The sequence below is a fragment of the Caulobacter sp. UNC358MFTsu5.1 genome, assembly GCF_000712075.1.
Lineage (GTDB): Bacteria > Pseudomonadota > Alphaproteobacteria > Caulobacterales > Caulobacteraceae > Caulobacter.
The window spans coordinates 1,014,605-1,072,275 of sequence record NZ_JONW01000005.1; the positions used below are offsets into that span (position 1 = coordinate 1,014,605).

The following is a 57,671-nucleotide window of genomic DNA, read 5'->3' on the forward strand; positions in this document are numbered from 1 at the left end:
TTCCAACCACGAGCAGTTCGAGATCCTGCGGCTGGCCTGCCGGCCCTATATGTTCACCGCCTCGCTGCCGCCGGCCACGGTCGCCTCGACCCGCGCCGCCCTGGCGGCGGTCCAGGCGCGGCCGGAGCTGCGCGAGAAGCTCTGGAGCAACATCCACCGCTTCCACGACGCGCTGAGCGCCGCCGGCTTCCAGCTGGGCGCCGCGCCCAGCCCCATCGTCGCCGTGCGCCTGGAGTCCGAGGCCGCGACCCTGTCGATGTGGCGCGCCCTGCTCGACGCCGGCTACTACGTGAACATCGGCCTGCCGCCCGCCACGCCGTCGGGCGAGAGCTTGCTGCGCTGCGCGATCTCGGCCGGCCATTCGCCCGCCCAGATCGACGGCCTGAGCGCGCGACTGATCAGCCTGGCCCAGGCCCACGGCGTCCTGCCCAACGCTCGACCGAGGGTGGCGCTTGGTCTAGCTTGACCTTATGCGCGCCTTCCCGATCTTCGCCGCCGCCCTGGCCAGTCTCGCCTTCGTCGGCCCCGCGTCGGCCCGGGACGACGGCGAGGCCGCCCGCTGCGCCGGCTATGCCGCGCGGTTGGACGGGTCGCTGGGCGAGCGGTCCGGCGTCGCGGCCTACCGTGCCTGGGCGCTCTTCCTGGACGGCTACAATCCGATCCCGTTCAGCCCCGCCGCCGTCTCCAACGAAGTGGCCCGCCGATGTGGCGACGCGGCCGAGAGGCCCCGCGCCTTGATGTTCCTACAGCATTTCCTGGCGGCGACCGGCGACCTCGACGCCGCCGAGGCGATCGCGCGCGAAGCGTTGGCGACCGTGCCGTCCAAAGGGTCGCGCAAGACCCTGGCGCGCCTGCGCCTTCGTCGTGGCGACGAGGCCGGGGCCCTGGCCCTGGTCCGTCCGGACGCCCGGCCCGGGTTCGCGGACCAGCGCATCCTGGCCGAGCTCTACGATGACCTCGGCCGCGAGCTCGGAGGCGACGCCGATCAGCGGGCGACCCTGCCGTTGCTGGCCAAGGGCGAGGCGTACTGGCGCGCGGTGGCGGCCGCCGATCCCAGTCGGGAAAGCCAGATGGGCCTGGCGCGGATCATCAGCCAGCAGGGCTATCCGCTGGAACGCCTGGGGCAGGCCCGCGCCGCCGCGGACGCCTACGGCCGCGCGGCCGTGATCGTCGAGGCGCTGCGCGCCCGTCCGCTCGACCGCTTCGACGAACAGTCCTTGAGCGCGGCGTTGATGACCCTCTACGTCTCGCGGGCGCGCGCCCTCGCGGACGCGGGCGATCGGGCCGGAACGACGGACGCCGCGACCAAGGCTTCCGCCCTGATCGACGGCGAGGTCTTCGCCCCGCCGGGCAGCGGCCTGGACGGGCAGATCGCGACGGGTCGCTGGGCCGGCGATCCGACGGCGGGCTCCACGGCCGACGCCTTCCGCCAGATCGGCGCGAATCTGGTCAAGGTCGGCGCGCCGGACGCGGCCCTGCCCTTCCTGCGCTTCGTCGCCGACTTCCGGGCCCAGGCCGCCCGGGCGGAGGGCCGCCCCTATGGAGGCCGCGACCTGGTCCGGGTGGCCGAGGCCCAACGGCTGGCGGGCCGACCGGCCGAGGCCATGGCGACCCTCGAAGGCGCGCTGCCCCTGCTGCGCGCACCCACGCCCGACCTCATGCCCGGCGTCGGTCAGATCTTCGTCGCCGAGGGCTTGCTGGAGAAGGGCCTGGCCCTCGACGCCCTGGGCCGTGGAGCCGAGGCCTGCGCCGCCTTCCGCGAGGCCCGCGTCACCTTCAGCCCGGAGCCGACCCATTATCCGATGTCGGGCCCGCTGCTGACCCAGCTGGACGAGGCCGCGGCCCGGCCGGCCTGCGCCAAGCCGCTCTAGCTAGCTCCGCCCCGCGTCGCGCAGCCGCTTGCGGCGGCCGCCCAGGGCGTCCGGGCGGTTCAGCACCTTGCGGTATTCGTCGCGGCGCTCGTGGATCGAGGCGATGACCAGGCCCATGGGCACGCCGATGTCGACCAGCACGGCTTCGGACAGCTGGAGCGAGGCCTCGATGGTCTCGGGCACGGCGTCGGTGGCGCCCAGCTCGTAGAGGCGGGCGGCGTGGCGGGCGTCGCGGGCCCGGGCGACGATGGTCAGGTCGGGGCGATGGCCGCGCGCGGCGGCCACCACCGCCTCGGCCGCTTCCGGCGAATCCATGGTCACCACCACGGCCCGAGCGTAGTCCAGGCCGCAGCGCTCCAGCAGCTCGACCCGCGAGGCGTCGCCGAAATAGACGCGGTGGCCGTTGCGGCGGCCCTGCTGGACGAAGCCGGGATCGCGGTCGATGGCGATCCAGGGCAGGTCGTGGCGGTCCAGCATGTCGCCGACCAGGCGGCCGACGCGGCCGTAGCCCACCACCAGGACCCGTCCCTCGGGCTCCTCGCCCTGGTGCTCGGGGACCTCGGGCGCCTCGCTGACGGGGGCCGCCGCGCGTTTGGCCAGGCGGCCGCCGATCCCCGCCAGCAGCGGGATCAGGAACATGGTCAGGGTGGCGGCCACCAGCACGGCCTGGCCGACCTGGTCGGAGACCACGCTGGCGCCCATGGCGTTGTCCAGGATCACGAAGGCGAACTCGCCGCCGGCCGCCAGGGTCAGGGCCGCCTCGATCGCCGCGCGGCTGGACAGGCCCATCAGCCGGCCCAGCCCCATGACCATCACGCCCTTGACCCCGATCAGCCCGGCGGCGACGGCCAGCACGAAGACCGGCGAGGCGACCAGCAGCGACAGGTCCAGGCGGATGCCCAGCGACACGAAGAACAGGCTGAGCAGCAGGCCCTTGAACGGCTCGATCTTGACCTCGACCTCGTGGCGGTACTCGGTCTCGGCCAGCAGGATGCCGGCCACGAAGGCGCCCAGGGCCATCGACAGGCCCGACAGCGACGCCACCAGCCCCGCCCCGATGATCACCAGCAGGCAGGCGGCCATGAACATCTCTTCGCTCTTGGCCTTGGCGACCGAGCGCATCATCGGCCGCAGGGCCAGGCGGCCGAACAGCACGATCACCCCCAGGCCGATCGCCGCCGGGCCCAGGGCCAGCAGGTCGCCCAGGCTCAGCGCGCCGTCGCCCCGGCCCAGCACGGCCAGGGTGATCAGGATCGGGGCCACCGCCAGGTCCTGGAACAGCAGCACCGAGAAGGTCGCCCGTCCGCCCTCGGAATGCAGGCGCTTGCGCTCGACCAGCACCGGCACGGCGATGGCGGTGGACGACAGGGTCAGGGCCGCCCCGATGGCGAGGGCGGCCACCGGCTGCTGGCCCAGGGCCATGGCGATGCCGCCCAGGGCCAGGGAGCAGCCGATCATCTGCAGGGCGCCCAGGCCGAAGACCAGCTTGCGCATCAGCCGCAGCCGCTCCCACGACAGCTCCAGCCCGATCATGAACAGCAGGAACACCACCCCGAACTCGGCCAGCTGGCCGATCTCCTGCGGGTTGTCGACGGTGACGTAGTCCAGCCACGGGAAGCTGTGGCTCAGGGCCCCCAGGCCGAACGGCCCCAGGATGACCCCGGCGATCAGGAAGCCCAGGATGGGGTTCAGCTTCAGCCGCTTGAACAGCGGCGCGACGATGCCCGCCGTGGCCAGGAACAGCACCAGGTCCTTGTAGTCCGCCGGCGACATCGCGTGGTTCACGTGGTGGGGCCCCCTCTTGGTCGGTTCCTAGCTGGCGAGTTTCAGTCTGACGCCCGCGCCGGCGTCATCCGGCGGGATCAGCGCGACGCCGCCGGTTTCCAGCGCGTCGATCAGCAGGCGTTCGGTGCTATGGTGCAGGGCGTGGCGCTCGGTCTCGAAGTCCTTGACCGTGCTGCGCGAGACGCCGGCCCGGTCGGCCAGGTCGCCCTGCGACCAGCCCAGCAGGCCGCGCGCGCCGCGGCATTGGGCCGGCAGGAGAATTTTTGCGTGGGGCATCTGGCGCTCCCGGGCTTAGTCACCCATATTGGTTGAGTACGCCCGAAAATGTTGACCGTCAAGGAGCGCCTTTGCATCACACGTCCCTGATCGCCACCATCTGCGCGGGCCTCGGCCTCGCCTTCGTGTTCGGCGCCATCGCCAACCGCTTCAAGCTGCCCGTGCTGGTCGGCTACCTGGTGGCGGGCGTCGTCGTCGGACCGTTCACCCCCGGCTACGTGGCCGACACCGAGCTGGCGCCGCAGCTGGCCGAGATCGGGGTGATCCTGCTGATGTTCGGCGTGGGACTGCACTTCTCGGTCAAAGACCTCTTGGCGGTGCGCAAGATCGCCATCCCCGGCGCGGTCGTGCAGATCCTGGCGGCCACCCTGATGGGCGTCGGCCTGGCCCACCTGCTGGGCTGGACCCTGGGGGCGGGCATCGTCTTCGGCCTGGCCCTGTCGGTGGCCTCGACCGTGGTGCTGCTGCGCGCCCTGCAGGAGCGGCGGCTGATCGAGACCGACCGCGGCCGCATCGCCGTCGGCTGGCTGATCGTCGAGGACCTGGCCATGGTGCTGGCCCTGGTGCTGCTGCCGGCCCTCTCGGGGATCCTGGGCGGCGAGGCCCCGCCCCCCGGCCCCGGCGGCGTGCTGGGCGCCTTCGCCATGACCCTGGGCAAGGTCGCCGCCTTCGTCGCCTTCATGCTGATCGTCGGCCGGCGGGTGATCCCGTGGATCCTGCACCGCATCGCCCACACCGGCTCGCGCGAGCTGTTCCGCCTGGCGGTGCTGGCCATCGCCCTGGGCGTGGCCTTCGGCTCGGCGGCCCTGTTCGGCGTGTCGTTCGCCCTGGGGGCCTTCTTCGCCGGCATGATCATGGCCGAGAGCGAGCTCTCCCAGCAGGCCGCCAACGAGACCCTGCCCCTGCGCGACGCCTTCGCGGTGCTGTTCTTCGTGTCGATCGGCATGCTGTTCAACTGGTCGGTGGTGCTGCGCGAGCCCCTGGCCGTGCTGGCGACCCTGGCCATCATCGTGGTCGGCAAGTCGGTGGCGGCCTATCTGATCGTCGTCTTCTTCAAGCGCCCCACCAGCGTGGCCCTGACCATCTCGGCCAGCCTGGCCCAGATCGGCGAGTTCTCGTTCATCCTGGCCGGCCTGGGCGTGTCGCTGAAGCTGCTGCCCAAGGAGGGCCAGGACCTGATCCTGGCCGGCGCCATCCTGTCGATCCTGCTGAACCCGCTGCTGTTCGCCATCCTCGACAAGGTGCTGGTCAAGCTGGAGAAGCGGGCCGGAGTGGTCGCCCCCGCCGTCGCGGCCCAGCCGCACGGGGTGCTGGTCGGCTACGGCCGGGTCGGCAAGGCCGTGGCCGAGGGGCTGAAGGGCCGCATGCCGCTGGTGGTGATCGAGGACGAGGGCGAGCGGGCCGACGAGTTGCGCGAGGCCGGCTTCGAGGTCATCCAGGGCAACGCCGTGCGCCCCGAGGTGCTGCTGCAGGCCGGCCTGGCCGAGGCCACCCACCTGTTCGTCGCCGTGCCCAGCCCGTTCGAGGCCGCCCGGATCATCGAACAGGCCCGCGCCGCCAGCCCGGCGGTCAAGATCATCGCCCGCGCCTATACCGACAACGACGTCGACCTGCTGACCCAGATGGGCGCCACCCACGCCCTGATCGGCGAGCAGGAGATCGCCCGGGGGATGCTTGCGTTGGCCCCGAGGAAGGCCCCGCCCCCGGCTTCGGTGCACTGAGGCCCGGGGACATGCCCCTGGGCGTGTCCCCACCCAGCGCCCGGACTTGGGGACACGCCCGAGGGCATGTCCCCGCCCCCCTTAGGGGATCGCGTCGCATTGACCAAAGCCGCGCCAGCCCCTACTGGCGATCTCACCATGAGCCCCCGCCGAGCCCAATCCTGGGACAAGTCCCGGACGACCTGGCCCATCGCCCTGCTGGCGATGCTGGCCCTGCTCGTCCAGGCCCTGATGCCCGCGGCCGCCATGGCCCACGACGCGGCCGGCCAGTCGGTGATGATCTGCACCGCCGACGGCGCCAAGGTCGAGCAGGTCGCGGGCGACGTGATCGGCAAGAAGGCCCCCGCCCCAGATTCAAAAGGGGGGTTCGCCGGCCTGCCCTGCGCCCAGTGCCTGGCCGTGGCCCTGGCCACGACCACCCCGCCCGACGTCGCCGTCGCGCCGGTGCTCTACGGCGTCCACGTCGCGCCCGCCCCCGTCGCCGCCCTGACCGGCGTCGCCCTGGCCCGCGCGCCCCCGCGCCCGCCGGGACAAGGTCCGCCCACCGCCTGATCGCCTGACCCTCGTTGCGCGCGTCCACGGCCGAACGCCGACGACGCGCGTCGTCACGCCTTCAGACCTCGGGACACCCCCATGCCGCCCTCCTTCCGCCTGGCCCTCCTGGCCGGCGCCGCCCTCTGCCTTCCCCTGTCGGCGCACGCCGCCGAAAGCGGCGTCGACCAGCGCACCGCCGTCGACTCGGTGATCGTCACCGCCCGCGCCAATCCCGAGGACCCGCCCGTCGTGGCCGCCGCCCGCCGGCGCCTGTCGGAGACCCCCGGCGGGGTGTCGGTGATCTCGCAGGAGGCCTTCATCGACCGCCAGGCCCTGGCCCTGGACGACATGCTGCGCGACGCCCCCGGCGTCTACGCCCAGCGCAAGTGGGGCGGCGACGTGCGCATCTCGATCCGCGGCTCGGGCATCGGCAACGCCAACCACAATCGCGGCCTCTTGCTGGCCCAGGACGGCGTGCCGCTGAACGAGGCCGACGGCTACGGCGACAGCCAGATCGCCGACCCGCTGAACACCCGCTATGTCGAGGTCTATCGCGGCGGCAACGCCCTGCGCTTCGGCGGCGCCCTGCTGGGCGGGGCGATCAACATGGTCACGCCCACCGGCAAGGACGCCGGCTTCGAGAACCAGGTCCGCGTCGACGGCGGCTCGTTCGGCCTGCTGCGCGAGCGCGTCGCCGTCGCCCGCCAAAGCGGCGACTGGGACGTCTACGCCGCCGCCACCAACCAGACCGGCCAGGGCTGGCGCTCGCAGAGCCAGCAGAACATCCAGTTCGGGTCCCTGAACGTCGGCCGGTCGTTCGGCCAGGACCGCGAGGTCCGCTTCATCGTCAACGGCTCCAACATCAACCAGGAGATCCCCGGCGCCCTGACCCTGGCCCAGTTCCAGGCCGATCCCCACCAGACCGCCGTCGCCAACGCCAACGGCGACCAGGGCCGCAACCAGCGCGGCGTGCGCGGCTCGCTGCGCACCACCTGGCGACTGACCGACGGCCTCGTCTTCCAGGGCGCGCTCTATGCGGTGTGGAAGGACCTGGACCATCCGATCTTCCAGGTCATCGACCAGCAGAGCCGCAACTACGGCGCCTTCGGCCGGTTCGACTGGGACGGCGAGCTGGGCGGCAAGAAGGCCGACGCCTTCTTCGGCGCCTGGTACCGGACCGGCGACATGGACTCCAACTTCTACGTCAACGTCCGCGGCGCGCGCGGCGCGCCGACCTCGCGCACCCTGCAGAACGCCGACGCGGTCGATGTCTTCGGCGAGGGCCGGCTGTTCGTGACCGACCGCCTGGCCGTGGTGGCCGGCGCCACCTGGGGCCAGGCGGGCCGCGACTACACCAGCTTCGCCGTGCCGGGCGTCCCGACCACCTTCAACCTCAAGGCCGACAAGACCTACGACTGGATCGCGCCCCGCATCGGCCTGCTGTGGCAGGACGAGGCCGGCAGCCAGGTCTTCGCCAACCTCACCCGCTCGGTCGAGCCGCCGAACCTGGGCTCGATGTCGCCGACCAACACCGGCTTCGCCCCGGTCGAGGCCCAGGACGCCTGGACCGGCGAGATCGGCGCGCGCGGCCACAAGGGCCCGTTCACCTACGACGTCACCGCCTATCGCGCGCGCCTGAAGAAGGAGATGCTGCAGTACACGGTCAACGCCTCGATCCCGGCCTCGACCTTCAACGCCGACAGGACCATCCACCAGGGGATCGAGGCGGCGCTGGACTGGGCGGTCGCCCCGCGCTGGCGCCTGCGCCAGACCTGGACCTGGTCCGACTTCCGCTTCGACGGCGACGCCCAGTACGGCGACAACCGCCTGCCGATCGTGCCCGAGAGCTTCTACCGCGCCGAGGTCCGCTACGACGACCCGCGCGGCTGGTTCGTGGCCCCCTCGGTCGAGTGGTCGGCCACCGACCAGTGGATCGACTACGCCAACACCAGGCGGGCGCCGAGCTACGCGATCCTGAACCTGAACGCCGGCTGGAAGGTTACGTCCTCGGTCTCGCTGTTCCTCGACGCGCGGAACCTGGCCGACAAGGCCTACGTGTCCAACACCCAGGCCGCCCTGACCTGGACCGCCGCGACCGCCACTCTGTGGCCGGGCGACGGCCGGTCGGTGTTCGGCGGCGTCACCGTGAACTTCTGAGGGAGGAGGACGTCATGAAAGCTCCGATCATCGCCCTGCTGGCCCTGGCGGCCGGCGCCGCCGCCCCCTCGCTCGCCCTGGCCCACGTCGTGGCCGCGCCGGGCGAGGCCAAGGCCGGCTCCTATTCCGCCGTCGCCTTCCGCGTGGGCCACGCCTGCGCGGCCGGCGACGCCACGCTGAAGGTGCGGGTCGAGGTGCCCGACGCCGTCGCCTCGGCCCGCCCCCAGCCCAAGCCGGGCTGGACGATCGCCGTCGAGAAGGACGGCGACAAGGTCACGGCCGTCACCTGGACCGGCCGCCTGCCCGACGACCAGTTCGACGACTTCGCCCTCTTGATGAAGCTCCCGGCTCAGCCCGGCTCGCTGGTCTTCCCGACGATCCAGACCTGCGAGAAGGGCGAGAGCCAGTGGACCGAGATCCCCGATCACGAACGCCCCGGCGAGAAGCTGACCCGCCCGGCGCCGACCGTGCGCCTGACCCCCGCCGCCACCGACCAGGCGCCCGCCATGCCCGACATGCCGGGCATGAAGCACTAGTGCAGAGTTAGAGCCATGAACCGTTTCGCCCTCGCGGCCCTCGCCGCCCTCACCATTTCCGCTCCTGCTGCCGCCGGCGACTACCGCGCCGGCGGGATCGAGGTCCGCCGCCCGTGGACCCGCCCCGCCCAGGCCGGCATGAACGGCGTCGGCTACCTGACCGTGGCCAATGTCGGCGCCAAGCCAGTCAAGCTGATGGCGGTCGAGACCCCCGCCGCCCGCTCGGCCACGATCCACCAGTCCAGCATGGCGGGCGGCGTCTCCTCGATGCGGGCGGTCACCAGCGGCCTGACCATCGCCCCCGGCGCCAAGCTCGAGTTCGCGCCGGGCGGCTATCACCTGATGCTGATGGGCCTGAAGAGCGCCCAGACCCTGGGCGGCAAGACGCCCCTGACCCTGGTGTTCGCCGACGGCCGCAAGATGCGCATCGACCTGTCGGTGGAAGCCGGCCCGCCCAAGGCCGACCCGATGGCCGGGATGCATATGGGTCACTGAGGGGGGGGCTCTAAATCCCTCTCTCTTAGAGAGAGGGAGGGGCCCGCCGCGAAGCGGTGGGAGGGTGAGTGGTTTCGCCGTCGGCCGGAAAATCCCGATTCCTTCCGTTGCGTGGTCTCGAAGGGCGAGCTCAAGCTTGTTCCATGGACGCGACCGCCAACGCCCGCCGCCTTCGCCGGAGCCAGACCCCGGCCGAGAAGCAGCTCTGGAAGCTGGTGCGCAACCGCCAGCTGGGCGGCTTCAAGTTCGTGCGGCAGTTTCCCATAGACCGCTACTTCGCCGACTTCGTCTGCGAGGCGGGCAAGCTGATCGTCGAGCTGGACGGCCCGGCTCATGACGGGCGCGAGGACTATGACCAGCGTCGCACGCAGGTGCTGGAGTTGTTCGGATACATGGTCCTGCGGTTTCCCAACGATCGGGTCCTGACCGATCCCGGCGCCGTGGGCGACGACATCCTGGCCGTGCTTCGTTCGGACAGGGTGTAACCACTCACCCTCCCACCGCCTGCGGCGGCGGGCCCCTCCCTCTCTCAAAGAGAGAGGGTGCTAAGAGAGGGGGAAACCCAAACATGACAAAAATGTAAGGGACGAAACGCCCCGGGACGGCCAAGTTGCGATCCACTTCTTCCCGTGGAACGGACTTTCATGAAACGAACCTGGTTCGCAGCCGCCGCCATGGCCGCGCTGTCCCTGTCGGCCTTCGGCGCGCAAGCGCGTGAGGACCACGACCACACCTGCATCGACGACGCCTGCACCCTGCAGTCGCTGTTCGTCGCCGCCGACACCCCCGCCGCCGGCGCCCCGACGATGTCGCTGGAGTCGCCGCGCTACGGGACCTGGGGCTTCGACGCCGCGGGCATGGACCGCTCGGTCAAGCCGGGCGACGACTTCTACAAGTTCGCCAACGGGACCTGGGACGCCAACACCGCCATTCCCAGCGACCGCACCCGCTACGGCAATTTCGACAAGCTGTCGGAGCTGTCGGAGGCCCGCACCAAGGCGATCATCACCGAGGCCGCCTCGGCCAAGAACCCCGACGCCGACACGGTCAAGATCGGCGCCGCCTACACCGCCTTCATGGACGAGGCCCTGGCCGAGAAGCTGGACGCCAAGCCGATCGCCCCGGAACTGGCCGACATCAAGAAGGTCGGGACCAAGGACGACTTCACCGCCCTGATGGGCCGCAGCGCCACCACCGGCTTCTCGGCGATCCTCAACCTGGGCATCGGCGCCGACGCCAAGAACCCGACGCGCTACGCCGTCTACGCCTCGACCGGCGGCCTCAGCCTGCCCGACCGCGACTACTATCTCGACGCCAAGTTCGCCGAGAAGAAAACCGCCTACGAGGCCTATGTCGCCCAGATGCTGACCCTGATCGGCTGGGACAAGCCCGCCGAGAACGCCAAGGCCGTGGTCGCCTTCGAGACCCAGCTGGCCGAGGCCTCGTGGACCCGGGCCGAGCGCCGCGACCGCGACAAGACCTACAACCCCATGACCCCGGCCGAGCTGCAGGCCCTGACCCCGGGCTTCGCCTGGAACCGCTACCTGGTCGGGACCGAGCTGCCCAACATCGACCGCGTGGTGGTGACCACCAACACCGCCTTCCCGAAGTTCGCCAAGATCTACGCCGACACCCCGCTGGACACCCTGAAGGCCTGGCAGGCGTTCAAGGTCGCCGACGGCGCCGCGCCCCTGCTGTCCAAGCGCTTCGTCGACGCCAACTTCGCGTTCCGCAACAAGACCCTGGCCGGCCAGCCCGAGCTGAAGGCGCGCTGGAAGCGCGGCGTCGCGACGGTCAACGGCGAGCTGGGCGAGGCGGTCGGCCGCGTCTACGTGGCCCGCTACTTCCCGCCGGAATCCAAGGCCAAGATGATCGACCTGGTCGGCAACATCCGCGGCGTCCTGAAGGCCCGCCTGGAGACGCTGGACTGGATGTCGCCCGAGACCAAGGCCCAGGCCGAGGACAAGCTGGCCAACTTCACCGTGAAGATCGGCTATCCCGACAAGTGGCGCGACTATTCCAAGCTGGTGATCAAGGCCGACGACGTCTACGGCAACGAACTCCGCTCCAACGCCTTCGAGTGGCGCCATGACGTCGAGCGCCTGAACGGGCCGGTCGACAAGAGCGAGTGGGGGATGACCCCGCAGACGGTCAACGCCTACTACAACTCGGTCAACAACGAGATCGTCTTCCCGGCCGCCATCCTGCAGGCCCCGTTCTTCCATCCGGACGCCGACCCGGCCGTCAACTACGGCGGCATCGGCGGGGTGATCGGCCACGAGATCAGCCACGGCTTCGACGACCAGGGCCGCAAGTCGGACGGCAAGGGCGTGCTGCGCGACTGGTGGACCGCCGAGGACGCCGCCAAGTTCAAGGCCCAGGCCGACAAGCTGGGCGCGCAGTACGGCGCGTTCGAGCCCCTGCCCGGCGCCAAGGTCAACGGCGCCCTGACCATGGGCGAGAACATCGGCGACATGGGCGGCCTGGCCTTCGCCCTGCAGGCCTATCACGCCTCGCTGGGCGGCAAGCCGGCCCCGGTGATCGACGGCTTCACGGGCGACCAGCGCGTCTATCTGGGCTGGGCCCAGGTCTGGCGCGCCAAGATCCGCGACGACGCGCTGCGCCAGCAGGTTGTCAGCGACCCGCACTCGCCGGCCTATTACCGCGTCAACGGCACCATCCGGAACCAGGACGGCTGGTACGGCGCCTTCGACGTCAAGCCGGGCGACAAGCTGTACGTCGCGCCGGAGGACCGCGTCCGGATCTGGTGATGCGTCGGGGACATGCCCTCGCGGCGTGTCCCCACCCACGCACGGCCGCCGGACGGCTGGCTTGATCTGATGCTGATGGGGACACGCGCAAGCGCATGTTCCCCAGCCCGGAAATGCAAAAACGGCGGCCCGCCTCGCGGAGCCGCCGTTTTTATCGTCTGCGTCAAAAACTTGAAACCAGGGCCCAGAAACACCAAACCCGTCGCGGGGGATAATCGCGACGGGTCCAGCTATTTCTCGATCATTCGATCTAGGTGGGCGTTTCCTCCCCGAAACGCCGAAGGAAGGGAGCTCTCTTTGGGCTCGTTTCTTCCTTGCAAGGGTTAGAAACGGCAAATCCGAGATGGTGTCAACGGCAACGATCCGGATTCCGTAAGGGGAAACGAAAATTTTTGACACAAAACCGTTAGATTGGACCGTCGGGTCAAACTTACCGTCGTTCTCTCACGATATTTTTGACAACTCAGTCAAAACTTACCGATTCAGCGCCTCCCGGAGCTTGACCAGGACGGCCGAGCGCGACTCGAAGACATAGTCGGGACGCGAGACCGTCACCGGCTCGACTCCGGCCGCGCCCAGGGCGGCGGCGGCGTCGAACAGGTCGGCGGCGCCCAGCAGGGCGCCGTTGGCCCGCCGGGCGCCCTGGCCGACGAACGGGGCCACGGCCGCCTGGCCCGCCGCGTCCTGCTCGGCCGGCCACACCAGGGTGGCCATGTTGCGCGCCCGGCCCTTGGCCTCGACCACCGACAGCAGCCGGGCCAGCGACTCCAGCTGGTCGGCCGTCCACGGCGTGATCAGCGAGGCGGTCAGCTGGGCCTGGCTCTTGAGGATCACCCCGTCGCTCAGCACCTTCAGGCCGTTGGCCGCCAGGGTCGCCCCCGTGGTGGTGATGTCGACCACCAGCTCGGCCGCCCCGGCCGCCGGGGCCCCCTCGGTGGCCCCGCTGCTCTCGACGATCCGGTAGTCGGCCACGCCGTGGCGGGCGAAGAAGGCCCGGGTCTGGGTGACGTACTTGGTGGCCACCCGCAGGCGCCGGCCGGTCTTGGCGAGATGGGCGTGACCCACCTCGTCGATGTCGGCCATGGTGTCGACGTCCAGCCAGCTCTTGGGGGCGGTCACCACCAGGTCGGCGCGGCCGAAGCCCAGGGCTCGCAGCAGCATGACCCGGGCGTCCATGTCGTCGCCGCGCTCGCGCAGCAGGTCCTCGCCGGTGACGCCCAGGTGCAGCTCGCCGCTGTCCAGACCCGCGGCGATGTCGCCGGCCGACAGCAGCCGCACCGACACGCCGGGCAGGCCCGACAGCTCGGCCGAATAGCCGCGCGAGCCGCCCGACATCTCCAGCCGGAAGCCGCACTCGGCCAGCCAGGCCTCGACCTGCTCCTTCAGCCGGCCTTTTGACGGGATGGCGAAGATCATCTGCCCATTCACTGGAGTACTCATTCGCCGCCCCCCGCATAGGCTCGCGCCGGGCGCACCATGCAGCCCACGGCGCCGGTCTTGGTCTCGGCCCCCACCCTATTCTCCCTCAGCCGGGCCGGCAGGCCGTCGTAGCGGCCGCCGGCGGCCACCGGGCGTTCCTCGTCCAGGGCCGCGCTGCGCACCTCGAACAGGAAGCCGTCGTAATAACCGAAGGCCCGTCCGAAGGCGGCGGCCAGGGTCATGCGGTCCTCGGGCACGCCGCGCGCGACCAGGCCCGCCAGGCGCTTGCGCCAGCCGTCCAGGGCCGCGTCCAACGCGCCGCGCTCGCGCCCGCCCAGGGCCGAGATGGCGTCCAGGGCCGCGCCCGGACGGTCGCCGACCGCCAGGAAGGCCCGCACGGCGTCGGCCTCGCCGGCCGACAGCGACCCGGCCTTGGCGGCCTGGGCCCGCTCGACCAGGCGATGGGCGATCTCGGCGGGACGGCGGCCGCCCACCGGCTCGATGCCGGCCAGGCTCCACAGCTCCTGCAGCACCGCCGAGGCCTCGGCCTCCGGCAGGCCCGCCAGCAGCGCCGCGATCCGGCCTCCCTCTTCGCCCATTGCTTGTCCGAGGGCCGACGATCCGCCCTCCAGCTCGATCTTCAGCTGGCGGGGCTTGGCGAAGGCCCGCTTCAGCCGCGCGCCCAGGGGCGGGGTCAGGCCCAGGCTGTCGACGAAGGCCCCGAACAGGCTGACGTCGCCCAGCAGCAGGGTCAGGTCGCCCCGCCCTCCGGCCACGGACGACGCCCAGGCCAGGGCGGCGATCTCGGCGTCGGCGGCCACGGGATCGCCGGCCTCGAAGGCCTCGACCCCGATCTGCAGGAACTCCTCGGCCCGGTCCGAGCCGCGCGGCGCGACGCGGAACGCCTTGCCTTCGTAGAAATACCGTCCGGCCCCGTCACCCGCCGCCAGGTGCTGGCGCGCCACGGCCACGGTGAAGTCCGGCCGCAGGCAGGCCTCCTCGCCCGCATCGCCCGACACCACGAACAGCCGCGAGCGCATGGCCTCGCCGGCCAGGTCCAGCAGCAGGCCCAGCGGCTGCAGCACCGGCGCGTCGGTCGGCCTGGCGTTCGCCAACAGGAAAGGCGCGCGGATGGCGTCGAGCGCCTCCGCCGGGATGGAACGCTCGAGCCTCATGCCTTAGCCCCCGATGATCTTCTGGACCGCCGCGACCAGCTCGCCGCGCGGGATGGTCTGCTGGCCCGGCCGCTCGGCTTTCCAGGCGGCGTTGTCCGCCACGCCCGACGCCAGTTCGCGGCCCAGGTCCAGGTCCTTGATGGTGACCGTGCCGGCCGCGATCTCGTCGCCGCCCAGCATGATCGCCGCCGGCGACAGCCGCCGGTCGGCATATTTCATCTGCGGCCGCATGCCCGAGGTTCCCAGATAGACCTCGGCCGGGATCCCCGCCGCGCGCAGCTCGCCGGCCACGGCGAAATACTCGCCCATGTGGGCCTGGTCGAAGGCGATGATCACCACCGGGCCTCGTGCGACCCCTCCGGGTTCGCGTCCTGCCGCCCGCAGCGCGGCCGCCAGGCGCGAGACCCCGAACGAGAAGCCCGTGGCCGGGGTCTGCTGGCCGGTGAACCGCGCCACCAGGTCGTCATAGCGCCCGCCGCCGCCGATCGAGCCGAAGCTGACCTTGGCGCCCTTGTCGTCCGTGGTCGACAGCAGCAGCTCGGCCTCGAACACCGCGCCCGTATAGTACTCGAGCCCCCGGACAATCGACGGCTCAAAGAGCGCCTGGTCGTCGGCCACGCCCAGGCTCTTCAGGGCCGCGTCGATCTTGGCCAGTTCGTCCAGCCCCTCGTCGCCCTCGGCCGAGCCGCCGATGACATTGGCGATCTTCGCCAGCGTGTCCGAGCGCCCGCCGCTCCCCGCCTGGACGAAGTCCAGCACCGAGTCGACCGCCCTGCCCACCAGGCCCGCGCCCTTGGTGAAGGCGCCGCTCTCGTCCAGCCGGCCCTCGCCCAGCAGCAGGCGCACGCCTTCCACGCCCAGGCGGTCCAGCTTGTCGACCGCGCGCAGCACGGCCAGCTTCTGGCCGTTGGTCTCGACCCCGGCCGCGGTCAGCAGGCCGTTCAGGAGCTTCCTGTTATTGATCTTCAGCACCGCCGCGCCGCGCGGCAGGCCGGCGGCCTGCAGGCCCTCGACGGCCATGGCGATGATCTCGGCGTCGGCCTCGGGACGGGCCGAGCCGACGGTGTCGGCGTCGCACTGGATGAACTCGCGGAACCTTCCTGGCCCCGGCTTCTCGTTGCGCCACACCGGCCCGAAGGCGTAGCGGCGGAACGGCTTGGGCAGGGTCTCCCAGTTCTGGGCCGCGAACCGCGCCAGGGGCGCGGTCAGGTCGTAGCGCAGCGCCATCCACTGGTCGTCGTCGTCCTGCAGGGCGAAGACGCCCTCGTTGGGACGATCGCTGTCGGGCAGGAACTTGCCCAGGGCGTCGGCATATTCGAACGCCCCGGTGTCCAGCGCCTCGAAGCCGTAGCGCTCATAGACGGCCGACACCGCCTCCAGGATCGCCCGCTCGGCCCGCAGGTCGCGGGCGCGCTTGTCGGCGAAGCCGCGCGGATTGCGGGCCTCGGGGCGGAAGGTGTTGTCGCTGGTCTCGTCGGTCATGGCGCGCGTCGGATCCTTAGAACTTCAAGGTCTCGACGGATGGCGCTCGTACTCAAGCCCCATCCGCCTTGGGCGGGGCTCGGGCTGGGCGGTCGCTTTAGAGCGAACGGACCCGGCCGATCCCGCGAGGCGAGGTCGGATGGTGGTGGTGGCCGTGATGGTGCGGCGTGCGGGTCATTGCGGTGGGGCTTGTAGCGGATGAGGGGCGGTGGGGGAAGGGGTGGGGTGAGGCGAGCGGAACATTGGAAGTGACACGGCGGAGGCGTTCAACCCGTTATGGAAACCACCGACACCTAACGTCAGCACCGTCAACGCGAGCCGGTGAATATATAAATCGAGCAGATGACACTTTAAATCCCCAAAATTCGCACAATGATCCTATGGCCTACAGATTATTTTAAACAATCAAACCAATCCAATCGTTATCGACACTGAATCTTAGAAGACCACCCTGACCATCCGAGACCCAATGCTCCACATATTCGTTGGCATCATTAAAAACTGAAAAGCCATCACCCCTGTGCACAGCAATTCTCCAAAGCGAATTTTGCTCATCGAACGCCAACGTAATTTTGTCGTTCACACGAAGAACATATCCCAGCCTGTTTATGTCCGAGTCATAGACAAACGGACCGCCAAAAGATCGGTTTACTCTTGGATTGATGCTCGAATTCACCCTCGGATTTATAGAGGAGTTTAATCTTGGATTAATAGCAGAATTGACCCGATAATTTATTGCCGAATTGACCCGAGGATTTATAGCGCTATTTACCCGTGGATTTAGAGAACTATTCACGCGCGGATTTATTCGCGAATTGACACGAGGATTTAGACTACTATTGACGCGAGGGTTTATTCTCGAATTGGCGCGAGGATTATAATTACTATTAACGCGTGGGTCCTTTGCTGCGTAGTTCGATGCGACCGGCTGGCTGGAACGATTGAGATCTATAAGATCTGCAAGCAAGGCATATTCGTCCCCAGCCTCGTCGAGGCCCAAGCTGAAAACTATCCAGGCATCTAAACTTTTCCAAACGCAAATATCTTCGGCAGAAAGATTAGATATGTTGTTTGACTCATTAAGGTCATCTGGAGAAGCAGACGAAATAAACGCGACAAAACGTTTGATTGCGTCCAGGGATGCCGCGCTCGCACTAGCAGCCTTGCCGGCGAAATTTGGCGTTGGAACGTACTTCACCGAAGCACCTTCTTAAATGATGCCATAGCCGCTTCAAACTCCACCGTATCGCCGTTGCGTATCCTGATTTTTGCCGCTTCAACAGCATCTGGCAGCAATTGACTTCGAACATAAGCTATACAAAAAACACTATCTGAGAATTTCAGTATTTCCACCTCAATTTTATGTATTGAGTCGTAGTATAAATAGTTCAACAAAGCAAAAAAGATCAAAATATATAGATTATAACTTTTGAAGGCGAACAGCCAATTGACTCGATTTTCAATTGTAATTTCATTAATTAGCGCGCCCGAGACAAGACCGGTACTGATCGCAAGTAATACCGACAGCGCGGTTCGCCATCGTGGCGAAGCCGCTATCGCCCTCAGCGCTCTTCGTACAGTTGCGATCATCACCCACCCACAACTCAGAACGCTACAGCGATTGTGGACCCTTCGTCGAGAGAAGCCTTGAACGACCTGTCAAGCCGAGGCGCTTTGTTCGAGCGAGCACCCGTGCGCTGAAGGACCGTCACTCATACGGCAGACGTGGACCGAACAAACCCGCCCATCGCCAGCCTCCTCAATCCCGCCGGCACCTTGGCCGTTAACGGCGGATAGGGCGGCCTAGCCGGAGAAGAATGCCCTCCATCCTCCTTTCACCACGGGAATACACCCACTTCGCCCCCAACAAATTCAACGCCTTACGCCCGCCAAGCCAAGCATAGACCCAAACTTATCCTACACCTCCAAAACGCCCGCATACTAACCCTCGCCCCACCACCGGGGAGGCCGTCCAGCTGGCGACCTGGCGGGTGGCGGGGGCGGTCGAGCGGGTAGCGGTCGTCGGGGTCCTTCGGGGCGCCTTCGCGGCGGTCCCGGGCAGGTTCCTCCCAAGCGGGGGACGAAGCCCGGGCGGCGGAGGATCGGCGGGCGCGGCAGGCGCGGGCTGAAATCGCCCGCGCGGTCCGGATGGGTTCGTCACCCTTCCGCCCGCCGGGGGCCTCCATCGGAGCGGGTTAATAATCCGCGACCCGAAGGCTCTCGTCCACCGGCCGCGCGGAGCGTTCGGATCCTGTCGAAACGGTACACTCCCAAACTCTACACCGGGCATGGCCCGGACGCTCCGCCGCCTCCCCACCCGCCGGGTTTCCCGGACGGGGACATGCGCTCGCGCGTGTCCCCGGCAGATGCAGTGCGTGATTTGGGGACACGCCCGAGGGCATGTCCCCGGCTTCTTCCCCAGCCAAGTCATTCAAGGAGATTTCGAATGAGCAGAGGCAAGCCGCCCACCCCCGCCAATGACCACCTGGCCGCCTTCGGGAAGGCGGACGATCTCGACAGCCTCACCGACGCGGAGATCGAGGCCCGGCTGGCGACCACGGGCCAGACGCTGATGCGGGAGCTCAACTTGAGGCTCCTGCGCAATCGCGAGCGGACGCTGGCCCGGATGGCGGCGGAGGCGGGCAGGGACCGTCCCTGATCTTTCGGGGACACGCCGCGAGGGCGTGTCCCATCATTGAGCGTTTTGGGGACACGCCGCGAGGGCGTGTCCCCGGCCGCGCTTCAGTGTTTCCCAGGTTCATCCAAGTCTTAACGACGTCTTTACTGATTTATCCACAACCGCCTCACAGTCCACGAACATGAACACCATGTAATGTGACACCGATGTAACGCACCTTTCCGGCTTGTAACTTGAGATGAACGTCCGGGGTCGGCAGTTATCGCCTCATCTGAGGGGATGACACGATGACCAAGACCATGCTGCTGGCGAGCGCCGCCGCCCTGTTTTTCACCGCCGGCGCGGCTCATGCCGCCCCTGGCGCCGCTGATGCGCCGCAGGCCGCCCAGGCCCCGATCCCGACCGGCCCGACCGCGACAGCGCCGCTGGACGACTCGGCCCAGAAGGGCGTGCTGGTCTTCACCCCCGACTTCTTCGCCGCCCAGCGCCCGAACACCGCGCTGGACATGGTGGACCGGGTGCCCGGCTTCACCGCCGACGACGGGGCCGGGACGCGCGGCTTCGAGGGCTCGGTCGGCAACATCCTGATCAACAACAACCGCCCGGCCTCGAAGAACGACGCCGGCACCGACGTGCTGGAGCGCACGCCCGCCAGCCAGGTGGAGCGCATCGAGCTGATCCGCGGCGGAGCGCCCGGCATCGACATGCAGGGCTATTCGGTGGTGGTGAACGTGATCCTGAAGACCACCGCCAGCCGCCAGTCGATCGTCACCTGGAACGCCTCGCTGTTCGACGGCGGCCACGACGTCTACGGCGGCAGCTACCAGTTCACCGCCAAGAACGGCGACCGCAGCTGGAGCGTGCTGCTGAGCGACGGCACTTCGACCAGCGACTCCAACGGCGTGGGCCGCGACATCATCCGCGACGCGTCGGGGGCGGTGAAGTCCGACCTGCCGTTCGCCAACGACGGCTATGGCGGCGGCGACTCGATCCGCCTGAACTATTCGGGCCCCGTGGCCGGCGGCAAGCTGGAGGCCACGGCCCAGTACGGCATCCACGACTGGCAGGAGTGGCAGGAGATCGGGGTGACCGGCGGCCCGGACCGCTCGTACAGCGACTACGCCGAGGACACCAAGTCGGGCGAGCTGGGCCTGACCTACATCCGCCCGCTGGCGCCGAAGTGGACGCTGGAGAGCCGGCTGATCCACCAGTTCGAGAGCTTCGAGAACGAGGCGACCGGCCGCGAGAGCTCGCTGGGCGTGGCGGCGCCGGAGGCCCGGTTCACCTCCGAGGGCGACTCGTCGGAATCGATCCTGCGGGCCCTGGTCCGCCACGAGCGCAGCGCCGCGATCACGATCGAGGCCGGCGGCGAGGTGGCCTACAACATGCTGGACACCCAGCAGGCCTTCACCCTGGGCGGGACGGCGGTGGACCTGCCCAGCGCCTCGGTCAAGGTGGAGGAGCTGCGCGGCGAGGCCTTCGTCAAGGGGACCTGGCGGGTGAACCCGCGCCTGACCCTGGAGGGCGGGCTGCGGCTGGAGACCTCGACGATCAAGCAGTCGGGCGACGCCTCGGCCAAGGAGAGCTTCTTCTATCCCAAGCCGCGCTTCCAGGTGACCTGGACGCCCAAGGCCAACCACCAGGTGCGCTTCCGCTTCGAGCGCGAGCTGGGCCAGCTGGACTTCGGCGACTTCGTGGCCTCGTCCGACTTCGACGACGGCAACGTGCACGGCGGCAATGTGGACCTCAAGCCCGAGCAGCGCTGGATCTCGGAAGTGACCTTCGAGCGGCGGTTCTGGGGCGAGGGCATCGTCTCGATCGGCTACCGCCACGACGAGATCATCGACGTGATCGACCGCCTGCCGCTGGACGGCGGGCTGTCGGCGACGGGCAACATCGGCAACGGCACGCTGGACAAGCTGTCGGTCAACATCGTGGTGCCCACCGACAAGTGGGGGATCAAGGGCGGCCGGTTCACCTTCAAGAACGACTGGAACGAGACCCACGTCACCGACCCGACCACCCACCAGGACCGCCCGATCTCGGACGTGCGCCCGACCCAGGCCAATATCGGCTTCCAGCAGGACATCACCGCCTGGAAGACCCAGTGGGGCATCAACTGGCTGCCGAAGCTGGGCCTGGAGACCTTCGATCCGGACCAGACCAGCGGCTGGCGCGGGGCGGGCTATCTGGAAGGCTTCGTCGAATACAAGCCCACCCCGACCCTGTCGCTGCGCGCCCAGCTGAACATCTGGGACGACTTCGTGATCCGCCGCACGGTCTATGCCGACCGCGCCCCGCCGCGGCCGGTGGCCTTCACCGAGGAGCGCGACATCAACCCCAACACCTTCGTGACCCTGAAGCTGCGGAAGACGTTCTAGCCGCCTGGACCTGATTGGAGCGCCTCATCTCAAGTTGTCATCCCGGAAGCCTCGAAGAGGCGGTCCGGGACCCAGGGGCCGCCGCACTGCACCGGCCCCTGGGTCCCGGCTCTTCGCTTCGCTACGGCCGGGATGACAACGGATGGACGCTACTGGGGCGGCCCGCCCGGCCCCTGGAAGTCGAAGGCGGCGTCCTTGCGCTTGCCGGCCCCGAAGGTCCAGGCCAGGCTGACGCGGAGCATGCGGGCGTCGACGTCGCGGACCACCAGGCTCTTCAGGGCCGGCGTGTCGATCACCTCCTTGTTGCGGTAGAGGCCCAGGACGTCCTGGACCGTGACCACCAGCGACAGGCGATCGTCGATCTTGCGGCGATAGCCCAGGTCGATCCCGGTCGAGGACATCGTGTAGCCCTGGGCGGTCAGGCGCTTGCCGTTGACGAAGCCGTTGACCTGCAGCAGGTCCTTGGCCGTGGCCTGCCAGCTGAGGCTGGCCCGGCCCGAGGCGGCGGTCATCGAGCGCTTGTCGGCGAAACCCAGATTGGCCGCGTCCAGCTCGGACCAGAACAGGTTGGAGCTGAGATTGTAGGTCAGGGTCTTGGAGAGCTTGCCGTTCAGCACCAGCTCCAGCCCGCCGTTGCGGCTCTGGGCGACATTGGCCTTGGTGGTGACGAACACCCCGCCGCCGACATCGGCGACCACGTCGCTCATCACCTTGTCGTTCAGGCGGTAGTACAGGGTGGCCATGGCCAGCAGCGGGGCCTTGCGGTACTGCCAGCCCAGCTCGAACGACTGGGTCTCCTGGGGCTTCAGGTTCGGATTGCCGATCCGGTAGTTGAGCGGGTCCAGCATGAACGGGACGGGGCTCAGGTCGAACGGGCCGGGGCGCTGCAGGCGTTCGCTGTAGCTGGCGGTCAGCTTCTGGCGCTCGCCCAGCGGGTAGGACAGGTGCAGGCTGGGCAGCCAGTCGGCCGTATCGTTCTCGTCCCGGCGGTCGGGCGTGGCCAGGTCCAGCTGGGACTTCTCGTAGCGCAGGCCGGCCAGCACGGTCAGCGCGCCCACCGGCCGCTCGTAGGTGGCGTAGGCCTGGCTCAGGGTCTGCTCGTACAGGAAGATGCTGGTCAGCAGCGGGTCGGGGACCAGCGCGTCCAGGGCCGCGCCCCGGAAGCCCCGGTTGGTGTAGCCGTTGTCATCGAACTGCAGGTCGAACCCCAGCTTCAGCGTCCGCCCCTCGCCCACCGGCCGGACATAGTCGCCCTTCAGGTCGGTCTGGCGGACGTCGTAGCCCAGGCGCTGCTGGTCGAAGGCGCTGGAGGCCGCCGGCAAGGTGTTGACGGTATGGCCGGTCCGGACCCGGTTATCGTCCGTGACGTCATAGCTGAGCTTCAGGGTCAGCTCGTGGCCGTCGCCGTCGAACTTGCGGCGCAGGTTGCCGCTGACCGAGGCGTTGTCGCGCCGCTGGCGGACGGTCAGGTCGCGGTCATAGGCCTGGGTCGGATCGCCGGCGCCGTCCTGGCGGTCCGTGCTGGACCGGGTGTCGACCGCCAGGTCGAAGCGCGACAGCCGCGCCTCGCCGCCCAGCCGCAGCGTGTCGGTCAGATCGTAGTCGACCGAGCCCTGGCCGGTGACGCTCTCGAAGTCGAGCTGGCTCGTCCCGCGCGTCTCGCTGTCGAGATCGGCCTGCCGGCGATGCTCGTATTCGACTTGGTCGGTGGCGTCGCGGCGATAGCCCAGGTCGCCCGAGGCCGACAGCTTGCCGCCGTTGTAGCCGACATTGCCGCTGATCCCGCCGCGTCCGGAATCGCCGGTGGTCAGGCGCAGCCCGCTGGTGCGGCCGGCCCCCTTGGCCTTCTTGGTGATCAGGTTGATGACCCCGCCCGTGCCGTCGCCCCTGAACTCGGCCGAGGGGTTGGTGCTGACCTCGACCCGGTCGACGCGGTCGGCCGACATCTGCTGCAGCGCCTGGCCGCGCCCTTCGCCCTGGAACAGGCTCGAGGACTTGCCGTCGATCAGGATGGTCACCGACGAGTCGCCGCGCAGGCTGACATTGCCCTGCAGATCGACCTCGACCGACGGGATGTTGCGCAGGGCGTCGGCCACCGTGCCGGCCTGGCTGGAGAGATCGCTGGAGACGCTGTAGCTGCGCCGGTCGATCGAGGTGCGGACCTGGGGCGCGTCGGCCTTGACCTCCACGGCGCTGACGCCCGTCGCCGCCTCGGCGGGCTTCGGCGGCGCCGCGACGGGCGTGGACGCGGGAGTCGCCGCCGGAGCGGCTTGAGCGGCGGCGAGCGCCGCCCAGACGAGGCCGATATGCACGTGAAGATCCCCCTGGGAAAGCCGCTGGCGGGCGCGGCGGAATGGCTTATGATACAGCTGTACTTTCGACTAGAATACAAATGTACTTTCGGTAATGGAGGCGGCACGTGCGGATTTCGGGCGCGGAGAGCCAGGTGATGGAAGCGCTGTGGCGATGCGGACCGCTGACGCCGGACGGCGTGGTGGCGGAGGTGGGCGAGGCCCACGACTGGGCGCCGGGCACGGTCAAGACCCTGGTCACCCGCCTGCTGCGCAAGGGCGCCATCGCCGGGTCGCGCGAGGCGGGCGGCTATCTCTATCGCCCCCTGATCACGCGCGACGACTATGTGCAGTCCGAAAGCCAGGGCCTGGTCGACCGGCTGTTCGGCGGCGAGGTGGCCCCGCTGGTCGCCCATTTCGCCCAGCACCAGGCGCTGACGGCCAAGGACGTCCAGCTGCTGAAGGACCTGATCGCGGAGATCGAGGACGATGGCTGACCTGCCGGAGCTCGGAGAGATCCTGCTGCGCGCCAACCTGGCCCTGGCCGTCGCGGTGGCCGGGGTGATGGTCCTGCGCCTGCCCGTCCGGCGGCTGTTCGGCGCGCGGATCGCCTACGGCCTGTGGATCCTGCCGCCGCTGGCCGTCCTGGCCATGCTGGTTCCGGCGCGGCTGGTGACGGTGCGCCTGGCCGCCGCCGCGATGGAGGCCACGGAGACGGCGCTTCCGTCGGCGGGAGCGGTTCCCGGCGCCGCGCCGTTCGACGCCCTGCCGTGGCTGGTCGGGCTGTGGCTGGCCGGCGTGGCCGCCTGCCTGGCCTGGCAGACCTGGCGCCAGCTGCGGTTCGCCCGCGCGGCTCGGGCCGGACGGGCCGGGCCCGCCGTGGTCGGCCTGCTGCGGCCGCGCGTCGTGACCCCGGCGGACTTCGCCCAGCGCTACACTCCGGCCGAGCGCGAGGTCGTGCTGGCCCACGAGCAGGTCCACCTGGAGCGCGGCGACCCGGCGATCAACGCCGGCCTGGCCCTGCTGACCTGCGTGAACTGGTTCAATCCGGCGGCCCACGCCATGTCGCACTGGCTGAAGATCGACCAGGAGCTGGCCTGCGACGCCCGGGTCGTCGCCGCTCATCCCAAGGCCCGCAAGGCCTACGCCCAGGCCATGCTGAAGACCCAGCTGGCCGCCCGCCCCATACCGCTGGGCTGCCACTGGTCCAGCCACCCCCTGGCCGAGCGCGTGCGGTTGCTGACCCGCCCGGCGCCTAGTCGCGCGCGCCGCCTGGCCGGGGCCGGCCTGACCGTGACCCTGGCCCTGGCCGGCGCCGTGGGCGCCTGGGCCGCGCGTCCGGCCCGGCTGGCCCTGGTCTACGAGACCCCGGCGGCGTCCGCCCCGGAAGGCGCGGCGATCCGGCGCGCGGCCTATTCGCCGTCGGCTCCGCGCGCCCCGTCGCCGCCCGCCCGGCCCGCCAGGCCCCACGGACCGGCGGCCCGGACCGAGGCGAAGGCGACCGCCGAACCCCTGGTCGCGGCCGCCGCGCCGACCCTAGAGCCAATCCGCCCGCCGGGCCTTCAGCGCCCGGCGCGCATCATCCAGGCGGTGGCCGACCGCTCGCTGGTCCAGCCCGGCTCGGCGGTGCGGGTCGTGGCCAGCGGCCTGGCGCCGGACGGGATCGCGCTGTGGTCGGACTTCACCGCCTTCGGCTCGCAGCGGCTCTATCGCAAGGGCGCCTACGAGCGGGGCGGCAGCCGCTATTCGGTGTTCACCAGCGTGGTCCAGGAGGGCGAGCGCCTGCGGGTCACGGTCAGTCTGGGCCGGGCCTTCCGGCCGGAACTGACCGGCTCGATCGATCTCCTGCCTGGCAAGACGGGCATCGTCCGCATGCCGACCGGCCAGGCCATGGTCGTCACCGCCACCGTCCGCCCCGAGACGCCGGAGGAGGTCGAGGAAGGCCGCCGGATGATCGAGCACGGGGACGCGGGTTGGGGGTGACTTCCAACCCGCTCATCCCGGCGAATGCCGGGACCCAGATGGAATGGCGGTGAGGCTGACGCCAAGAGCGCCGAGCTCTTCCAATCAGTCACCCCGTTTTAGGATCTGGGTCCCGGCATTCGCCGGGATGAGCGGATCGAGTGGGGACTGATCCCTACTTCTTCAGCCGCGAGATCAGCGCCGTCGTCGACGGATCGTGGCTCCCCACGGCCCCGCTCTCCAGCTCCGGCAGGATGCGGCCGGCCATCACCTTGCCCAGCTCCACGCCCCACTGGTCGAAGCTGTTGATGCCCCAGATCACGCCCTCGACGAAGGTCTTGTGCTCATAGAGGGCGATCAGGGCGCCGAACGCCTGGGGCGTCAGGCGGTCCATCAGCACCAGGGTCGAGGGCCGGTTGCCGGCGAAGGTGCGCTGCGGGGCCAGGGTCGCGATCTCGGCCTGGGAGACGCCCTTGGCGGTCAGCTCGGCGACGACGTCCTGCGTGGTCCGGCCCACCATGAAGGCCTCGGCCTGGGCCAGCAGGTTGGACAGCAGCTTCTCGTGCATGCCGGCCGGGCCCTCGTCGGACTTCGCCACGCCGATCAGCTCCATCGGGGTGATGTCGGTCCCCTGGTGCATGCACTGGAAGTAGGCGTGCTGGACGTTGGTGCCCTCGTCGCCGAACACCACGGTGGCGGTGCCGCGCTTGACCGGCTTGCCGTCCGGACCGACCGACTTGCCGTTGCTCTCCATCTCCAGCTGCTGGAGGAACGAGGCCAGGCGGCGCAGGCGGTGCGAATAGGGCACGACCGAGCGGGCCCGGCGGTCCAGGCCGTTGCGGTTGAAGATCTGGGCCAGGGCGATCAGCACCGGGGCGTTGACCTCCAGCGAGGCGGTGCGGAAGTGCTCGTCCATGGCCGCCGCGCCGTCCAGGAAGCCCTGGAACACCTCCCAGCCGCAGGCCACGGCCACCGACAGGCTGACCGACGACCACAGCGAATAGCGGCCGCCCACCCAGTCCCAGAAGCCGAACACGCGGTCGTCGGCCACCCCAAAAGCAGCCGTCTTGTCCAGCGCCGTGGAGATGGCGGCCAGGTGCTGGTTGGCGCCGGTCTCGCCCAGGGCCGCGGCCAGCCAGGCGCGGGCGGCACCGGCGTTGGCCAGGGTCTCCTGGGTGGTGAAGGTCTTGGAGACCACGATGACCAGGGTCTCTTCGGGGTCCATGTCGGCCGTGGTCAGGGCGAACTCGGCGCCGTCCACATTGGCCACGAAGCGCAGGTCGATCGACGGCTTCACCGGCCGCAGGGCGTCCCACAGCAGGCGGGGACCCAGGTCCGAGCCCCCGATGCCGATGTGCAGGATGGCCTTGAACGGCTTGCCGGTGGCGCCCTTGATCGCGCCCGAGCGGACGGCCTCGGCGAAGGCCTTCATCCGGCCGCGGACGGCCTCGACCTCGGCCATGACCGGGACGCCGCCGGCTTTCACGTCGGCGTCGGCCTTGGCGCGCAGGGCGGTGTGCAGGACCGCGCGGCCCTCGGACGAATTGATCGCCTCGCCGCCGAACATCGCGGCCCGGGCGCCCTCGACGTCGGCCGCGTGGGCCAGGTCGAGCGCGGCCTCGAGGCCGGCCTCGTCCCAGGCCTGCTTGGACAGGTCGACGTGCAGGCCGGCGACGTCCAGGGTCAGGGTTTCGAGACGCCGGGGCTCGGCCTCGAAGAACTCGACGATGCGCTTTTCGCCGGCGGCCTTGGCGGCGGCTTCCAGGCGGTTCCAGGCGGCGTCGAGATCGGCCATGCGGCGTTCCTTCACACTGAGTCGATGCGGTTTGGTAAATCGGCGTTTACCCGGGCGGGCTTAGCAAACCCCTGCCGCCACGTCATGGCAGACCAATGACGTTTTTTGCGGGAGGTCCCCATGTCGTGTGACGCCGTCGCCTTTTCGGCCATGCTGTTGTTCGCTTCGTTCAGTCCGGACGCACAGGCAAACGCCGCCCCGGCTGTCGTCCAACAAGGCCAGCCCCCAGCTTCAGTGGCTGGCGAGCCGCTGTTCGTCGACATCGTCGGCCGGGCCAGGAAGCTGAAGGCCCAGACCGAGGCCTACCGCGCCGCCCTGCCCAAGGACCCCGCCGCCGTCGCCGCCGCCCTGAAGGGCTGGGACGCGTTCGGGGTGAAGATCGGCGAGCTGTCGGACCTGGACATGAAGGGCCACGTCACCCTGAAGGAGCGCGGGGCGGTCGACGACCTCAAGTGCATCCTGCGCGGCATCAGCCAGGACCTGCCCGAGAAGCTGAAGGCGGTGGCGCAGGCCAAGACCGTCAAGGATCAAGACCTGGCGTTAAGGGACATGGTCTATCTGCTGAACGACAACGTCGAGGTGATCACCGCGCCGCCGCAGCCGGCGGCTTAAAGAACCCGCTCATCCCGGCGAATGCCGGGACCCAGATCCCAAGGCGTGGGGTCTGACGGGATGGGCTCACAGCGCAAGGAACCCACCACTCCGCTATTCCATCTGGGTCCCGGCATTCGCCGGGATGAGCGGGTCTATGGGAAACCTAAGCGTCCTTGTACTTCACCGAGCACCCGTACGGCTGGCTGTAGGCCACCGCCACCTTGCGCCCCGCCTTCACGTCGTTGAGCGCCGCGGCGACGTAGTTCTTGGCCGTCTTCAGGTCCTCGACCTTGGCGCTGGGCGTATCGTCGATCGCGCCCTCGTAGACGATCTGGCCGTCGCGATCGATGACGAACATGTGCGGCGTGGTCTTGGCCTTGTAGGCCGTGGCCACCGTCCCCTGCGGGTCCAGCAGCAGGGTGGTCGGCTTGGCGCCCTTGGCGTTCATCCAGGTCCTGGCGGCCGCGCCGTCGGGGAAATAGCCCTGCTTGCCCGGCGCCGACGAGGCGATGGTCAGCCAGACCACGCCGTCGGCCGTGGCCGCCTGCTGCAGGCCCTGCATGTTGCCGGAGTAGTGCTTGCGGACGTAGGGGCAGCCCTCGTTGACCCACTCCAGCACCACGACCTTGCCCTTGAACTCGGACAGCGAGCGGGTCTTGCCGTCCACGTCGACGGCGGTGAAGGCGGGGGCGGCCTTGGCGTGGGCCAGGGACGGGATCGCCAGCATCAGCGCGGGCAGGCCGGCGGCGACGAGACGGCGGGTGATCGGCATGGCGTTTCTCCCAGGATGAAACCCCTCCGGGGCGGAGGATTCCACAAAACCCCGTTCCGCGAAAGACTCGCAAAAACTCCACGCCGCCTGCACGGCCTCATCGCCGCACCTTCGCCATCGACGCTTGATAAGGCGCAGCTCGTTGTCCAGAAGACCGATCATGCCGCCGAAGTCCAAGATCTCCGCCGTTCTCGTCACCCTCGGCCTGGCCTTGGCCGGCTGCGCCACCGAGACCAAGACCACGGTCTTCGTGCCGGTCGTGGCGCCCACCCCGCCCAGCTCGCTGACGCCGCAGCCGGTGATGCTGTTCAACCAGACCAAGGACGGCCGCAAGCTGTTCACCCTGGACGCCGAGTTCCCCTATTGCGACGTCGAGACCGGCAAGGTGATCGTGGTGCCGCGCTGGTACGTCACCGACTTCGCCAGCGTGCCCTGGTACGGCCAGGGCTTCGTCGACCCGCAGGGGCCGACGGCGCGGGCGGCCATCGTCCACGACTGGCTCTACACGATCGGCGAGCCGGGCAAGCGGCAGGAGGCCGACGACATCTTCCTGCGGGCGATGCTGAAGTACGGCGTGCCGCCGTTCCAGGCCAACATCGCCTACAAGGCCGTGCGCATCGGCGGCGAGAAGGGCTACGGCCTGCCCACGGACTGGCGGTTCACCGATCCCAAGCGCCAGGACCTGTTCCAGCCCGCGCCGTTCGCCAAGCCCAGGACCGGGGCCGTGCGCGTCATGCCGCGCTGCCAGGGCTTCGGCGCCCTGATCCAGTCGGGCTGGCGGGCCTATCCCCTGCTGGTCCAGGTGACGGCCCCGCCGCCGCCCGTGACGGTGACCCGCACGCCGCTGGACCAGGTGAAGGAACGCCTGCCGTTCGGCGGCAAGGGCGATAAGAAGAAGTAGGATCGAGGCTCACCTACTTGCCCCCACCTGGCGGCTTCGCCGCCTGTCCGCCCCCTTAGGGGGCGGAGCCACTCGCGCGGCGGCGGCGGCAGGGCTCTTCCCCCTCCGGGGAAGACGACCGCGAAGCGGTCCGTAAGGGGCAAGTGTTCGCCGCTCTAACCCTTGGCCGCTTTTTCGATGGCCTCGATCACCAGTCCCTCGGTCAGCAACTGCGGCAGCACCACCGGCTCGCCGCTCCCCTTCGGATAGACCAGGTACAGCGGCACGCCCGCGCGGCCGTGCTCGGCCAGGGCGGCGGCGATGGTCGCGTCGCGCTTGGTCCAGTCGGCGCGCAGCAGCACCGCGTCATGGGCCTTGAAGGCGTCGACCAGGCGCTGGCCCTTCAGGGCCGTGCCCTCGTTGACCTTGCAGGTCACGCACCAGTCGGCGGTGAAGTCGACCATCACCACCTTGCCCTGGGCCTGCAGCGCCTTGACCTTCTCCGGACTCCAGGCCTCGGCGGCCAGTCCGGGACCGGCCGCGCTCGAGGCCGGCGGCCGCTCGTCATGGAGGGGGGTCACCTGGGGCTCGCCCCGGGCGGCGACCCAGACCAGGGCGATCACCCCGGCCAGGCTGACCAGGGCGATCACCAGAGGCGCGACCTGGCTCTTGCCCAACGCGCCCCGCGCCTGGGCCAGGCCATAGAGCCAGGCGGCGAAGGCGATCAGGACGGCGGCGGCGAATATCATCGCCAGCGGGATCGGCCCGGTCTGCTGGCTGAACACCCAGGCCAGCCAAGCGGCCGTGGCGTACATCGGGAAGGCCAGGCCCTTCTTCAGCACGTCCATCCACGGACCGGGGCGCGGCAGGCGGCCCAGCAGGCCGGGGATGAAGGCCAGCAGCACGAACGGCGCGGCGAAGCCCAGGGCCAGGCCCAGGAAGACGGCCAGCGACAGCAGCGGCGGCTGGGTCAGGGCGTAGCCCAGGGCCCCGGCCATGAACGGCGCGGTGCAGGGGGCGGCGACCAGCACCGCCAGGGCGCCGGTCAGGAACGAACCGGCCACGCCGTCGCCGCCCGCGCCCGCGCCCGAGGCCGCGTTCTGCACCGAGGCCCCGACCTCGAACACGCCCGACATGTTCAGCGCCACCAGCAGCATCAGCAGGGCCAGCCCCGCGACCACGGCCGGCGACTGCAGCTGGAAGCCCCAGCCCACGGCCGCCCCGCCCGCCCGCACGGCGATCAGCAGGCCGGCCAGGGCCAGGAAGGTGACGACCACCCCGACCAGGAAGGCCAGGCCCTGGACGCGGGTCTTGCCGGCGTCGTGGGCGTGGGCGGTCAGGCTGGCGGCCTTCATCGACAGGATCGGGAAGACGCAGGGCATCAGGTTCAGGATCAGGCCGCCCAGGAAGGCGAAGGCCACGGCCAGGGGCAGGCCCAGGCTCGCGCCCCCATCGGCGCTATTGGCGGTCCCGCGGGCCTTGGCCGGCGCGGCGGGCGGCGCGCCCAGGCCGCCGGCTTCGGCCGGGATCGTCCCGGGCGTGGCGGTGACCTCGTAGGCCACGCCGTTCAGGGCCAGCACGCCGGACAGCTCGGTCGGCTTCTGCTCGGCCTGGGTGAAGTCGTAGCCGGGGGTCAGCGACAGGGTCAGGCCCTCGGGACCGCGCTCGATCGCCTGTTCGGGCGGATGCTCGATGGCCTTGCCGGAATAGGGATAGAAGAACGCGCCCGACACGTCGGCGCCCTTCAGCGGCGCGCCGGTCACGGCCAGCTTCAGCACCGAACCCTGCAGCTGGAACACCGCCTTCAGCCCGGCCGGCTTGGGGGCCTTGGCCAGGGTCTCGGCGACCTTGGCGCCCCATTTCGGATCGGTCCCGGGCATCCCCGCCACCACGGGCAGGGTCAGGGTGACGACGGCGTCCTCGGGCACGCAGACCTGTTCGCAGACCAGGAAGGCGGCGGCGGCCTTCAGGGTGACCACCGAGCCGACCTGGGCGTTGGCCGGCACGCTGATCGGCACGGGCAGCAGCACGTCGCCCGTATAGGCGAAGTCCAGCAGCGGCCCGACGCGGCTCTTCTCCGGCGTCGGCCAGACGATGTCGCCGGCGGTCCAGCCGGCCGGGAGGGTCCAGACGATGCGGGTGGCGTCGCCCGCGTCGCCGGGATTGCGCCAATAGGTGTGCCAGCCCGACTGGATCTTCTGGCTCAGGGCCACATAGACCGTCGAGCCCGGCGCGACGCCGGCCTCCTGCGAGACCAGCTCGACCTCGATATGCCCGGTGTGGACCGGATCGGCCTTCGCCGGAGGCGCGCCCAGGAACAGGGCGACCATCAGCGCCGGTACGACGGCGAACAGCTTGCGAAGCGACATGAACGGGTTCCAGGCCAGGTCGAGAGCACGACACATGACCTCTCCGAGCGCTCTCGACAATGGCCAAGCCGCCGTGATCAGGTCGTAGACCCGCGTTCGCAAGAGAGTCGCCCGTCCATGCCCGCTTCCTTCGACGACATCGAGATCGGCCAGGTCGTGTCCCTGGGGACCACGGTCGTGGACGGCAAGGCGCTGGAGAGCTTCTGCGCGGCGTTCCAGCCGGGCTGGCCCGCGGCCAGCGGCGCGCCCGACACCATGGTCTTCGCCATCTGGTCCAAGCTGGACAGCGAGGCCAGCGCCGCCTGGCCCCAGACCAAGCGGGTCGGCGTCGACGCCCTGCGCTGGCTGCGCAACCCGCCGGCCGGCGAGCTGCTGCGCGGCCGCATGACGGTGATGGGCAAGGACCCGGTCGGCGACGGCAAGGGCATCGTCATCGCCCAGCACGACCTGCTGGACGAGGCGGGACGGCTGGTCTTCTCGTGCCTGACGCGGAGCATCTTCGCGCGGTAGGCGGCGACCGAAGCTGGGGACAGGCGCATGCGCCTGTCCCCGACCGCGCAAAGAAAAAGGCGGCGGCCCCTCTCGGAACCGCCGCCTCTTCAACGCCGTGAAGCGTCTAACCTAGTTCAGTGCGCCGTTGGCGGCCGTCTGCTGCTGGCGCAGGGTGGCCATGGCGATCAGGCGGTCCCAACCGATCAGCGAGACCAGGTGGGCGTAGATCTGGGCCAGGGCGCCGCTGGTCTGCAGTTCCTTGACCTTGTCGGCCGACAGGGCGTTCAACTTCTCTTCTGAGACGCCGTAGTACTCGGCCACGGTCTGGGGCTCGCCGGCCTGGCCGTTGGCGTCGACCGGGGTGAAGATGGCCTTCTTCAGTTCGAAGAGGTCGTTGTCCTTCAGCAGCTGCACGAACGAGTCGGTGCGGCGGCGCTCGACTTCGAAGTCGTCGCAGAACTTGATGCAGTTCTGGGTGTATTCGGTGGGCTCGCCCTTGTCGTCGAACAGCGGGGTCTGGCCGCCTTCGGCCAGCAGGTCGCTGCCGCGATCGATGCAGACGATCATGCGCTCCTGGGCCTCGTCATTGGCCAGGACGAACGGATAGCGGCGGATGTAGGCGGGGATGTAGCAGCCCGGCTCGAAACCGCCGTCGGCGGCGATGAACAGGTTCTCGCCGGTGTTGAGGCCCATGACGGCCAGCGGGACGCGGTCCTCGCCGGCGAAGATCACCGGATAGCTCAGGGCGGCCGGGGCGAACTCGGTGACGGCCAGCGGCACGGCGGTGCCGCTCAGGGCGAAGCTGTAGGGCTTGTCCTTGTGGACCAGGCCGAGCTTGGCGTGCTGCTCGCGGTTCAGCGGCTCCGGCGAGGAGTAGAACAGGACGTTGCCGGAGATGCCGCCGGCGGGTTGGGTCGTTTCCATGAACAGCTCGACAAAAAGCTAATGAGACGGACGCCTATTGCGTTTAGGCGTCCTTAGAAGGGTCCGGCGCTTCTAGCCGATCCGGAGGGGCCTCGCAATCGACCCCTCCGCCTTACGGTTAAGTCGGGCCGCCGTTTCGCTCAGTACGCGAAGGAAGCCCGGTAAACGCTGTCATGGGTGGAGCGTTATCGAGGAGGCGAACCCGCCCTTTCCTCTTTCGTCGTCATCCCGGAAAGCGCGGAACGCTTGTCCGGGACCCAGGGGACTGGCCGAAGGCGGTGCGGGCCACCTGGGTCCCGGACAGCCTCTTCGAGGCTTCCGGGATGACAACCCTGGGGGATCGGCAAGCTCGTCCGCGATCCTAGAACTTCCAGGCCACGCCCGCCCGCACCGAGCGGCCCGGCGACGGGGCGATGTCCTTGAGGAACGAGACGTGCTCGCGGATCTCCTCGTTGGTCAGGTTGCGGCCGTCGATGAACAGCCGCAGCGGGGAGTCGGCGATCGGCTTGAACGTGGCCTTCAGGTTGACCACCGTGTAGCCGTCGGTGGGCAGTTCGAAGGTCGCCACGCGATCCTGTTCGGCCACCCGGCGCACCTCCAGGGTGGTCTCGACGCGCGGCGCGGTCCAGACCACCGAGCCGCCCAGCGACCACGGCGGGATGCGGGCCGGGACGCCGGCGTCGGTGCCGCCGTGCACCCAGTCGAAGGTGGTCTCCAGGCGGATCGACTGGCTGGCGCCGCGCCAGGCCTCGTAGCTGGCCTCCAGCTCGGCCCCGTGGAAGTCGGCCTTGGTCTGGAAGTACTGGTAGACGGGCAGGTCGTCCTCGACCGCGCCGGTCGGGGCCTCCTCGATGAAGTTGTCGTACTTGGCGGCCCACAGGTGGCCCTCCGCGCGCAGGCGGTCGCTCTTCCAGCGGACCGTGGCCTCCAGCGAGGTGACGGTCTCGGAGTCCAGGCTGTCGTCGCCCACCTCGAAGCCGCCGGTGCCCGGGTGCGGGCCGTTGGCGAACAGCTCGAACTCGGTCGGGGCCCGGCCGTTGCGCGACAGGGTCAGGGCGGTGAACAGGGCGTCGGTCGGCTTGTAGAACACGCCCAGCGAGGCCGAGACGTTGTCGAAGTCGCGCGTCTCGGTCGGAGTCCGCAGCTCGCGGGTGTCGAAGCGCAGGCCGGCGTCGATCCCCCACTGGCCGCGGTCCAGCCGCTGCAGGGTGAAGATCCCGTACTCCTTGATGTCGGTGGAGGGCACGAAGGCCTCGTCGCCGATCGCCTCGAAGTGGCGGTCCAGGGCCTGGAAGCCGATGGCGCCCTGGTGGCCGTCATGCTCGCGGTGCACCAGCTCCACGCGGCCTTCCGTGCCGTGCGACAGGAAGCGGGTGCCCACCTCGCCGTCCTCGACGCTGACCTCGGCGTGCTCGTAGTCGGCGTAGCCCAGCGAGACACGGACCTTCTCGAACCACGGATTGTCCAGTTCCTGCTCGCCGCGCAGGTCGTAGCGGGTCTGTTGCAGGTGGATCGAGACCGGGCCCTCGGCGTCCGGATCGATCGGGGCCAGGATCTGCTCGTAGGGCACGCCGTAGGTGGTGTCGGTCTTCTTGACCGACGCCCCGATGAAGCCCCGGTCGTGGACCCAGGAGACGCCCGCGCCGTAGGCGTCGACCTCGACGTCGGTGTTCTTGACCACGTGGTCGGGATCGACCGTCAGGCCGTCGCGGGCCGCCAGGCGGTCGGAGACGGCGGCGGTCGGGATCGAATAGTCGTCGGTGCGGCGGCTGGAGAAGTCGGCCGCGAACACGATCGGGCCCTTCCCGGCCTTGACCGCGCCGCTGTAGGCGTAGCCGTCGTCGACGCTGGAGGCCGAGGCCGACAGCCGGCCCTCGGGGCCGTTGGCGGCGGGCGTCGAGGGCACGCGGTCGTCGATCATGTTGACCACCCCGCCGATGCCCGAGCCGCCGTAGGCCAGGGTGGAGGGGCCGCGCAGCACCTCGATGCGCGAGGCCTCGCCCGGGTCGCTGGCCACGGCGTGGTCGGGCGACAGGGCGCTGGCGTCCACCTGGCCGACGCCGTTCTGCAGCACCATCACCCGGGGGCCCGACAGGCCGCGGATCACCGGGCGCGAGGCGCCGGGGCCGTAGAAGGTGGAGCGCAGGCCCGGCAGGCCGTTCAGCATGTCGCCGATGCCGGCCGGCGGGGCGACGTCCAGCTGGTCGCGGGTCACGACGTTGACGCTGCTGGTCACGGTGTCCAGCGACACGGCGTAGGGGGCGGCGGTGACCACCACCTTGTCGACCGCGTTGGGGGCTTCGGGCGCGTCAGGCGCGGCGGCGGCGTCGGCGGGCGGCGGCGTCTCGGCGGCGTGCGCCAGGGGCGCGGCGAGGGCGAACGCCAGCAGGCTCGCGGCGGAAAGCAGTACGCGACGGGGCATGGGAAATCCTGAACCTTGACCGGGGGAGCGGCTTGGCCGAAGTGTTATGAAATAACATTACGAGTCGTCAAGCCGCTTCTTGCCAAAACCCGGCTTGACGCGGCGTCTCGTCGCCGTTCTGTGGTCGGATGACCGATCGGAGGCCGCCCATGACCCGAAACGCGATGCTCGTCGCCGCCTTTTCAGGCGCCCTGCTGATGGGCTGCTCGCCGGTCCAGGACCTGTTCTCCAAGGCCGGCCCGGCCGCCGCGCCCTATGCGGTCAGCCCCAGCACCGCCAGCTGGACCAAGCCGCCGCCCGGCTACCTGACCACCGGCATGAACCTGGACGGCGCGACCATCGTCGGCCCGCCGCCCGAGCCGAAGTCGACGCGCGGCCGGGCAGACCGCAAGATCTTCAACCAGACCCGCAAGCTGGCCGGCGGCCCGGCCTGGGACAAGGCCATCGCCGACGCCGACCTGTCGGGCGCGCATGGCTTCAAGAGCTTCTCCTGCGCGGCGGGCGTCAATATCGGGCCCGAGGCGACGCCGGTCCTGGCCAACATGCTGCTGCGGATGACCGACGACGCCGCCACCCTGTACCAGCCGGCCAAGGCGGTCTTCCAGCGCAAGCGGCCGCCGGTGGGCAACAAGAAGCCGATCTGCGTGCCGCGCGAGAAGTGGATCGAGACCGACGGCTCGTATCCGTCCGGGCACGGCCTGATCGGCTGGTCCTGGGCTCTGGTGATCTCGGAAGTCGCCCCCGAGCACGCCAGCGCCGTCCTGGCGCGCGGCCGCGAGTTCGGCGACAGCCGCATCGCCTGCGGCGTGCACTTCCAGAGCGACATCGAGGCGGGGCGCTACCTGGGTTCGGCCATGGTCTCGCGGCTGCACCAGGACCCGGCGTTCCTGAGCGATCTGGAGAAGGCCAAGGCCGAGGTGGCGGCGTCGAAGGCCGCCGGACCTCCGACCGGATGCCCCGCCGCCTAGCACTTGCCCCCTACGGATCGCTTCGCGATCGTCTTCCCCCGGAGGGGGAAGAGCCGCGCCGCGTTCGAGGGCTCCGCCCCCTACGGGGGCGGACAGACCGCGAAGCGGTCAGGTGGGGGCAAGTGGGTGCGCTAAGGATACACCCTAGGCCGTCCCACGAACACCACGTGCGGCTTCAGCGGATCGCCCTCCGCCACGCCCGGATGCTCGAAGTCCCGCGCCGGGTCGTAGGCCATGCCCAGCCGCCGCATCACCGCCTGGGAGGCCAGGTTGGTGCGCGCGGTGAAGGCGATGATCTCGGCGATGCTGAGGTCGAAGCCGTAGTCGAGGGCCGCGCGGGCCGCCTCGGTGGCGTAGCCCTGGCCCCAGGCGTCGGGAGCGAAGCGCCAGCCGATCTCGACCTGGCCGGCCAGCAGCGGGTTCTCCTCGGGCACGTGCCAGATGCCGGTCAGGCCGATCACCCGCCGGTCGTCCCGGCGCTCGACCACGTAGAAGCCGAAGCCGTGCTCGGCGAAGTGGGCCTGGACGCGGTCGACGAAGTGGTCGCTCTCGGCCCGCGAGCGCGCGCCGCCCAGCCAGACGCCCACCGCCGGGTCGGCGTTGATCGCCGCGATCGCGTCGCGGTCGGCGTCGACCGGCGCGCGCAGGACGAGCCGGCCCGTCCCTATCACTTCAAGCCGCCGATCACGCCGGCCGGCCGCTGGCCAGGGCGCCGTAGAACTCCGGCCGCCGGTCGCGGAAGAAGCCCCAGGCCGCCCGGTGGGTCTGCAGGAAGTCCAGGTCGAAGGTGGCGTTGACCAGGCCCTCGTCGCTGCGGCCCAGCTCGCTGACCAGGTCGCCGCGATGGTCGGCGATGAAGGACGAGCCGTAGAAGGTCTGGCCGCCGTTCGGATAGCCGTCCCACGGCTCGAAGCCGATGCGGTTGGCGCCGACCACCGGGATCACGTTGCTGACCGCGTGGCCCTGCATGGCCCGCCGCCACGGCAGGGCGGTGTCCAGGCTGGGGTCATGCGGCTCGCTGCCGATGGCCGTGGGGTAGAACAGGGCCTCGGCGCCCATCAGCGCCATGGCGCGGGCGGCCTCGGGGTACCACTGGTCCCAGCAGATGCCGACGCCCAGGCGGCCGAAGCGCGTGTCCCAGACCTTGAAGCCCGTGTCGCCCGGCCGGAAGTAGTACTTCTCCATGTAGCCGGGGCCGTCGGGGATGTGACTCTTGCGGTAGAGGCCCAGCAGGCTGCCGTCGGCGTCCGCCATGACCAGGCTGTTGAAGTAGTGCGGCCCCTCGCGCTCGAAGATCGAGATCGGGATCACCACGCCCAGCTCGCCGGCCAGGGGCGCGATGGCCTTGACCACCGGGTGCTCGCGCCACGGATGGGCCTCGGCGAACCAGCGCTCCTCCTGGGCCACGCAGAAGTACGGGCCCTGGAACAGCTCGGACGGCAGGATCACCTGGGCGCCCTTGGCGGCGGCCTCGCGGATGAAGTGCTCGGTCTTCTTGATGTTGGCGGCCAGGTCCATGCCGTACGAGGTCTGGATGGCGGCGACGCTGAGCGTGCGGGTCATTCGGACTACTCCGGTTCTTGCTGGCTGATGCAGTGGAACGAGCCGCCGCCGGTGAGGATGGCGGTCGAGGGCAGGCCGATCACCTCGCGCTCGGGGAACAGCCCGCTGATCACCTCGACGGCGAAGGCGCCCGACTCCTCGGCGTAGATCGGCACGATCACCGCCTCGTTGGCGATCAGGAAGTTCATGTGCGAGGCCGGGATGATCTCGCCGTCCTCGTCGAGGACGCGGCCCGGCGACGGGATGCGGACCACCTGCAGGGGCGAGCCGCGGCTGTCGGTCATGCCGGCCAGGGCGCGGGCGGTCTCGGCGTAGACCTCGGCGTTGGGGTCGTCGACGCCGAAGGCCATGGGGCAGGCCACCACGCCCGGCGCGACGAAGCGGGCCAGGTTGTCGACGTGGCCGTCGGTGTGGTCGTTCAGCAGGCCGTCGCCCAGCCACAGCACCTTCTTGGCGCCCAGGGCGGCGGTCAGGGCGGCCGTGGCCTTGGCCTCGTCCCAGTCGCCGTTGCGGTTGGCGTTCAGCAGGCACTGGCGGGTGGTGAGGATCGTGCCCGTGCCGTCGTGGTCCAGGGCGCCGCCCTCCAGCACGAAGGCGTTGCGGGCCAGGGGCGCACCCGAGGCGGCGGCGATCTGCTCGGCGACGATGTCGTCGCCCTCCAGCTGGTACTTGCCGCCCCAGCCGTTGAACTTGAAGCCGGCCGCGACGGCGCCCTTGGCGGTCTCGGTGAAGATCGGACCGGTGTCACGCAGCCAGATGTCGCCGAACTGGCCGCGGACGATCTCGACCGTGGTGTCGCCGAGAAGCGCGCGGGCGGCGGCCTCGGCCTCGTCGCCGACCACCATCAGGCGCACGCGCTCGCCGCCCGGACCGGCCAGGGCGCGGGCCAGGTCGGCCACTTCCTGCTGGGCTTGCTCGAGGTCTTCCTGCCACAGCTCGGCGTGGCTGGGGAAACCCACCCACATGGCGCGGTGCGGAGCCCACTCGGCGGGGACGGTCGTGGTCATGAACGGAACCTGGATCGAAACGGGAGGCGCAAATGGGCCGGGACGGCCCCGGGGTCAAGCCGCCCTTCTAGCAAACTGGTGCGACAAAAGAAAAAGGGCGGTCCGTTTCCGGACCGCCCTTCCGTCTTTGACCGAGAGGTCAGCCTCGAGAGGCCGATTAGAACTCGGTGCGCAGGGTGAACTGAACCGTGCGCGGCGAGCCGATGTAGTAGGTCGGCGCGCTGGCCGCCGAACCCGTCAGGGCCACGGCGTTGGTGCGCGAGCTGATCGAGCCGAAGTAGGTCTCGTTGAACAGGTTGTTCACGTTCAGCTGGGCGTAGGTCTTCTTGGCGAAGGGCAGGTCGTACGACAGCGACATGTCCCACACGGTGTAGTGCGGGGCGACTTCGTCGTTCACGTCCGTCGAGTAGCGGTTGCCGGTGTACTTGCCCTGGACGCCCATGTGCAGCGCCTCGGTGATGTCCCAGTCGACGCGGCCGCCGAAGGTGTACTTCGGGGTCTCGACCACTTGCTTGCCCGACAGCGGCAGGAGGGCGCCGGCGGCGTTGAGCACCAGGTCGTCCTGGATCTCGCTGTTGTTGTACGAGAACGAGCCGGTGACCGTCAGGTATTCCGCGACGGCCCAGGCCGCTTGCGTGTCGAAGCCCCAGGCCTTCACGTCACCGACGTTGCGGTCGATGCTGATGTTCAGGTCCGGATCGAAGGCTTGCACGATGCGGTTCTTGTAGTCGGTCTTCCACAGCGCGGCGGTGGCCATGACGGTCGGCGCCGAGTAGCGGTAGCCCAGGTCGTAGGTCTTGGTCGTTTCCGGACGGGTGTCGGCCGGGGTGCCGACGCCGTTTTCCAGCGTGGCGGTGTAGAGGTTGTCGGTACGCGGCGAGGAGAAGCCCTCGGCGTAGCTGACGTACACGGTGTGACCGCCGCCGATGTCATAGGTCGCGCCGGCGTTCGGCAGGACCTTGTCGTACTTCACAGTGGCCGACCACGGCTTGATGTAGCGCAGGTTGGCGGCCGTGCCGGTGGCGAACTGCACGGTGCCGTCGGTGTTGGTGACGACCGGCGCCTGGGTGGTGCAGCTGACGGTGAAGCCCGAGATGACGGTCGTCAGGTTCGTGGCGTTCTGCGTGTAGCAGTACTGGTTCAGCTCGCGCTTGAAGAAGGGCGCGCGCACGCCGAGGTTCACGGTCAGGCGGCTGTCCATGAACTTGCCGCGGTATTCGGCGGCGACCTGGTTCAGCTGGGCGATCGAGAAGCGGTCGCGAGCGCGCAGATAGCTGCCGTCCGAGGTGTAGATCTTGGCGCCGTGGCCGTCCTTGCCGCCGAACACGTTGGTCGTGTTGCCTTCGGCGTCGAGGGCCGTGTACTCGCCGGTCTGACGGTGGCGGCCGTAGTCGCCGGTGTAGGCGACGCGGATGCGGTTGTCGTCGTTCAGGTCCCAGATCAGCGAGCTGGTGACCGTGTAGCGGCGGGTGTTGGTGACGCTGGGCGCGAAGAACGCGACGGTGTCGAGCGTGTCGCCGTCGCCGTTCAGGTCCTTGGCGGCGCCGTTCGAACCGCGGACGCGGCCGTCGGTTTCAGCCACGGTGGCCAGCTGCGAGCCGCCGTCGGCCAGGGTGTACTGGAACGACGGGTCGATCGTCAGGCGCAGGTTGTCGGTCAGGTGGAACAGGGCCGAGCCGCGGACGCTGCCGGTGTTCGACGGGTTGACCTGGCGGCCGTAGTAGTCCGAGCAGTTGCCCGGGATGGCCGGGGCGGTCTCGGTGATGGTGCGGGTGCCCGCGTTGATCACGCGGTTGGTGCAGGTGGCGGTGTAGTCGAGGTTCTTGCCGAAGGCGTTGAACTCGGCCAGCGTCAGCTGACGGATGTTGTTGTTGCGGTTCTCATTGTAGTTCACCGCGAGGCTGACGAAGTCGCCGCGATCGCCGATGTCCTGGATGATGCGGGCGTTGACCTGCTTCTTCTCGAGCGAGCCCGGGCCCTTCCACTTGTCGTACTTCTGGTACGAGCCGGCCACGAAGGCGCGGGTGCCGATCGGACCGAAGTCGCCGGTTTCCAGCATCAGGAAGGCGCGGCGATAGTTGTCGTCGCCGATCGAGGCGTCGGCGATGCCGCCGAACTCATGCGCCGGCTTGCGGGTGATGTAGTTGATGGTGCCGCCGGTGGCCGAAGCGGTCGGGCTGTCGACGTCGGTCGTGCCCAGGTTGACGCTGGCGCGGTCGATCAGTTCGGGGTCCAGCTGCTGGTTCGGATAGACGGCGTAGTTGCCGGTGTCGTTCAGCGGCACGCCGTCGAAGGTGACCGAGACGCGGGCGCCGTCGAAGCCGCGCAGGCGCAGGTTGCCGCCCGACGAACCGTAGGGGTCGTTGTTGGTGAAGCTGACGCCCGGCAGCAGGTTCAGCGACTGGAACACGTTCTGGCCGGTGGACTGGGTCGCCAGGAAAGCGTTGTCGACCGAGGCGCGCGACTTCGGCAGCGTCTCGACGATCTGGCCGGCGACGGCGCGCTGGCCGGCGGCGGTCACGACCACGCTGTCGACTTCGTTGGCTTGCGAGCCGGTCGACTGGGCGAAGGCGGCGGTGGCGCTGAGCAGGCAGCCGACCAGAGCGGTCGACGCCAGACAGGCGAGCTTTTTCGTCATCATCTTGATCTATCCCCTCGTTCAAGTCGCAGCGGGGTGCATGAAGCCCGCCGGACCACTCATTAAGAGGCTCTTTAGCGACGTATTTAGAAGGTTTGGTGACGGAAAGGCCACGATCGCGGATAAACACGCTTCGGGGGCCCCGCTTGCGGAAGATTTAGTCAGCGTCCTCTTACTTATGCGGGAGAAATCGGCGTGGCCCTTGATGAAACAGCGCGGGCGACTCGAGCGCGAATCGAAAGGCTGACCCTGATCTTGATCGGGGTCCTGACGATTCTGAGGGTCGTGGCGCTGTTCGTCACACCCCTGGAGTTGTACCCGGACGAAGCCCAGTACTGGCTGTGGTCCCGCCACCTCGATTTCGGCTATTTCTCCAAGCCTCCGGTCATCGCCTGGCTGATCTGGGCGACCACGGGAATCGGCGGCGACGCCGAGGCCTGGCTGCGCATCGGTTCGCCCCTGCTCAACGCCGCCACGGCCCTGATCATCGCCCGCATCGCCACGCGGCTGTACGGCGACGAACGGGGCGGGACCTGGGTCGGCGCGGCCGCCGCGGCGATCTTCATCCTGATGCCGGGGGTCCAGCTGTCGTCGGTGCTGATCACCACCGACACCCCGCTGCTGTTCTTCCTGGCCTTGATGATCTGGGCCTGCGTCAGCTTGCCGCACGCCTCGCCCCGCGTCCGCATCTGGGTCGCCGCCGGCATGGGCGCGGCGCTGGGCATGGCGTTCCTGAGCAAGTACGCGGCGATCTACGCCCTGGCCAGCCTGGCCGTGCACCTGTTCCTCTCGCGCGAGGCCCGTCGCGCCTGGACCCCGGCCATGGCGGTCGCCTTCTTCACGGCCCTGCTGGTGGTCTTCGCCCCCAACATGATCTGGAACTACCAGCACCACTTCTCGACGCTGGAGCACACCGCCGCCAACGCCAACTGGAAGTCGGGCAAGCTGTTCAACCCGATGGAGCTGATCCAGTTCGTCGGCTCGCAGTTCGGGGTGTTCGGGCCCGTGCCGTTCGCCGTGCTGGGCGGCGGCGCCCTGCTGCTGGCGGTCCGCAAGCGGCTGGCCGCCGCCGACATCACCCTGCTGTGCTTCGCCCTGCCGCCGCTGGCGACGGTGGCGGCCCAGGCCTTCGTCTCGCGCGCCAACGCCAACTGGGCGGCCGCGGCCTATGTCGCCGGCTCGGTGCTGGTCGCCGCCTGGCTGCTGCGCTGGGACGCCCGCCGCTGGCTGATCGGCGGCCTAGTCCTGCAGGGCGTGCTGGCCGTCCTGTTCCTGACCTGGGTGATCGCTCCGCGCACGGCCGACGCCATGGGCATGGGCAACGCCTTCAAGCGGGCCCGCGGCTGGGACCAGACGGTGCAGGCGATCATCGACCGCTCGCGCGAGGAGCAGGCCCTGCACGGCGGCCTGACCGCCGTCGCCCTGGACGACCGCTTCCTCTACAACGTGGCCGCCTATTACGGCCGCGACTATTTCGGCACGCCGGCCGCCCCGCCGCTGAAGATGTGGGTGCACGAGATCGCCCCCCGCAACCAGGCCGAGGCCGAGGCCCCGCTGGACGCCGGGCTGGGCCGCCGGGTGCTGATCGCCAGCCTGGAAGGCACCTATCGCGGCAAGATCCAGCAGGACTTCGCGACGACGTCCGACCTGCAGATCGTCCGCGTGCGCCTGGACAGGAAGCGCTCGCGCCGCACCGACCTGTTCATCGCCCAGGACTTCCGGCCCGTGCCGCGCGACCCGGTGACGGGGCTGCCGCCGGATACGCCGTGGAAGGATCCGGGGAAATAGACGATGACTCCCTCCCCCTTGTGGGGAGGGTGGCCCCGAAGGGGTCGGGTGGGGTTTGATGAGCCAGCCTTTCGGCGCTGGAGGCCCCACCCACCAGCTTCGCTGGTCCCCCCTCCCCACAAGGGGGAGGGAGACGGTCGCCCTAGAGGGCGACCTCGAACGCCGCCTCGGTCTTGGCCTTCACTTCATCCACCGTCACGTCCGGCGCCAGCTCGATCAGCCGCACCGGCGTCTTGCCGCGATTGATCTCGAAGACGCCCAGCTCGGTGATCAGCAGGTCGACCACGCCCGCCCCGGTCAGGGGCAGCGAGCAGCGGTGCAGCAGCTTGGGCGCGCCGGACTTCTCGCAGTGGTCCATGACCACCACCACCCGCTTGACGCCGGCCACCAGGTCCATGGCCCCGCCCATGCCCTTGACCATCTTGCCGGGCACCATCCAGTTGGCCAGGTCGCCGTTCTCGCTGACCTGCATGCCGCCCAGGATCGACAGGGCGATGTGGCCGCCGCGGATCATCGCGAAGCTGTCGGCCGACGAGAAGTACGAGCTGGAGTCCAGCTCGGTGATCGTCTGCTTGCCGGCGTTGATCAGGTCGGCGTCCTCCTCGCCCTCGTAGGGGAAGGGGCCCATGCCCAGCATGCCGTTCTCGCTCTGCAGCGTCACCGACATGCCCTCGGGGATGTAGTTGGCCACCAGGGTCGGGATGCCGATGCCCAGGTTCACGTAGAAGCCGTCCCGCAGCTCCTTGGCCGCCCGTTCGGCCATCTGGTCGCGCGTCCAGGCCATTACACCGACTCCTTCGGACGGGTGGTCACGCGCTCGATGCGCTTCTCGAACTTGGCGCCCTTGATCAGGCGGTCGACATAGATGCCGGGCGTGTGGATGTTGTCCTTGTCCAGCGCCCCGATCTCGACGACCTCCTCGACCTCGACGACGGTGGCCTTGCCGGCCGTGGCCATCATCGGATTGAAGTTCCGCGCCGTCTTCCGATAGACGAGGTTGCCCTCGGCGTCGGCCTTCCAGGCCTTGACGATGGCGAGGTCGGCGACGAGGCCGCGCTCCATCACGTACATCTCGCCGTCGAACTCGCGCGTCTCCTTGCCCTCGGCCACCAGGGTGCCGTAGCCGGTGCGCGTGAAGAAGGCCGGGATGCCCGCCCCGCCGGCGCGGATGCGTTCGGCCAGGGTGCCCTGCGGATTGAACTCCAGTTCCAGCTCGCCGCTGAGGTAGAGCTGTTCGAACAGCTTGTTCTCACCCACATAGGACGAGACCATCTTCTTGATCTGGCGGTTCTCCAGCAGGATCCCCAGGCCGAAGCCGTCGACGCCGCAATTGTTGGAGATGACCGTGAGGTCCTTCGTCCCCGCCTCGCGGATCGCCGCGATCAGGTTCTCGGGAATGCCGCACAGGCCGAAGCCGCCGGCCATGATGGTCATGCCATCGAATAAAAGACCCGCCAGCGCTTCGGCGGCTGTGGACTTCACCTTGTCGACCATGGTTCCTCCCGGAGCGACGTTCGCCGATTGCTCTGGACCGGCGGGCGGAGAAATTCAACTCTTGATGAATAAAATTTCGATGCGTGGAGTGAAGGCGTGACGGATCAGGCTAACCCTGGGGAAGCTATCATCGGCGGCGTGACGCCCGCCACCTCGGGCGTGCTTTTGACCCTGGCGCATCCGGCGCTTGAACGGTCTCGCGCCAACCGCGCCCTGGCCAAGGCGGCCAAGGGGCTGGACGGGGTCACGTTCCACGACCTGTACGAGACCTATCCGGACTTCGCGATCGACATCGAGGCCGAGCAGGAGAAGCTGTTGAACCACGACGTGATCGCCGTGCAGTTCCCGCTCTACTGGTACTCGACGCCGGCCCTCCTGAAGGAGTGGTTCGACCTGGTCTGGCTGCACGGCTTCGCCTACGGCCTGGAGGGCAACGCCCTGGCCGGCAAGCGCCTGTTCGCCGCCTGCACCACCGGCGGGGCGGCCAAGGCCTATCACGCCCACGGCTACAACCGCTTCACCCTGGACGAATATCTTCGCCCCCTGGAGCAGACCGCCTATCTGTGCGGCATGGTCTGGGAGACGCCCTTCGTGGTGCACGGCGCGGCGGTCAAGGACGACGAGGAGCTGAAGGCCGAGGCCCAACGCTACCGCGCCCGCATCGCCTCGCTGCTGACCGTCCCCGCCGACGCCGAACTGGGGGCCTGAGCCATGCCGTTCCTGCTGCAAGCCCTGGTCTATCTGGGCGCCGCCGTCATCTCCGTCCCGATCGCCAAGCGCCTGGGCCTGGGCTCGGTGCTGGGCTACCTGATCGCCGGTGTTGTGATCGGGCCGTTCGCCCTGTCGCTGGTCGGCGAGCAGACCGACGTGCGGACCTTCGCCGAGTTCGGCGTGGTGATCCTGCTGTTCCTGATCGGGCTGGAGGTCCAGCCCTCCACCCTGTGGGACATGCGCAAGGCGATCTTCGGCTTCGGCGGCGCCCAGGTGGTGGGCACCTCGGTCGCCATCGCCGGCGTCTCGATGCTGCTGGGCCTGCCCTGGCAGACGGCCCTGGCCGTGGGGATGGTGCTGGCCATGTCGTCCACCGCCATCGTGCTGCAGACCCTGGACGAGAAGGGTCTGAGGCAAGGCCCGGTCGGGCGCGCGGCCTTCGGCATCCTGCTGCTGCAGGACCTGGCGGTGATCCCGATGTTCGCCCTGTTGCCCACCCTGGCGACCATCGCCCCGCCGGTCCACGCCGAGGCGGCCGGCGGGCATGGCGGCGCCAGCCTGATCGCCCACCTGCCGCCGTGGGCCCAGGGCCTGTCGGTGCTGGTGGCCGTCGGCGCCGTGGTCGGCGGCGGCCGCTACCTGGTGCGGCCGATCTTCCGCTTCATCGCCGAGGCCCGCCTGCGCGAGATCTTCACCGCCGCGGCCCTGCTGATCGTGGTGGGCGTGGCCAGCATCATGCAGATGGTCGGCCTCTCCCCCGCCCTCGGCGCGTTCCTGGCCGGGGTCGTCCTGGCCGAGAGTGAGTTCCGCCGCGAGCTGGAGACCGACATCGAGCCGTTCCGCGGCCTGCTGCTGGGCCTGTTCTTCATCACCGTCGGGGCGGGCATCGACCTGAGGCTGGTGGCCAGCCAGCCCCTGACCCTGATCGGCCTGGTGCTGGGCCTGATGGTCCTGAAGTTCGCGGTGATGTTCGGCCTGGCCCGGCTGTTCGGGGCCCCTGCCCGGGGCGCGGCGGCCGTCGCCACCGCCCTGGCCCAGGGCGGGGAGTTCGCCTTCGTGCTGCTGACCTTCACGGTCGGGGCCGGCGTGATCGGCGCGACCCTGGCGGCCCTGCTGACCGCCGCCGTCGCCGTCTCCATGGCCCTGACCCCGGTGGCGATGATCCTCTACGAGCGCATCGCCCAGATGTTCGACGCGGCGATCCCCAAGGTGACGCCCGACACCGGGGCCTTCGACGACAGCGAGCCCGACATCATCATCGCCGGCTTCGGCCGCTTCGGCCAGATCACCGGCCGCCTGCTGACCGCCAACGGCTTCCGCTCCACCGTGCTGGACAGCGACATCGAGCAGATCGACCTGCTGCGCCGCTTCGGCCGCCGCGTGCACTACGGCGACGCCACGCGGATGGACCTGCTGCGCGCCGCCGGGATCGAGCGGGCCCGGATGCTGATCGTCGCCCTGGACGACCGCGAGAAGACCGTCGAGCTGGTCGAAACCGCCCGCAAGGCCTTCCCCGACCTGGTGATCCTGGCCCGGGCCTGGGACCGCCGCCACGCCTACGACCTCTTGGCCAACGGCGCCGACGCGGTCGAGCGCGAGACCTTCGAGGCGGCCCTGGCCCTGGGGACCACGGCCCTGCAGAAGCTGGGCTACCGCGCCCACCGGGCCCACCGCGCCGCCGGCATCTTCCGCCGCCACGACCGCAAGTCGTTCGAGGACCTGCGTCCCGTCTGGGGCCAGGAGGAGGCCTACATCCTGGCCTCGCGCGACGCCGCCCAGACCATGGACAAGCTCCTGACCGCCGACCTGGCGCGCCTGCGCCCCGGCGACGGCGCGGGGGCCTGGGACACCGCCAGCCTCGACGAGGAGCTGAAGGAACGCGCCGAACGCGAAGCCGCCCGGCGCGAAGAGGCGAAATAGAGTCGGGAACCGGACTCTGTCGCGGGGGCTTCCCCTTTCCGGAGGAAGCCAGGCGATGCGGTACTATTTCCAGCTCAGCGACGGCCACGTCCTGACCGACGAGGAGGGCGAGGTGTTCGACGACCTCGACGCCGCCAAGGTCGAGGCCGCGCGGATCGCCGGCGAGTGGCTGCGCGACAACGCCGACGAGTTCGCCCAGGACGGCGCCCTGCTGGTCGAAGTGCTGGACGAGCGCCGGGCCGTGCTGGCCACCGTCGCCGTCGAAGCCGACGCCCCGACGGGCACGATGCACTAGCCCCGGCCGGGGACATGCCCTTGGGCGTGTCCCCAACGTTCGCTGGGCTTGGATGGGGACACGCCCAAGGGCATGTCCCCGGCCGTGATCCCTACAGCAGCCAGTCGCCGACCACGTGGTGCTGCGGGTCCAGATAGCCGCCCTGGGTCAGGCCGGCGATCGTCCAGTTGTCGAGAATCACCGTGCCCATGCCCACGGCGGTGATCTGCACCGCGTCGACATGGTGGTCGCCGTTGGTGTCGACGTCCTTGAAGCTGGGCTTCAGCAGCTGGTCGATCAGGCCGTTGAGCACGGTCTGGGCCCGCGACGGTCCGCCGAAGTCGAACAGATCGCCCAGCTGTTCGCGCAGCGGGGTGACGATGCGGTCCTGGCCGGGGTTGAAGTCGGTGATGTGGTCGGTCCCCGACAGCAGGCCGAAGACGAAGTCGTCGGCGCCGGCCCCGCCGGTCAGGATGTCGTTGCCCAGGCCCCCTTCCAGGGTGTCGCGGCCCGTCCCGCCGTCCAGCCGGTCGTTGCCCAGACCGCCGATCAGGTGGTCCGACCCGCCGGCGCCGTTGATCACGTCGTTGAGCAGGCCGCCGGTGTAGGTGGTGTCCTTCTCGCCGGTGTCGGTGAAGCTGTTGGCCTTCAGCAGATTGCCCGACAGGGTGCGGTTGTCGCCCGCCTCGCCCACCGTGATCGAGACGGTGATCGGGGCGGTGAAGCCGCCGTGGCCGTCCGAGGCGGTGTAGGAGAAGCTGTCGACCACCGAATGGCCGGCGGCCAGCTGGTCGAAGCTGTCGGCGTCGGCCACGTAGCGGACCTGGCCGTTCTCGATGCTGATCGAGGCGCCCAGGGCCGACTTGGCGCCCGACAGGGCCGCGATGGCCAGGGCGTCCAGGTCGACGTCGTGGTCGTTGGCCAGCACGTTGACCAGGATCGAGGCGTCCTCGGCCACCGAGGCCGCGTCGGCCGCGCCGACCGGCGCGTCGTTGACGGCGTCGACGCCCAGCTGGACCGTCACCACGCCCGACACGCCGCCATAGGCGTCGTGCGCCGTGTAGGTGAAGGCGTCGGCCCCGTTGTAGTCGGCGTTGGCCGTGTAGATGAACGAGCCGTCGGCGTTCAGCACCAGCGTGCCATAGGTCGGGCCCTGGCCCAACACCGCCGTCAGGGCGTCGCCGTTCAGGTCGCTGTCGTTGGCCAGCACGCCGTGCGCCGCGTCCACCGTCAGGACCGTGTCCTCCGAGACCGTGAACACGGCGTCCAGCGTCGCCACGGGGGCGGTGTTGATGAACAGCTGGGACAGGATCGCGTCGTGGTCGGTGGGCTGGTCGATCGCCGCCTGGCCGGTGTTGAGGTGGACGTTGTCGAACACCGCCCCGTCCTTCAGGCTCTGCGAGACCAGCAGGTTGTCGATCTGCTGGGCGTTGCCCTCGAAGATGTACGAATAGCGCTCCTCGGGCGTCAGGGTGCGGGCCAGGTTGTACAGCGCGCCGTCGGCCTCCAGCAGGGTCAGGCTCTGCTCATAATAATAGGCGTTGAAGTCGCCCATCACCGCGATGTGGGCGTCCGGGTTCGCGGCCAGCAGGCCGGCGACATAGTCGTGGACGGCCGTGCTCTGATCGGCGCGGCGGTCGTCGCCGCTGTTGGCGGCCGGCTGGTTGGCGCCGAACAGCGGGTCGCTGCCGCCGCGCGAATAGTTGTGCACGTCGATGGCGGTGATCGTCTCGCCCCGGAACACGAAGTCGGCGGCCAGCGGATTGCGGCTGTTGTTGAAGGCGTTGGCGGGGCCGGTGGTGTCGGTGACCAGCCGGGCCGAGCCCTCCACATACGTCACGCGGTCGGCCAGATAGAGGAAGGCGTTGCGGATGTTGCCGTTGCTCTCGCCGCCGGTGGTGTTGTTGGCGGTCGGGGCGATCTCGATCCAGCTGTAGTGCGGGCCGCCCGCCGCCTCGATGGCCGCCACCAGCTTGTTCAGGGTGTCGGCCCCGCTGTAGTTCGTACCGTTGCCGGTGCCGTCGGCGTCCTGGATCTCCTCGACGCCCAGGATGTCGGGCGCGCCCAGGTTATGGGCGATGTCGGCCGCCAGGGCCGCGAACTTGGCGTCGGAGTCCTGGGGCGAGATGTTTTCGAGGTTGTAGGCCCCGATCGTCAGGTGGCTGTCGTCGCCGGCCAGGGTGGTGACCTCCAGCGGCACGGCGCCGCCGCTGGTGGTGGTCTCCACCGACGTGGCGATCACCTCGTACTCGCCGCCGAAATAGCTGACCACGCCGGTGACGTCGCCCAGGTGGTCGCCCAGCACATAGGCCGAGTTGAAGCCCGGGTTCACGCCGCTGTCGGCGTAGACCAGGATCCGCTCGGGATTGTTGTCGCCGTCCGACAGGGTGACCCCGCCGCGGCTGTTCAGGCCCGTGGCGTTCGCGCCGTCGTCGGCCACCACCCAGGTCTGGCCCTGGTAGGTCGCGCCCGTCGACTGGGCGTTGTGGATCGTCACGACCATGCCCTCGACCGACTCGTAGAAGTCGATCCCGTCCGTCGCCGGATCGAAGGTGGAAAGGTGGTCGTCGTCGATCACCGTGGTCGGGATGGCGCGGCCGCCGGCGCCCAGCACCGTGGCGGCCACCGTGCCCGTGCCGATCACGCTGATCGTCGGAGCGGTGATCTCGGTGATCGTCAGGTTGGTGGCGACGCCGCCGTTATATTCATCGACCGTGCCCGTCACCTTGACCAGGTCGCCGACGTGCACCGTCGGGATGGCGTTGGTGAACACGAAGACGGCGTCCGAGGTGGCGTCGTCGCCGTCGCCGTTCGGGTCCTGGATCCAGAAGCCGCGCGAGCCGGTGGTGTCGATGGCCGTCACCACGCCCTGGGTCGAGACGGTCTGGCCGTCATAGGCCGAGATGTGGCCCGCGCCCTGGATGTCGTAGATGGCCACCGGGGCGAAGTCGTCGTTGACGATCGCGCCCTGGCCCACGCCGTCGACGATGGCGGCCGCGCCGCTGGCCACCACCAGGTTGGAGAGGTTGACGCTGAAGGCCTCGTTCGGCTCGGGCGTGGCGTCGCCGTGGACGATCACCGAGATCGTCTGGCTGGCCGGGCCGCCGGCCGTGAAGGTCAGGGTCCCGTGGGTCTCGTTATAGTCCGAACCGTTCTGGGCCGAGCCGTCGGCGGTGGCGAAGTCCACGGTGAAGGCGCCGGTGGTGTTGGTGCGGGTGACGGTGAAGGTCATCACCTGGTCGCCGCTGTCGCCCTCGGTCAGGGTGACGTCGCTGATCGAGACGTTGGCGCTGGGCACGCCGCCGTCGGTGACCGTGAAGCCGGTCTTGTAGGCCACCGGATTGCCGTCATCGAGCGACCAGTTGGCCGCATTGGCGATGGCCGACAGGATCTCGGCCTTGGTCCCGGTGGTGGTCCCCACATAGGCGCCGTTGTCCAGCGAGAAGGCCAGGGCGGTGCTGCCCGCCGCCAGGCCGGTCGGGATCGCCGAGGTGTTAGAGTTGGTGGCGTCGCCGGCGTAGGTGGCGTTGCCGTCGGCGAAGTCCAGGGCGAACAGCGGCGTCGCGCTGGCGGCCGAGCCCTGATAGGCGATGATCTGGTCGCCCGAGGTGGACGGATTGAACGAGCCGGTCAGGCCCGTGACCGTGATCACCGTGCCCGCCGCCGCGCCGCCCGCCGGCGCGGTGTAGGTGAAGACACCCTCGCCGCTCCGGAAACCGCCCGCCGCGAACCAGCCGTTGTCGGTGAAGCTGATCACGGTGCCGGCGTCGATCGCCTGCAGCAGCACGAACGAAAACGACTTGCCGGCGGTGTCGGCGCTGTAGCCGATCAGGGCGAGATCGCCCACGGTCAGGGTGGTCATGCGTTTCCTCCGAAGGGGGGTCTTGTTCTAGGTGATCGCCGCGGGTCGGGAGTGGATGGACGGGCCGAGTGTTCTAGGCGCTTTCAGCACGGCCGCGATCTTCGACCAGCCTATGGACGCTCGATGACAGGACGATGTCGAAGTTTTCAGCATTCCGCAATCGAGAGCTTGCGGCTCAGCTTTCGGAAATCCGGATTTCCGATCTGAATATAAAGTCGTGGCGAATCATTATTTACATGCTCAGCACACCTCTCCCGGATAGACTTCCGTATTCGACCTTAAAAAGGACCTCGCCGGGTCCACGGATATTTCGAATATCCTCGATACGCCAACCTCGGGGACGACTGACGGCGCCCCTCGCAATGCCTGGGGCGGGCGGCGAAGATTGCGGCCGGAAGCGCGCGATGTCCGATCGGAAAGAAAAACTTACTTACTTGATCGGAAACCAGACGCCGGAGCGCGCTCCGCGCCGCCGCCCGATTGCTGGGCGCCGTCTTGAACCCTCTCCAGAGGGAGAGGGAGGGGCCCGCGCCGCGGGCGTGGGAGGGTGAGGGGTTACATCCTGTCGGGTTTGGCTGCCGCCGCATTGCCGGCGCGCCGTCGGACGTCGTAACCCCCCACCCTGCCCTCTCCCTCTGGGAGAGGGTTCCAATGGGCGACTTACGCTCGGCGGATAGCGGATGAAGTTCAGCGTTTTCAACGCCCTGGATTTTTTCGACCAAACTTATCCTCCCCCTTCCAGACGCCCGTATCCTTTACCCACCTCGACGCGGGAAAGGGCGCATGGCCAGCGACCGATGCGGCGGCGGGGGGCGATCGAGCGGGAAGCTCCTTCGGCGGTCCGAAAGGATCAAACCCCATCCATCTGGTGCCGGCTGGGCTCGGAACACGGATACAGCGTTGGATGGGGGCCGGTTGAGCAGCAGGCGGGCGGTGAGACGCTCGCGGTCCGGGACCGGGTGTCGTTGACCTAGCCCGCCCGTCGGAGGCTTCAAGGCGGCGAGGTTCGAACAGAGCTCAGCGCCGCCGCGCTTCCGGACAACGACCGCGCGGAGCGATCGGGCTTCGTCGAAACGGTATTCTCTAATTTCTTCCGGACGATGTCCGGCGCTCCGCGTCCCTTTCCATCAGCTCACAGCCGGATTGGCGTGGGATCACACTCCCTTGCCCCCAACCTGGCGGCTTCGCCGCCTGTCCGCCCCCGTAGGGGGCGGAGCCTTCGCACCCGCGCTCTTCCCCCTCCGGGGGAAGACGACCGCGAAGCGGTCCGTAGGGGGCAAGCAGTCGCCGCTCTCGACTCAGAAAGAAGGCCCCCCACCGCACGATGTTCTCCGCCGCACACCCGTCGTTAAGCCGCTCCCGCTAAGCTCCGCGCCCATGAACGACCGTCCTTCCTCCGCCGGGGTCACGCCCGAACAGCTGGCCACCCTCAGCCACGAGTTCCGCACGCCGCTGAACGGCGTGCTGGGCATGGCGCGGCTGCTGGAGGGCACGCGGCTGACCGCCGAGCAGAAGGCCTATGTCGGCGCCCTGCGCGAGAGCGGCGACCACCTGCTGTCACTGGTCAACGACGTGCTGGACTTCGCCCGCCTGGGCGCCACGGCCATCGAGCTGCACGCCGCCCCGGTCGATGTCGAGAACCTGCTGCGCCAGGTGGCCGAGCTGCTGAGCCCGCGCGCCCACGAAAAGGCCATCGAGATCGCCTGGGCCGCCGCGCCCGGCCTGCCCGCGATCCTGGCCGACGAGGGCCGACTGCGGCAGGTGCTGCTGAACTACGCCGGCAACGCCATCAAGTTCACCGAGACCGGCGGGGTGCTGCTGAGCGCCGAGCTGGTTTCCGACGGTCGCATCCGCTTCAACGTCCGCGACACCGGCCCGGGCGTCGCGCCCGAGGCCCGCGCCGCGATCTTCGAGGCCTTCGTCCAGACCGATCCCTCGCACCAGGCCCAGCTGGGCGGGGCGGGCCTGGGCCTGGCCATCGTCGCCCGCCTGGCCGGCGCCATGCACGGCGAGGCCGGGGTCGGCGGCGAGCTGGGCCAGGGCGCCGACTTCTGGTTCGAGGCGCCGTTCGAGTTCGCCCCGACCGAACCCACCGACCTTCCCCTGACTGGCCGCGTCGTGGCCGTCGCCTCGCCCAACCCCATGGTCCGCGAAGCCGCCCTGCGCCAGGTCCGCGCCAGCGGCGGCCAGGCCCTGGCCGGCGAGACCGTCGCCGCGGCCCTGAAGGGCGCGCCCGCCGACGCGGTGCTGCTGCTCGACGCGGCGCTGTCGGGCCCGCGCGGCGCGCTGAAGGCCCCGGCCGGCCGCGCCTGCGTCGCCCTGCTGACCCCCGACCAGCGCGACCGCATCCCCAAGCTCAAGGCCTCGGGCCTGGGCTATCTGATCAAGCCGCTGCGCCGCGCCTCGCTGATCGCCCAGGTGCTGGCGGCCCGCCCTGTGGCCAAGGCCGCGCCCGTCGAGGCCGCGCCGCTGGCCCCCGCCCACGAGGACGACCGCATCGCCCCGGCCGCCGCCCCCGGCGTCCGCGTGCTGCTGGCCGAGGACAATCCGATCAACGCCCTCTTGGCCCGCGCCCTGCTGGAACGCGAAGGCTGCAAGGTCGACCGCATCGCCAGCGGCGACGAGGCCGTCTCGGCCCTGTCGCGCGGCTTCTACGACCTGATCCTGATGGACCTGCGCATGCCGGGCCTGAACGGCATCGAGGCCACCAAGGCCCTGCGCGAACGCGGCGTGACCACGCCCATCGTCGCCCTGACCGCCGACGCCTTCGACGAGGACCGCCGCGCCTGCCTGGCGGCGGGCATGAACGACTTCCTGGCCAAGCCCCTGACCTCGCCGGCCCTGCGCGGCGTGCTCACCAATTGGGCCCGCCTTGGACAGAGTGGGCTCGGCTGGACGAAAGCGGCGACACGCGCCAAGGTCGCCGGCTAATGGCGGGGCGGCTTCCCCGCTTCGGGGACCGCCACGCATGACCGACGACGCCAAGGCCGCAGCGCCGCAGAAGAAGACCCTTCTCCAGACCCTGGCCTTCTTCGGCGAACGCCGCAGCCTGGTGATGCTGGGCCTGGGCTTCGCCTCGGGCCTGCCCTTCATGCTGATCTTCGACACCCTGTCGCTGTGGCTGCGCGACGCGGGGCTGTCGCTGGCGGTGATCGGCTTCTTCAGCCTGGCCACCCTGAGCTTCTCGTTCAAGTTCCTGTGGGCCCCGCTGATCGACCGCACCAGGGTGCCGATCCTGCACGGCCTGGTCGGCCATCGCCGCGCGTGGATGCTGGTCTGCCAGGCGGTGATCATCCTGGGCCTGCTGGGCATCTCCGGAACCAACCCGGCCGCGAACCTGCCGCTGATGGCCGCCATCGCCGTGATCGTCGGCTTCGCCACCGCCACCCAGGACATCGTCATCGACGCCTGGCGGATCGAGGTGGTCGACACCGACCGCCAGGGCCAGATGGCCGTGGCCGTGCAGTGGGGCTATCGCGGGGCGATGATCATGGCCGGCGCCGTGCCCCTGATCCTGGCCGAGCGCTTCGGCTGGAACATCTCGTACCTGGCCATGGCCGGGGCGATGCTGGTGGGCGTGATCTCGACCCTGCTGGCCCCGCGGGAAGAGGCCCACGCCATCCGGCCGATCCACACCGACGGCGTCAACCAGCCCAAGGCGCTGGAGATCATCGAATGGCTGGCGCGCCTGGCCATCCTGGTGGCCGGCGCCCTGCTGGTGGGGTCGGGCCTGTCGGGCGACGCCAGCCTGCTGTCCAAGGTCGTCGGCGGCGACGCCCTGGCCGAGGCCTGGAAGAACAAGCAGAACGGCGTCTTCCTGCAGCTGCCCGGCGTCGCGCTCGGCCTGGCGGTCATCGCCGTCGCCGCCTGGCCGGTCCCCGGGATCAAGACCAAGCCCGGCGTCTATCTGTCGACGGCGCTCTATTCGCCCCTGAAGGAGTTCCTGACCCGCTTCTCGGGCGTGGCCGGCCTGATCCTGGCGGCGATCTGCGTCTACCGGGTCTCGGACTTCGTGCTGAACATCATGAACCCGTTCTACCGCGACATGGGCTTCACCCTCACCGAGATCGCCGAGATCCGGAAGGTGTTCGGCATCATCGCCTCGATGGCGGGGGTGTTCCTGGGCGGGGTGGTCGTGGCGCGCTTCGGCCTGATGCGGGCCCTGATCATCGGGGCCTTCGCCCAGCCGATCAGCAACCTGATGTTCGCCCTGCTGGCCATGAGCGGCCACGACACCCGCATGCTGTTCGCCTCGATCTGCATCGACAACATCGCCGGCGGGGTCGCTGGCACCGCCCTGATCGCCTACATGTCCAGCCTGACCACGGCGGGGTTCACGGCCACCCAGTACGCGCTGTTCTCGTCGCTCTACGCCTTGCCCGGCAAGCTGATCGCCTCGCAATCGGGCCGGATCGTCGAGGCTTCGGCCGTGGCGGCCGAGCACGGCGGGCCGATCGGCGCCCTGAAGGGCCTGTTCACCCGCCTGCCGCCCGAGAGCTTCACCGCCGCCGGCGCCAAGCTGGGGGTCGGCCCCGCGGCCATGGCGGCGGGCTACACCGCCTTCTTCATCTACACCGCCCTGATCGGCCTGGTGGCCATCGCCCTGTCGTTCGCGGTCGCGGTCCGCCAGCCGGCCCACATGGCGGCCAAGGCGGCGGCGGAGGGCTGATGTGCGGCCGGGGACATGCCCTTGGGCGTGTCCCCAAGTCCTCGTGCGGCGCGAGCTGATGGGGACACGCCCAAGGGCATGTCCCCAACCTCAGGCCTCGCTCTTGAGGCACACCACCTGGGCCACGCGCAGGTCGCGGCGCAGGCCGTCGGCGACGCGGCCGTAGTTCTCGGTGGTGATCGACTCGCCCAGGGCGAAGCTGGCCGGACGGCGGCGGCTCTGCTTGAGCAGGTCCTCCACCGTCTCCTGGGCGGTCGTGTAGATGCGGCCCCGGCGCGGCGATTCCGCCACCGTGACGCCGATCACCCGGCCGGCGCTGTCCAGGGCCGGCGCGCCCGACAGGCCCGACAGCGTGCCCTTCAGATTGTCGGTGCGGCCGACCTCGGCCCAGACCAGGACCGGCTCGATGCGGGCCCCACGCCCCCGGATGACCAGGTTCTCGCGGCCCAGCAGGCGCGAGGTCACCTCGCCCGGATGGCCTTGCGGGAAGCCCGGGTGATAGGCCCGCTCGCCCCGGCGGGGCGGCTCGGCCGCGGCGCGCAGCGGCACGGCGGGCGCCCCGCCCTCGGTGGTCAGGATGGCCGCGTCGCCGGACGGGTCCAGGGTGATGCGGGCGGCCACGCCCCGGCCGTCGGCCACGACGATCGCCGCCTCGCGGCAGCCGTCCACCACGTGGCGGGCGGTCAGCCAGGAGCCGCCGTCGTCGACCGAGAAGGCCGTGCCGCTGCCGGGCTGGCCCTTCTCGGGCACCTGGACGACCACCGACGGATCGAACGGCGAGGCCGGCCCCAGCGGCAGGCCCACGTCGCCGGGCACCGGCGGCGGCGGCGGCGGGGCGTCGGAACGCTCCTGCCGGCCGATCGCGACGACCAGCAGGGCGCTGACCACCGCCCCGTAGATCAACCAGTCCGGAAGTTTAGGGAAATGCACTGGACCTGCCCCGGCCTTTCCCGCCTCAGCCCGCGACCGCGGCGGCGAGGATCAGGGCGGTGGCCAGCTTGGCCCCGACCAGCAGGGCGGCGGCGGCCACCTCGC

44 protein-coding genes and 1 pseudogene (2 of these 45 running past the window's edge) are annotated in these 57,671 nt (G+C 69.6%); 23 read left to right on the plus strand and 22 right to left on the minus strand.

Annotated elements, in window-relative coordinates; genetic code table 11:
* Together BR39_RS0106670 and BR39_RS0106675 are read left to right on the plus strand one after the other, a co-directional pair.
* Positions 1–466 carry the 3' portion of an aminotransferase class I/II-fold pyridoxal phosphate-dependent enzyme gene (locus BR39_RS0106670; protein WP_029908979.1) on the plus strand. Its footprint begins 761 nt before the window's first position, so 466 of the gene's 1,227 nt are visible here — the last part of the coding sequence; its start codon lies beyond the left edge, outside the window; the stop codon is at positions 464–466.
* Positions 467–470: 4 nt separating this feature from the next.
* Positions 471–1,871, plus strand: coding sequence for a hypothetical protein (locus BR39_RS0106675; RefSeq protein ID WP_029908980.1), 1,401 nt, complete (start codon positions 471–473; stop codon positions 1,869–1,871).
* Here the strand turns inward: BR39_RS0106675 and BR39_RS0106680 are convergent, their stop codons facing one another.
* Together BR39_RS0106680 and BR39_RS0106685 are read right to left on the minus strand one after the other, a co-directional pair.
* Positions 1,872–3,644 (minus strand): cation:proton antiporter, encoded by a 1,773-nt coding sequence (locus BR39_RS0106680; protein WP_029908983.1) that lies wholly within the window; start codon positions 3,642–3,644, stop codon positions 1,872–1,874.
* 39 nt (positions 3,645–3,683) lie between these two features.
* A complete protein-coding gene (locus BR39_RS0106685; RefSeq protein ID WP_029908985.1) occupies positions 3,684–3,932 on the minus strand; it encodes a helix-turn-helix transcriptional regulator in 249 nt (82 codons plus the stop codon).
* 71 nt (positions 3,933–4,003) lie between these two features.
* Here BR39_RS0106685 and ybaL point away from each other — a divergent pair, with 71 nt between their 5' ends.
* The 7 genes from ybaL to BR39_RS0106720 all read left to right on the plus strand — a co-directional run bounded on the left by ybaL (position 4,004) and on the right by BR39_RS0106720 (position 12,146).
* Positions 4,004–5,653 carry a YbaL family putative K(+) efflux transporter gene (gene ybaL / locus BR39_RS0106690; RefSeq protein WP_029908987.1) on the plus strand — a complete coding sequence of 550 codons (1,650 nt, stop codon included), beginning with the start codon at positions 4,004–4,006 and terminating at the stop codon, positions 5,651–5,653.
* A 138-nt stretch (positions 5,654–5,791) separates the two neighbouring features.
* Positions 5,792–6,205, plus strand: a complete 414-nt coding sequence (locus BR39_RS0106695) for a DUF2946 family protein (RefSeq protein ID WP_029908988.1) — start codon at positions 5,792–5,794, stop codon at positions 6,203–6,205.
* Positions 6,206–6,286: 81 nt separating this feature from the next.
* Positions 6,287–8,344, plus strand: a complete 2,058-nt coding sequence (locus BR39_RS0106700) for a TonB-dependent receptor domain-containing protein (protein ID WP_029908990.1) — start codon at positions 6,287–6,289, stop codon at positions 8,342–8,344.
* Between the two features lie 14 nt (positions 8,345–8,358).
* Complete coding sequence (locus BR39_RS0106705) at positions 8,359–8,880, plus strand: YcnI family protein (protein WP_029908997.1); 522 nt, start codon at positions 8,359–8,361, stop codon at positions 8,878–8,880.
* Between the two features lie 15 nt (positions 8,881–8,895).
* Entirely contained in the window at positions 8,896–9,375 is a 480-nt protein-coding gene (locus BR39_RS0106710; RefSeq protein ID WP_029908999.1) for a copper chaperone PCu(A)C, read from the plus strand.
* Positions 9,376–9,518: 143 nt separating this feature from the next.
* A complete protein-coding gene (locus BR39_RS0106715; protein WP_029909001.1) occupies positions 9,519–9,860 on the plus strand; it encodes an endonuclease domain-containing protein in 342 nt (113 codons plus the stop codon).
* A 159-nt stretch (positions 9,861–10,019) separates the two neighbouring features.
* Positions 10,020–12,146, plus strand: coding sequence for a M13 family metallopeptidase (locus tag BR39_RS0106720; RefSeq protein ID WP_029909003.1), 2,127 nt, complete (start codon positions 10,020–10,022; stop codon positions 12,144–12,146).
* A 474-nt stretch (positions 12,147–12,620) separates the two neighbouring features.
* Here BR39_RS0106720 and hisG read toward each other — a convergent pair whose 3' ends face one another.
* The 5 genes and pseudogenes from hisG to BR39_RS26405 form a co-directional block, all read right to left on the minus strand.
* Positions 12,621–13,586, minus strand: coding sequence for an ATP phosphoribosyltransferase (hisG, locus tag BR39_RS0106725; RefSeq protein ID WP_029909005.1), 966 nt, complete (start codon positions 13,584–13,586; stop codon positions 12,621–12,623).
* A pseudogene (locus BR39_RS0106730) lies at positions 13,583–14,772 on the minus strand (ATP phosphoribosyltransferase regulatory subunit); the annotation flags it as partial. The gene hisG and the pseudogene BR39_RS0106730, both read right to left, overlap by 4 nt.
* Positions 14,744–16,222, minus strand: coding sequence for a histidine--tRNA ligase (gene hisS, locus BR39_RS0106735; protein WP_029909009.1), 1,479 nt, complete (start codon positions 16,220–16,222; stop codon positions 14,744–14,746). The pseudogene BR39_RS0106730 and the gene hisS, both read right to left, overlap by 29 nt.
* Before the next feature lie 397 nt (positions 16,223–16,619).
* The gene (locus BR39_RS26095; RefSeq protein WP_156035601.1) at positions 16,620–17,420 is read right to left on the minus strand and encodes a hypothetical protein; all 801 of its coding nucleotides are present in this window, start codon (positions 17,418–17,420) and stop codon (positions 16,620–16,622) included.
* Complete coding sequence (locus BR39_RS26405) at positions 17,417–17,812, minus strand: hypothetical protein (RefSeq protein WP_156035602.1); 396 nt, start codon at positions 17,810–17,812, stop codon at positions 17,417–17,419. The genes BR39_RS26095 and BR39_RS26405 overlap by 4 nt, the downstream gene beginning before the upstream one ends.
* A gap of 856 nt (positions 17,813–18,668) precedes the next feature.
* Between BR39_RS26405 and BR39_RS0106740 the strand changes: the two genes are divergently transcribed.
* Both BR39_RS0106740 and BR39_RS0106745 read left to right on the plus strand, forming a co-directional pair.
* On the plus strand, positions 18,669–18,881 hold the full coding sequence (locus BR39_RS0106740; RefSeq protein ID WP_029909012.1) for a hypothetical protein: 213 nt from the start codon (positions 18,669–18,671) through the stop codon (positions 18,879–18,881).
* 266 nt (positions 18,882–19,147) lie between these two features.
* Positions 19,148–21,241: a TonB-dependent siderophore receptor gene (locus BR39_RS0106745; protein WP_029909014.1), complete on the plus strand. Its 2,094-nt coding sequence runs from the start codon at positions 19,148–19,150 to the stop codon at positions 21,239–21,241.
* Positions 21,242–21,390: 149 nt separating this feature from the next.
* On the opposite strand, the gene BR39_RS0106750 is transcribed toward BR39_RS0106745, so the two are convergent.
* Entirely contained in the window at positions 21,391–23,553 is a 2,163-nt protein-coding gene (locus BR39_RS0106750) for a TonB-dependent receptor domain-containing protein (protein ID WP_051695233.1), read from the minus strand.
* Positions 23,554–23,660: 107 nt separating this feature from the next.
* On the opposite strand from BR39_RS0106750, the gene BR39_RS0106755 reads away from it, so the two are divergent.
* The gene (locus tag BR39_RS0106755) at positions 23,661–24,029 is read left to right on the plus strand and encodes a BlaI/MecI/CopY family transcriptional regulator (protein ID WP_029909018.1); all 369 of its coding nucleotides are present in this window, start codon (positions 23,661–23,663) and stop codon (positions 24,027–24,029) included.
* A complete protein-coding gene (locus tag BR39_RS25680) occupies positions 24,022–25,515 on the plus strand; it encodes a M56 family metallopeptidase (protein ID WP_051695235.1) in 1,494 nt (497 codons plus the stop codon). The genes BR39_RS0106755 and BR39_RS25680 overlap by 8 nt, the downstream gene beginning before the upstream one ends.
* A 154-nt stretch (positions 25,516–25,669) precedes the next feature.
* On the opposite strand, the gene pgi is transcribed toward BR39_RS25680, so the two are convergent.
* Positions 25,670–27,289, minus strand: a complete 1,620-nt coding sequence (pgi, locus tag BR39_RS0106765; protein WP_029909022.1) for a glucose-6-phosphate isomerase — start codon at positions 27,287–27,289, stop codon at positions 25,670–25,672.
* Positions 27,290–27,409: 120 nt separating this feature from the next.
* Between pgi and BR39_RS0106770 the strand changes: the two genes are divergently transcribed.
* Positions 27,410–27,901, plus strand: coding sequence for a hypothetical protein (locus tag BR39_RS0106770; protein WP_029909024.1), 492 nt, complete (start codon positions 27,410–27,412; stop codon positions 27,899–27,901).
* A 145-nt stretch (positions 27,902–28,046) separates the two neighbouring features.
* Here BR39_RS0106770 and BR39_RS0106775 read toward each other — a convergent pair whose 3' ends face one another.
* Entirely contained in the window at positions 28,047–28,655 is a 609-nt protein-coding gene (locus BR39_RS0106775; RefSeq protein WP_029909026.1) for a thioredoxin family protein, read from the minus strand.
* A gap of 160 nt (positions 28,656–28,815) precedes the next feature.
* Between BR39_RS0106775 and BR39_RS0106780 the strand changes: the two genes are divergently transcribed.
* A complete protein-coding gene (locus tag BR39_RS0106780) occupies positions 28,816–29,556 on the plus strand; it encodes a DUF1353 domain-containing protein (RefSeq protein WP_029909028.1) in 741 nt (246 codons plus the stop codon).
* Between the two features lie 155 nt (positions 29,557–29,711).
* Here BR39_RS0106780 and BR39_RS0106785 read toward each other — a convergent pair whose 3' ends face one another.
* Entirely contained in the window at positions 29,712–31,904 is a 2,193-nt protein-coding gene (locus tag BR39_RS0106785; protein WP_035018177.1) for a protein-disulfide reductase DsbD, read from the minus strand.
* A gap of 117 nt (positions 31,905–32,021) precedes the next feature.
* On the opposite strand from BR39_RS0106785, the gene BR39_RS0106790 reads away from it, so the two are divergent.
* Positions 32,022–32,414 (plus strand): acyl dehydratase, encoded by a 393-nt coding sequence (locus tag BR39_RS0106790; protein WP_029909032.1) that lies wholly within the window; start codon positions 32,022–32,024, stop codon positions 32,412–32,414.
* 111 nt (positions 32,415–32,525) lie between these two features.
* Here the strand turns inward: BR39_RS0106790 and BR39_RS0106795 are convergent, their stop codons facing one another.
* Positions 32,526–33,320, minus strand: a complete 795-nt coding sequence (locus BR39_RS0106795) for a SapC family protein (RefSeq protein ID WP_029909035.1) — start codon at positions 33,318–33,320, stop codon at positions 32,526–32,528.
* Between the two features lie 361 nt (positions 33,321–33,681).
* Positions 33,682–35,742 (minus strand): TonB-dependent receptor, encoded by a 2,061-nt coding sequence (locus BR39_RS0106800; RefSeq protein ID WP_029909037.1) that lies wholly within the window; start codon positions 35,740–35,742, stop codon positions 33,682–33,684.
* A 149-nt stretch (positions 35,743–35,891) separates the two neighbouring features.
* Here BR39_RS0106800 and BR39_RS0106805 point away from each other — a divergent pair, with 149 nt between their 5' ends.
* Positions 35,892–36,710: a phosphatase PAP2 family protein gene (locus tag BR39_RS0106805; protein WP_231499407.1), complete on the plus strand. Its 819-nt coding sequence runs from the start codon at positions 35,892–35,894 to the stop codon at positions 36,708–36,710.
* A 131-nt stretch (positions 36,711–36,841) separates the two neighbouring features.
* Here BR39_RS0106805 and BR39_RS0106810 read toward each other — a convergent pair whose 3' ends face one another.
* The 4 genes from BR39_RS0106810 to BR39_RS0106825 all read right to left on the minus strand — a co-directional run bounded on the left by BR39_RS0106810 (position 36,842) and on the right by BR39_RS0106825 (position 41,921).
* Positions 36,842–37,381 carry a GNAT family N-acetyltransferase gene (locus tag BR39_RS0106810; RefSeq protein ID WP_029909040.1) on the minus strand — a complete coding sequence of 180 codons (540 nt, stop codon included), beginning with the start codon at positions 37,379–37,381 and terminating at the stop codon, positions 36,842–36,844.
* 13 nt (positions 37,382–37,394) lie between these two features.
* Positions 37,395–38,273 (minus strand): N-carbamoylputrescine amidase, encoded by an 879-nt coding sequence (gene aguB / locus BR39_RS0106815; RefSeq protein WP_029909043.1) that lies wholly within the window; start codon positions 38,271–38,273, stop codon positions 37,395–37,397.
* 5 nt (positions 38,274–38,278) lie between these two features.
* Positions 38,279–39,280, minus strand: a complete 1,002-nt coding sequence (locus BR39_RS0106820) for an agmatine deiminase family protein (RefSeq protein ID WP_029909045.1) — start codon at positions 39,278–39,280, stop codon at positions 38,279–38,281.
* A gap of 157 nt (positions 39,281–39,437) precedes the next feature.
* Positions 39,438–41,921: a TonB-dependent receptor gene (locus tag BR39_RS0106825; protein WP_029909048.1), complete on the minus strand. Its 2,484-nt coding sequence runs from the start codon at positions 41,919–41,921 to the stop codon at positions 39,438–39,440.
* A 192-nt stretch (positions 41,922–42,113) separates the two neighbouring features.
* Between BR39_RS0106825 and BR39_RS0106830 the strand changes: the two genes are divergently transcribed.
* Positions 42,114–43,706: a glycosyltransferase family 39 protein gene (locus BR39_RS0106830; RefSeq protein WP_029909050.1), complete on the plus strand. Its 1,593-nt coding sequence runs from the start codon at positions 42,114–42,116 to the stop codon at positions 43,704–43,706.
* A 142-nt stretch (positions 43,707–43,848) separates the two neighbouring features.
* Here the strand turns inward: BR39_RS0106830 and BR39_RS0106835 are convergent, their stop codons facing one another.
* A complete protein-coding gene (locus BR39_RS0106835) occupies positions 43,849–44,490 on the minus strand; it encodes a 3-oxoacid CoA-transferase subunit B (RefSeq protein WP_029909052.1) in 642 nt (213 codons plus the stop codon).
* Positions 44,490–45,200: a CoA transferase subunit A gene (locus BR39_RS0106840; RefSeq protein WP_029909054.1), complete on the minus strand. Its 711-nt coding sequence runs from the start codon at positions 45,198–45,200 to the stop codon at positions 44,490–44,492. The genes BR39_RS0106835 and BR39_RS0106840 overlap by 1 nt, the downstream gene beginning before the upstream one ends.
* 96 nt (positions 45,201–45,296) lie before the next feature.
* On the opposite strand from BR39_RS0106840, the gene BR39_RS0106845 reads away from it, so the two are divergent.
* The 3 genes from BR39_RS0106845 to BR39_RS0106855 are packed head-to-tail and all read left to right on the plus strand — an operon-like array spanning position 45,297 to position 48,126.
* Entirely contained in the window at positions 45,297–45,908 is a 612-nt protein-coding gene (locus BR39_RS0106845) for an NAD(P)H-dependent oxidoreductase (RefSeq protein WP_029909056.1), read from the plus strand.
* A 3-nt stretch (positions 45,909–45,911) separates the two neighbouring features.
* Complete coding sequence (locus BR39_RS0106850) at positions 45,912–47,831, plus strand: monovalent cation:proton antiporter-2 (CPA2) family protein (protein ID WP_029909058.1); 1,920 nt, start codon at positions 45,912–45,914, stop codon at positions 47,829–47,831.
* Between the two features lie 55 nt (positions 47,832–47,886).
* Positions 47,887–48,126, plus strand: a complete 240-nt coding sequence (locus BR39_RS0106855) for a hypothetical protein (RefSeq protein WP_029909060.1) — start codon at positions 47,887–47,889, stop codon at positions 48,124–48,126.
* A 91-nt stretch (positions 48,127–48,217) separates the two neighbouring features.
* Here the strand turns inward: BR39_RS0106855 and BR39_RS25685 are convergent, their stop codons facing one another.
* Positions 48,218–51,967, minus strand: coding sequence for an Ig-like domain-containing protein (locus BR39_RS25685; RefSeq protein ID WP_051695239.1), 3,750 nt, complete (start codon positions 51,965–51,967; stop codon positions 48,218–48,220).
* Between the two features lie 1,377 nt (positions 51,968–53,344).
* Between BR39_RS25685 and BR39_RS0106870 the strand changes: the two genes are divergently transcribed.
* Both BR39_RS0106870 and BR39_RS0106875 read left to right on the plus strand, forming a co-directional pair.
* Positions 53,345–54,898: a response regulator gene (locus BR39_RS0106870; protein ID WP_029909064.1), complete on the plus strand. Its 1,554-nt coding sequence runs from the start codon at positions 53,345–53,347 to the stop codon at positions 54,896–54,898.
* 37 nt (positions 54,899–54,935) lie between these two features.
* Positions 54,936–56,636: an MFS transporter gene (locus tag BR39_RS0106875; RefSeq protein WP_029909066.1), complete on the plus strand. Its 1,701-nt coding sequence runs from the start codon at positions 54,936–54,938 to the stop codon at positions 56,634–56,636.
* A gap of 90 nt (positions 56,637–56,726) precedes the next feature.
* On the opposite strand, the gene BR39_RS0106880 is transcribed toward BR39_RS0106875, so the two are convergent.
* Both BR39_RS0106880 and BR39_RS0106885 read right to left on the minus strand, forming a co-directional pair.
* Positions 56,727–57,566, minus strand: coding sequence for a serine protease (locus BR39_RS0106880; protein WP_029909068.1), 840 nt, complete (start codon positions 57,564–57,566; stop codon positions 56,727–56,729).
* 25 nt (positions 57,567–57,591) lie between these two features.
* Positions 57,592–57,671, minus strand: the 3' end of a protein-coding gene (locus tag BR39_RS0106885) for a DUF350 domain-containing protein (protein ID WP_029909070.1). The gene runs 349 nt beyond the window's last position; the window shows 80 of its 429 coding nt (coding positions 350–429); its start codon lies off the right edge, out of view — the gene reads right to left on this strand; the stop codon is at positions 57,592–57,594.

What these genes read in the sequence shown, in the direction of transcription:
- BR39_RS0106875 (WP_029909066.1), top strand. Translation starts at nt 54,936, where the DNA reads ATGACCGACGACGCCAAGGCCGCAGCGCCGCAGAAGAAGACCCTTCTC.
- BR39_RS0106855 (WP_029909060.1), top strand. Translation starts at nt 47,887, where the DNA reads ATGCGGTACTATTTCCAGCTCAGCGACGGCCACGTCCTGACCGACGAG.
- BR39_RS0106740 (WP_029909012.1), top strand. Translation starts at nt 18,669, where the DNA reads ATGAGCAGAGGCAAGCCGCCCACCCCCGCCAATGACCACCTGGCCGCC.
- hisG (WP_029909005.1), bottom strand. Translation starts at nt 13,586, where the DNA reads ATGAGTACTCCAGTGAATGGGCAGATGATCTTCGCCATCCCGTCAAAA.
- BR39_RS0106710 (WP_029908999.1), top strand. Translation starts at nt 8,896, where the DNA reads ATGAACCGTTTCGCCCTCGCGGCCCTCGCCGCCCTCACCATTTCCGCT.
- BR39_RS0106805 (WP_231499407.1), top strand. Translation starts at nt 35,892, where the DNA reads ATGACCCGAAACGCGATGCTCGTCGCCGCCTTTTCAGGCGCCCTGCTG.
- BR39_RS0106800 (WP_029909037.1), bottom strand. Translation starts at nt 35,742, where the DNA reads ATGCCCCGTCGCGTACTGCTTTCCGCCGCGAGCCTGCTGGCGTTCGCC.
- BR39_RS0106770 (WP_029909024.1), top strand. Translation starts at nt 27,410, where the DNA reads ATGTCGTGTGACGCCGTCGCCTTTTCGGCCATGCTGTTGTTCGCTTCG.
- BR39_RS0106785 (WP_035018177.1), bottom strand. Translation starts at nt 31,904, where the DNA reads ATGTCGCTTCGCAAGCTGTTCGCCGTCGTACCGGCGCTGATGGTCGCC.
- BR39_RS26405 (WP_156035602.1), bottom strand. Translation starts at nt 17,812, where the DNA reads ATGATCGCAACTGTACGAAGAGCGCTGAGGGCGATAGCGGCTTCGCCA.
- BR39_RS0106720 (WP_029909003.1), top strand. Translation starts at nt 10,020, where the DNA reads ATGAAACGAACCTGGTTCGCAGCCGCCGCCATGGCCGCGCTGTCCCTG.
- BR39_RS0106840 (WP_029909054.1), bottom strand. Translation starts at nt 45,200, where the DNA reads ATGGTCGACAAGGTGAAGTCCACAGCCGCCGAAGCGCTGGCGGGTCTT.
- pgi (WP_029909022.1), bottom strand. Translation starts at nt 27,289, where the DNA reads ATGGCCGATCTCGACGCCGCCTGGAACCGCCTGGAAGCCGCCGCCAAG.
- hisS (WP_029909009.1), bottom strand. Translation starts at nt 16,222, where the DNA reads ATGACCGACGAGACCAGCGACAACACCTTCCGCCCCGAGGCCCGCAAT.
- BR39_RS0106835 (WP_029909052.1), bottom strand. Translation starts at nt 44,490, where the DNA reads ATGGCCTGGACGCGCGACCAGATGGCCGAACGGGCGGCCAAGGAGCTG.
- BR39_RS0106795 (WP_029909035.1), bottom strand. Translation starts at nt 33,320, where the DNA reads ATGGAAACGACCCAACCCGCCGGCGGCATCTCCGGCAACGTCCTGTTC.
- BR39_RS0106745 (WP_029909014.1), top strand. Translation starts at nt 19,148, where the DNA reads ATGACCAAGACCATGCTGCTGGCGAGCGCCGCCGCCCTGTTTTTCACC.
- BR39_RS25685 (WP_051695239.1), bottom strand. Translation starts at nt 51,967, where the DNA reads ATGACCACCCTGACCGTGGGCGATCTCGCCCTGATCGGCTACAGCGCC.
- BR39_RS0106705 (WP_029908997.1), top strand. Translation starts at nt 8,359, where the DNA reads ATGAAAGCTCCGATCATCGCCCTGCTGGCCCTGGCGGCCGGCGCCGCC.
- BR39_RS0106775 (WP_029909026.1), bottom strand. Translation starts at nt 28,655, where the DNA reads ATGCCGATCACCCGCCGTCTCGTCGCCGCCGGCCTGCCCGCGCTGATG.
- BR39_RS0106685 (WP_029908985.1), bottom strand. Translation starts at nt 3,932, where the DNA reads ATGCCCCACGCAAAAATTCTCCTGCCGGCCCAATGCCGCGGCGCGCGC.
- BR39_RS0106695 (WP_029908988.1), top strand. Translation starts at nt 5,792, where the DNA reads ATGAGCCCCCGCCGAGCCCAATCCTGGGACAAGTCCCGGACGACCTGG.
- BR39_RS0106820 (WP_029909045.1), bottom strand. Translation starts at nt 39,280, where the DNA reads ATGACCACGACCGTCCCCGCCGAGTGGGCTCCGCACCGCGCCATGTGG.
- BR39_RS0106790 (WP_029909032.1), top strand. Translation starts at nt 32,022, where the DNA reads ATGCCCGCTTCCTTCGACGACATCGAGATCGGCCAGGTCGTGTCCCTG.
- BR39_RS0106675 (WP_029908980.1), top strand. Translation starts at nt 471, where the DNA reads ATGCGCGCCTTCCCGATCTTCGCCGCCGCCCTGGCCAGTCTCGCCTTC.
- BR39_RS0106825 (WP_029909048.1), bottom strand. Translation starts at nt 41,921, where the DNA reads ATGATGACGAAAAAGCTCGCCTGTCTGGCGTCGACCGCTCTGGTCGGC.
- BR39_RS0106780 (WP_029909028.1), top strand. Translation starts at nt 28,816, where the DNA reads ATGCCGCCGAAGTCCAAGATCTCCGCCGTTCTCGTCACCCTCGGCCTG.
- aguB (WP_029909043.1), bottom strand. Translation starts at nt 38,273, where the DNA reads ATGACCCGCACGCTCAGCGTCGCCGCCATCCAGACCTCGTACGGCATG.
- BR39_RS0106870 (WP_029909064.1), top strand. Translation starts at nt 53,345, where the DNA reads ATGAACGACCGTCCTTCCTCCGCCGGGGTCACGCCCGAACAGCTGGCC.
- BR39_RS0106700 (WP_029908990.1), top strand. Translation starts at nt 6,287, where the DNA reads ATGCCGCCCTCCTTCCGCCTGGCCCTCCTGGCCGGCGCCGCCCTCTGC.
- BR39_RS25680 (WP_051695235.1), top strand. Translation starts at nt 24,022, where the DNA reads ATGGCTGACCTGCCGGAGCTCGGAGAGATCCTGCTGCGCGCCAACCTG.
- BR39_RS0106850 (WP_029909058.1), top strand. Translation starts at nt 45,912, where the DNA reads ATGCCGTTCCTGCTGCAAGCCCTGGTCTATCTGGGCGCCGCCGTCATC.
- BR39_RS0106680 (WP_029908983.1), bottom strand. Translation starts at nt 3,644, where the DNA reads ATGTCGCCGGCGGACTACAAGGACCTGGTGCTGTTCCTGGCCACGGCG.
- BR39_RS0106715 (WP_029909001.1), top strand. Translation starts at nt 9,519, where the DNA reads ATGGACGCGACCGCCAACGCCCGCCGCCTTCGCCGGAGCCAGACCCCG.